General features: G+C 62.1%; 47 protein-coding genes and 1 riboswitch (1 of these 48 cut by a window edge). Of the genes, 29 read left to right on the top strand and 18 right to left on the bottom strand.

Annotated elements, in window-relative coordinates; translation table 11 throughout:
* Nucleotides 1-114: 114 nt before the first annotated feature.
* The 3 genes from H2O77_RS03890 (at nt 115) to cobO (ending at nt 4,612) form a co-directional block, all read left to right on the top strand.
* Nucleotides 115-1,356 (top strand): NupC/NupG family nucleoside CNT transporter, encoded by a 1,242-nt coding sequence (locus H2O77_RS03890; protein WP_043332439.1) that lies wholly within the window; start codon nt 115-117, stop codon nt 1,354-1,356.
* Nucleotides 1,357-1,612: 256 nt separating this feature from the next.
* A riboswitch (cobalamin riboswitch) is annotated at nt 1,613-1,884 on the top strand.
* 131 nt (nt 1,885-2,015) lie between these two features.
* Nucleotides 2,016-3,902, top strand: a complete 1,887-nt coding sequence (locus tag H2O77_RS03885; protein ID WP_215823949.1) for a TonB-dependent receptor — start codon at nt 2,016-2,018, stop codon at nt 3,900-3,902.
* Nucleotides 3,903-4,012: 110 nt separating this feature from the next.
* Complete coding sequence (gene cobO / locus H2O77_RS03880; protein WP_215823948.1) at nt 4,013-4,612, top strand: cob(I)yrinic acid a,c-diamide adenosyltransferase; 600 nt, start codon at nt 4,013-4,015, stop codon at nt 4,610-4,612.
* Nucleotides 4,613-4,675: 63 nt separating this feature from the next.
* On the opposite strand, the gene H2O77_RS03875 is transcribed toward cobO, so the two are convergent.
* Nucleotides 4,676-5,524 carry a helical backbone metal receptor gene (locus H2O77_RS03875; RefSeq protein ID WP_215823947.1) on the bottom strand — a complete coding sequence of 283 codons (849 nt, stop codon included), beginning with the start codon at nt 5,522-5,524 and terminating at the stop codon, nt 4,676-4,678.
* Between the two features lie 166 nt (nt 5,525-5,690).
* Between H2O77_RS03875 and H2O77_RS03870 the strand changes: the two genes are divergently transcribed.
* The gene (locus H2O77_RS03870; RefSeq protein WP_215823946.1) at nt 5,691-6,515 is read left to right on the top strand and encodes an SIMPL domain-containing protein; all 825 of its coding nucleotides are present in this window, start codon (nt 5,691-5,693) and stop codon (nt 6,513-6,515) included.
* Between the two features lie 120 nt (nt 6,516-6,635).
* On the opposite strand, the gene pyrF is transcribed toward H2O77_RS03870, so the two are convergent.
* Nucleotides 6,636-7,337, bottom strand: coding sequence for an orotidine-5'-phosphate decarboxylase (pyrF, locus tag H2O77_RS03865; protein WP_153635206.1), 702 nt, complete (start codon nt 7,335-7,337; stop codon nt 6,636-6,638).
* Nucleotides 7,338-7,631: 294 nt separating this feature from the next.
* Between pyrF and H2O77_RS18035 the strand changes: the two genes are divergently transcribed.
* Nucleotides 7,632-8,069 (top strand): helix-hairpin-helix domain-containing protein, encoded by a 438-nt coding sequence (locus H2O77_RS18035; protein WP_215823945.1) that lies wholly within the window; start codon nt 7,632-7,634, stop codon nt 8,067-8,069.
* Between the two features lie 656 nt (nt 8,070-8,725).
* Here the strand turns inward: H2O77_RS18035 and H2O77_RS03855 are convergent.
* On the bottom strand, nt 8,726-9,232 hold the full coding sequence (locus tag H2O77_RS03855; protein ID WP_043332448.1) for a peptidylprolyl isomerase: 507 nt from the start codon (nt 9,230-9,232) through the stop codon (nt 8,726-8,728).
* 68 nt (nt 9,233-9,300) lie between these two features.
* Nucleotides 9,301-9,828, bottom strand: a complete 528-nt coding sequence (gene rfaH, locus H2O77_RS03850; protein WP_043332450.1) for a transcription/translation regulatory transformer protein RfaH — start codon at nt 9,826-9,828, stop codon at nt 9,301-9,303.
* A 253-nt stretch (nt 9,829-10,081) separates the two neighbouring features.
* On the opposite strand from rfaH, the gene H2O77_RS03845 reads away from it, so the two are divergent.
* The 9 genes from H2O77_RS03845 (at nt 10,082) to H2O77_RS03805 (ending at nt 21,291) form a co-directional block, all read left to right on the top strand.
* The gene (locus H2O77_RS03845; RefSeq protein ID WP_082388128.1) at nt 10,082-11,287 is read left to right on the top strand and encodes an AmpG family muropeptide MFS transporter; all 1,206 of its coding nucleotides are present in this window, start codon (nt 10,082-10,084) and stop codon (nt 11,285-11,287) included.
* A gap of 206 nt (nt 11,288-11,493) precedes the next feature.
* Entirely contained in the window at nt 11,494-11,853 is a 360-nt protein-coding gene (locus tag H2O77_RS03840) for an STAS domain-containing protein (RefSeq protein ID WP_043332452.1), read from the top strand.
* A complete protein-coding gene (locus tag H2O77_RS03835; RefSeq protein WP_215823944.1) occupies nt 11,853-13,025 on the top strand; it encodes a polysaccharide biosynthesis/export family protein in 1,173 nt (390 codons plus the stop codon). The genes H2O77_RS03840 and H2O77_RS03835 overlap by 1 nt, the downstream gene beginning before the upstream one ends.
* Before the next feature lie 58 nt (nt 13,026-13,083).
* Nucleotides 13,084-14,538, top strand: coding sequence for a hypothetical protein (locus tag H2O77_RS03830; protein WP_215823943.1), 1,455 nt, complete (start codon nt 13,084-13,086; stop codon nt 14,536-14,538).
* 7 nt (nt 14,539-14,545) lie between these two features.
* Nucleotides 14,546-15,919: an O-antigen ligase family protein gene (locus H2O77_RS03825; protein ID WP_215823942.1), complete on the top strand. Its 1,374-nt coding sequence runs from the start codon at nt 14,546-14,548 to the stop codon at nt 15,917-15,919.
* 147 nt (nt 15,920-16,066) lie between these two features.
* Nucleotides 16,067-17,443: an oligosaccharide flippase family protein gene (locus H2O77_RS03820; RefSeq protein WP_215823941.1), complete on the top strand. Its 1,377-nt coding sequence runs from the start codon at nt 16,067-16,069 to the stop codon at nt 17,441-17,443.
* Entirely contained in the window at nt 17,440-18,522 is a 1,083-nt protein-coding gene (locus tag H2O77_RS03815) for a glycosyltransferase family 2 protein (RefSeq protein ID WP_215823940.1), read from the top strand. Before H2O77_RS03820 ends, H2O77_RS03815 begins: the two co-directional genes overlap by 4 nt.
* A complete protein-coding gene (locus tag H2O77_RS03810; RefSeq protein WP_215823939.1) occupies nt 18,522-19,976 on the top strand; it encodes a WecB/TagA/CpsF family glycosyltransferase in 1,455 nt (484 codons plus the stop codon). The genes H2O77_RS03815 and H2O77_RS03810 overlap by 1 nt, the downstream gene beginning before the upstream one ends.
* A gap of 70 nt (nt 19,977-20,046) precedes the next feature.
* Complete coding sequence (locus tag H2O77_RS03805) at nt 20,047-21,291, top strand: hypothetical protein (RefSeq protein WP_215823938.1); 1,245 nt, start codon at nt 20,047-20,049, stop codon at nt 21,289-21,291.
* Nucleotides 21,292-21,436: 145 nt separating this feature from the next.
* Here H2O77_RS03805 and H2O77_RS03800 read toward each other — a convergent pair whose 3' ends face one another.
* Together H2O77_RS03800 and H2O77_RS03795 are read right to left on the bottom strand one after the other, a co-directional pair.
* On the bottom strand, nt 21,437-23,263 hold the full coding sequence (locus H2O77_RS03800; protein WP_054555069.1) for an SEC-C domain-containing protein: 1,827 nt from the start codon (nt 23,261-23,263) through the stop codon (nt 21,437-21,439).
* A 155-nt stretch (nt 23,264-23,418) separates the two neighbouring features.
* On the bottom strand, nt 23,419-24,357 hold the full coding sequence (locus H2O77_RS03795; protein WP_240548704.1) for a homocysteine S-methyltransferase family protein: 939 nt from the start codon (nt 24,355-24,357) through the stop codon (nt 23,419-23,421).
* Nucleotides 24,358-24,624: 267 nt separating this feature from the next.
* Here H2O77_RS03795 and H2O77_RS03790 point away from each other — a divergent pair, with 267 nt between their 5' ends.
* The 3 genes from H2O77_RS03790 (at nt 24,625) to H2O77_RS03780 (ending at nt 29,901) form a co-directional block, all read left to right on the top strand.
* Nucleotides 24,625-26,532: a hypothetical protein gene (locus tag H2O77_RS03790; RefSeq protein WP_043332458.1), complete on the top strand. Its 1,908-nt coding sequence runs from the start codon at nt 24,625-24,627 to the stop codon at nt 26,530-26,532.
* A 69-nt stretch (nt 26,533-26,601) separates the two neighbouring features.
* Nucleotides 26,602-28,776, top strand: a complete 2,175-nt coding sequence (locus H2O77_RS03785; RefSeq protein ID WP_215823937.1) for a DNA topoisomerase III — start codon at nt 26,602-26,604, stop codon at nt 28,774-28,776.
* Between the two features lie 78 nt (nt 28,777-28,854).
* Nucleotides 28,855-29,901 carry a 2-dehydropantoate 2-reductase gene (locus H2O77_RS03780; protein ID WP_240548703.1) on the top strand — a complete coding sequence of 349 codons (1,047 nt, stop codon included), beginning with the start codon at nt 28,855-28,857 and terminating at the stop codon, nt 29,899-29,901.
* A gap of 243 nt (nt 29,902-30,144) precedes the next feature.
* Here the strand turns inward: H2O77_RS03780 and H2O77_RS03775 are convergent, their stop codons facing one another.
* From H2O77_RS03775 to zwf, 3 genes are read right to left on the bottom strand one after another with little or no spacing between them, the layout of a single operon-like run.
* On the bottom strand, nt 30,145-30,807 hold the full coding sequence (locus H2O77_RS03775; protein ID WP_043332465.1) for a bifunctional 4-hydroxy-2-oxoglutarate aldolase/2-dehydro-3-deoxy-phosphogluconate aldolase: 663 nt from the start codon (nt 30,805-30,807) through the stop codon (nt 30,145-30,147).
* Between the two features lie 56 nt (nt 30,808-30,863).
* Nucleotides 30,864-31,556, bottom strand: coding sequence for a 6-phosphogluconolactonase (gene pgl, locus H2O77_RS03770; protein ID WP_215823936.1), 693 nt, complete (start codon nt 31,554-31,556; stop codon nt 30,864-30,866).
* A 1-nt stretch (nt 31,557) separates the two neighbouring features.
* Nucleotides 31,558-33,048: a glucose-6-phosphate dehydrogenase gene (zwf, locus tag H2O77_RS03765; RefSeq protein WP_043332469.1), complete on the bottom strand. Its 1,491-nt coding sequence runs from the start codon at nt 33,046-33,048 to the stop codon at nt 31,558-31,560.
* 390 nt (nt 33,049-33,438) lie between these two features.
* On the opposite strand from zwf, the gene H2O77_RS03760 reads away from it, so the two are divergent.
* From H2O77_RS03760 to H2O77_RS03735, 6 genes are all read left to right on the top strand, one after another.
* The gene (locus tag H2O77_RS03760; protein ID WP_215823935.1) at nt 33,439-34,296 is read left to right on the top strand and encodes a MurR/RpiR family transcriptional regulator; all 858 of its coding nucleotides are present in this window, start codon (nt 33,439-33,441) and stop codon (nt 34,294-34,296) included.
* A gap of 220 nt (nt 34,297-34,516) precedes the next feature.
* Nucleotides 34,517-35,398 (top strand): putative selenate ABC transporter substrate-binding protein, encoded by an 882-nt coding sequence (locus tag H2O77_RS03755; protein WP_199852379.1) that lies wholly within the window; start codon nt 34,517-34,519, stop codon nt 35,396-35,398.
* A 4-nt stretch (nt 35,399-35,402) separates the two neighbouring features.
* Nucleotides 35,403-36,131: an ATP-binding cassette domain-containing protein gene (locus H2O77_RS03750; RefSeq protein ID WP_215823934.1), complete on the top strand. Its 729-nt coding sequence runs from the start codon at nt 35,403-35,405 to the stop codon at nt 36,129-36,131.
* Nucleotides 36,121-37,680, top strand: a complete 1,560-nt coding sequence (locus tag H2O77_RS03745; RefSeq protein WP_240548702.1) for an ABC transporter permease — start codon at nt 36,121-36,123, stop codon at nt 37,678-37,680. The genes H2O77_RS03750 and H2O77_RS03745 overlap by 11 nt, the downstream gene beginning before the upstream one ends.
* Before the next feature lie 73 nt (nt 37,681-37,753).
* A complete protein-coding gene (locus H2O77_RS03740) occupies nt 37,754-39,040 on the top strand; it encodes a cation diffusion facilitator family transporter (protein ID WP_215823933.1) in 1,287 nt (428 codons plus the stop codon).
* Between the two features lie 169 nt (nt 39,041-39,209).
* Nucleotides 39,210-39,512: a hypothetical protein gene (locus H2O77_RS03735; protein ID WP_043332474.1), complete on the top strand. Its 303-nt coding sequence runs from the start codon at nt 39,210-39,212 to the stop codon at nt 39,510-39,512.
* A 50-nt stretch (nt 39,513-39,562) separates the two neighbouring features.
* On the opposite strand, the gene H2O77_RS03730 is transcribed toward H2O77_RS03735, so the two are convergent.
* Nucleotides 39,563-40,957, bottom strand: coding sequence for a hypothetical protein (locus H2O77_RS03730; RefSeq protein WP_215823932.1), 1,395 nt, complete (start codon nt 40,955-40,957; stop codon nt 39,563-39,565).
* 441 nt (nt 40,958-41,398) lie between these two features.
* Complete coding sequence (locus H2O77_RS03725; protein ID WP_215823931.1) at nt 41,399-41,839, bottom strand: pilin; 441 nt, start codon at nt 41,837-41,839, stop codon at nt 41,399-41,401.
* Between the two features lie 573 nt (nt 41,840-42,412).
* Between H2O77_RS03725 and pilB the strand changes: the two genes are divergently transcribed.
* The 5 genes from pilB to yacG all read left to right on the top strand — a co-directional run bounded on the left by pilB (nt 42,413) and on the right by yacG (nt 47,400).
* Nucleotides 42,413-44,149 carry a type IV-A pilus assembly ATPase PilB gene (gene pilB / locus H2O77_RS03720; RefSeq protein ID WP_215823930.1) on the top strand — a complete coding sequence of 579 codons (1,737 nt, stop codon included), beginning with the start codon at nt 42,413-42,415 and terminating at the stop codon, nt 44,147-44,149.
* A 175-nt stretch (nt 44,150-44,324) separates the two neighbouring features.
* On the top strand, nt 44,325-45,563 hold the full coding sequence (locus H2O77_RS03715) for a type II secretion system F family protein (RefSeq protein ID WP_200019032.1): 1,239 nt from the start codon (nt 44,325-44,327) through the stop codon (nt 45,561-45,563).
* 91 nt (nt 45,564-45,654) lie between these two features.
* Nucleotides 45,655-46,515 carry an A24 family peptidase gene (locus H2O77_RS03710; protein ID WP_240548701.1) on the top strand — a complete coding sequence of 287 codons (861 nt, stop codon included), beginning with the start codon at nt 45,655-45,657 and terminating at the stop codon, nt 46,513-46,515.
* Entirely contained in the window at nt 46,512-47,162 is a 651-nt protein-coding gene (coaE, locus tag H2O77_RS03705) for a dephospho-CoA kinase (RefSeq protein WP_215823929.1), read from the top strand. Before H2O77_RS03710 ends, coaE begins: the two co-directional genes overlap by 4 nt.
* The gene (yacG, locus tag H2O77_RS03700; RefSeq protein WP_153635187.1) at nt 47,155-47,400 is read left to right on the top strand and encodes a DNA gyrase inhibitor YacG; all 246 of its coding nucleotides are present in this window, start codon (nt 47,155-47,157) and stop codon (nt 47,398-47,400) included. Before coaE ends, yacG begins: the two co-directional genes overlap by 8 nt.
* Before the next feature lie 131 nt (nt 47,401-47,531).
* Here the strand turns inward: yacG and H2O77_RS03695 are convergent, their stop codons facing one another.
* The 4 genes from H2O77_RS03695 to H2O77_RS03680 form a co-directional block, all read right to left on the bottom strand.
* On the bottom strand, nt 47,532-48,485 hold the full coding sequence (locus H2O77_RS03695; RefSeq protein ID WP_043332483.1) for a Nudix family hydrolase: 954 nt from the start codon (nt 48,483-48,485) through the stop codon (nt 47,532-47,534).
* A gap of 107 nt (nt 48,486-48,592) precedes the next feature.
* Complete coding sequence (argJ, locus tag H2O77_RS03690; protein ID WP_215823928.1) at nt 48,593-49,816, bottom strand: bifunctional glutamate N-acetyltransferase/amino-acid acetyltransferase ArgJ; 1,224 nt, start codon at nt 49,814-49,816, stop codon at nt 48,593-48,595.
* 89 nt (nt 49,817-49,905) lie between these two features.
* Nucleotides 49,906-52,668: a preprotein translocase subunit SecA gene (secA, locus tag H2O77_RS03685; RefSeq protein WP_215823927.1), complete on the bottom strand. Its 2,763-nt coding sequence runs from the start codon at nt 52,666-52,668 to the stop codon at nt 49,906-49,908.
* Between the two features lie 175 nt (nt 52,669-52,843).
* Nucleotides 52,844-53,224 carry a hypothetical protein gene (locus H2O77_RS03680; protein ID WP_054555083.1) on the bottom strand — a complete coding sequence of 127 codons (381 nt, stop codon included), beginning with the start codon at nt 53,222-53,224 and terminating at the stop codon, nt 52,844-52,846.
* A 62-nt stretch (nt 53,225-53,286) separates the two neighbouring features.
* Here H2O77_RS03680 and H2O77_RS03675 point away from each other — a divergent pair, with 62 nt between their 5' ends.
* Entirely contained in the window at nt 53,287-53,766 is a 480-nt protein-coding gene (locus H2O77_RS03675) for a DciA family protein (RefSeq protein ID WP_215823926.1), read from the top strand.
* Between the two features lie 216 nt (nt 53,767-53,982).
* Here the strand turns inward: H2O77_RS03675 and lpxC are convergent, their stop codons facing one another.
* The 3 genes from lpxC to ftsA all read right to left on the bottom strand — a co-directional run.
* Nucleotides 53,983-54,894: a UDP-3-O-acyl-N-acetylglucosamine deacetylase gene (gene lpxC, locus H2O77_RS03670; protein ID WP_054555085.1), complete on the bottom strand. Its 912-nt coding sequence runs from the start codon at nt 54,892-54,894 to the stop codon at nt 53,983-53,985.
* Between the two features lie 451 nt (nt 54,895-55,345).
* Nucleotides 55,346-56,512, bottom strand: coding sequence for a cell division protein FtsZ (gene ftsZ / locus H2O77_RS03665; RefSeq protein ID WP_043332494.1), 1,167 nt, complete (start codon nt 56,510-56,512; stop codon nt 55,346-55,348).
* Between the two features lie 40 nt (nt 56,513-56,552).
* Nucleotides 56,553-57,671, bottom strand: the 3' portion of a protein-coding gene (ftsA, locus tag H2O77_RS03660) for a cell division protein FtsA (protein ID WP_043332496.1). It continues 162 nt past the right edge of the window; 1,119 of the gene's 1,281 nt are visible here — the last part of the coding sequence; its start codon lies beyond the right edge, outside the window — the gene reads right to left on this strand; it ends in the stop codon at nt 56,553-56,555.

Genomic DNA, 57,671 nt, shown 5'->3' with positions numbered 1-57,671 from the left:
CCGACAGAGGGCAAAAATACTGGTAGAGTACGCGCCAGTTTTGGCCATACCGTCCTGTGGCCAGCGCTATTGCCTTGTCCTCAACGTAACACCTACGCATTCAGGAGCTGCTTGATGCAGATCGTCATGGGCCTGGTGGGCGTCTTCGCCCTGCTGGGGATTGCCTTCCTTCTCTCTGAAAACCGACGCGCCATCAGCCTGCGCACCGTACTGGGTGCCTTTGCCATCCAGGCGATGCTGGGGATCTTCGTGCTCTACGTGCCTGCCGGCAAGAGCATGCTGCTTGGGCTCAGCGAAGGTGTACAGGCCGTAATGTCCAGTGCCAACGTCGGCATGGACTTCCTGTTCGGCGGCCTGGTCAGCGACAAGATGTTCGAAGTCTTCGGCGGCGGCGGCTTCGTGTTCGCGCTGCGCGTACTGCCGATCATCGTGTTCTTCTCCTCACTGATCGCGGTGCTCTATCACCTGCGCGTGATGAACGTCGTGATCAGCGTGCTCGGCGGCGGCCTGTCGAAGGTGCTCGGCACCAGCCGTCCGGAGTCCCTGTCCGCGGCCGCCAACATCTTCGTCGGCCAGACCGAAGCCCCGCTGGTCGTGCGTCCGTTCATCGCCGGCATGACCCGCTCGGAGCTGTTCGCCGTGATGACCGGTGGCCTGGCCTCGGTGGCCGGTTCCGTACTGGTGGGCTATGCCTCGCTGGGCATCGACCTCAAGTACCTGCTGGCAGCCTCCTTCATGGCGGCGCCGGGTGGCCTGCTGATGGCCAAGATGCTGATCCCGGAGACCGAGACCAAGACCCAGAGCGTCGAAGAAGCGCTGGGCAAGGACATCGATCGCCCGACCAACGTCATCGACGCCGCCGCCTCCGGCGCAGCCTCTGGCGTGCAGCTGGCGATCAATGTCGGCGGCATGCTGCTGGCCTTCATCGCGTTGATCGCGCTGGGCAACATCATTGTCGGCTGGGTCAGTGGCCTGTTCGGCTATGAAGACATCACGCTGCAGCTGCTGCTGGGCTATGCCTTCGCACCGGTGGCCTGGGTCATCGGCGTGCCGTGGCACGAAGCCATCCAGGCGGGTAGCTTCATCGGTCAGAAGCTGGTGCTCAACGAGTTCGTCGCCTTCGCCGATCTCGCCAGCCACCAGATCAAGCTGTCCGAGCACTCTGAAGCCATCATCATCTTCGCACTGTGCGGCTTCGCCAACCTGTCCTCCGTCGCCATCCTGATGGGCGGCCTGGGGCTGATGGCTCCGAACCGTCGCGGTGATATCGCGCAGATGGGCATGAAGGCGATTCTCGCCGGCACCCTCTCCAACCTGATGTCAGCGAGTCTTGCCGGTCTGTTCCTGTCTCTCTAGAGACGCTCGCTTGTGAGCCAGTCTCCAGAGAACTGGCTTCTGTAGCATGAGCTTCCATGGAGCAGACACCGCCAACTGGCCAGACCGTCATCTCGACAACGCCCGCCCCGTGCGGGCGTTGTCGTATCTGGCACAACCTGAGACGTAGCCTCTGACTTACCCTCTGCTCGCCCTCTGACTTCTCCCCCTGAATGACCGCACCTGAGCAGCCCTGGGTGGCAGCCAGCGCAACGCCGGTTTGCCGATTGACTCCCTCACCCCCGCCCCAGACAATGGTTCACGTTGAAGCCAGGGTGTTCGGGAAACGGGTGAAAATCCCGTACTGCCCCCGCAACGGTGATCGCAACGCTCATGCAGGTCGACCACGATCGACAAGATCGACACGGCCAGCCACTGCCTCCGGGAGGACCTGTCATTCGGGCCTCCCCCAAGGGAAGGAGGTGGGAAGGCGCATGAGGGGGTGAGACTCCTGCCATTGGAGTCCACCAGGCGTCAGTCCGGAGACCGGCCCTCGCTTCCACACTGGTTGATGCGGAGGGCCTCACCAGTGGCAAATCTCCCGCGACGGGCCTGCTTGATCAGCGCGCGTGCGGGGGACGTGTGCTCGCGCACCCTGTCACGCTGTCCTCCTCATTGCGTCTGACGCTTGAGGATCATTCATGAAACACAACAACACTCGTGGTCGCGCATCTGCGCAGGCCAGCTTCACCCTCGTCGGTAGCCTGCTGCTGCTGACCCCGCCCGCCGTCGCTGCTGATGCGCTGACCACCGATTCATCCGAGGATCTGGACACCGTCCAGGTCACCGCCAATCGCATTCCGCAGCTGCAGAATGATGTGCTGGCCAGCACCGACGTCATCACGCGTGACGAGATCGATCGCCTGCAGGCCAATTCGCTGGTCGATCTGCTGCAATCACGCAATGGTATCGAGGTCGCCCGCAGCGGCCCGATGGGCAGCCAGACCAGCCTCTTCATGCGCGGTACCGAGTCCGACCACACCTTGATTCTGGTCAATGGTCAGCGCGTCGCCAACAGTGCCGATGGCCTGGCGCATTTCGAATTCCTGCCACTCGCCGCCGTCGAGCGTGTCGAGATCGTGCGTGGCCCGCGTGCCAGCGTCTACGGCGCCGATGCCATCGGCGGTGTGATCAACCTGATCACGCGTGGCGGCAGCGAAGTCGGCCAGCATGCAGAAGTCACCCTGCGTGCCGGCAGCGATGGCACCTTCCGCCAGAACGCCCAGTTCAGCTCGGTGGAAGACGACACGCGCCTCTCGGCCAATCTCCATCATGATGAGAGCGATGGCTTCTCGGCCCGCGATACCGGCAGTGAAGATGATGGCTACGAGGCCACGGGCGCCGAACTACGCCTTGGCCAAGACTTCGGTCAGCAGGCCACGCTCAGCCTCGGCGTCGCCAACACCGAGACCGATTACGACTATGACGACTGCTACGACAGCAGCTTCAGTGCCTCGGAAGACTGCCACGGCGAAGGCAGCCAGATGGTATTGGATGCCAGCCTGCTGACGCACCTGAACCCGAACTGGGACATGACGGTCAGCGTGGCGCGCACGCGGGATGAGTACGAGAACACCGAAGCCGGCAGTGATGCCGGGCGTGTCGCCAGCACCCGCAACGAGGTCGGCCTGCGCCACGACTTCTACACCGACCTCGGCACGCTCAGTCTGGGGGTGGACCATCGCGAGGAAAGCCTGGATGCCGATGGCCCCTACTTCACCGCCGAGGGCTACAGCGTCGATAGCCGCTACGCCACCGGCGTCTACGGCAGCTGGCACCTTCAGCAACAGCGTCACCACGTCACGACCAGCCTGCGTTACGACGACGACAATCGTTATGGCCACCAGATGACGGGCGGCTCCAGCTACGCCTATGATCTGACGGCCGCGCAACAGCTCGGTGCCAGCTATTCCAGCGCATTCAAGGCACCGAACCTGATCGACCTCTACAGCCCCTACGGCTCCGGCAATCCGGACCTCGATGCCGAGACCTCCACCACGACCGAACTGTTCTGGCGCCTGCAGCAACATCACTGGCATCTGGGCCTGAATGCCTTCCAGACCGATATCGACAATCTGATCAGCTACGAAGGAGTCGACTTCTCACCGATCAATATCGATCGCTCACGTATCCGCGGCGTCGAGCTGAGCAGTGGCTGGCAAGGCGAGGCTCTGAGCGTGAACCTTGCCATGACCTGGCAGGACCCGGAGGACCGCGATACCGGTGAGCAATTGAAGCGCCGCGCCCAGCGCTTTGCGCGTCTGGATGCCGATTATGCACTCGACGACTGGAGCTTCGGTGCCACGCTGCGTGGCAGCGCCAGCCGCAGCGATACTGACGCAGACACCTACACCGACACGCGCACTGCCGGCTATGGCGTGGTCGATCTGCGCACCAGCTGGCAGGTGATGCCGAACGTCAAGCTGAGCGCCAAGCTGGATAACATCTTCGATCGCGAATATCAGCTGGTCAATGGCTACAACACCCAGGGCCGTTATGTAGAAGGCGGCGTCACCTTCTTCTTCTGATCGGCTTTCCCGGGATGCCTCTTTTGAAGAGCCTCGGGCGACAAGCAGCCACACATACCACAGCACCGTCCCCCGGGTCGGTGCTGTGCCTTTGACTACGGAGCATACGCATGACGGACCGCAATACCCGCCACAAGGCCGCGATGGAAAAGCTCAAGTCGCATGTCGATGACAAGGTGGCACAGGCCACTGAGGAGCGCGGCCAGCTGCTGGTGTTCACCGGCAATGGCAAGGGCAAGACGACCGCCGCCTGGGGCACCATCACCCGCGCGCTGGGCTATGGCTACAAGGTCGGTGTCATCCAGTTCATCAAGGGGCTGTGGGAATGCGGCGAGCGCGAACGGCTCGCCGAGGATGCCAATCTCGAAGTGCATGCCATGACCACCGGCTTCACCTGGGATACTCAGAATCGTGAGGCCGATACCGCCGCCTGCCAGGCCGTGTGGCAGCAAGCGCAGCGCCTGATGCGCGATGACAGCGTCTACCTGGTGGTGCTCGACGAGCTGACCTACATGGTCAAGTTCGGCTATCTGCCGCTGGAGGAAGTGATGACGGCACTCGAGAATCGTCCTGCGGAGCAGACCGTCATCATCACCGGGCGCAATGCCAATCGTGAAGTCGTCGCCTGTGCCGATACCGTCACCGAGATGACCGAGATTCGCCACGGCTTCAATCATGGCCTCAAGGCGCGGCGCGGCATCGATTTCTGAGCGTGCTGCACGAAGCCGCCCTGACTCCGCCGCCCTCAGTCCGACGCGCTTACTCTGACGCCCTCAGTCCGACGCCTGCACCGTCGCGATGGCAGCGCAGACCTCTGCCATCGCCTCGACACTGCGCGGGCCGGGACGGCTGATCAGGTCAGGAGTCAGACCCGCCAGTGCCACCTCGGAAAGTGGCCCTCCATCCGCGCGCCAGGCGGCAATCCACTCCTCGCGCGCCGGCCCCTTCGCGACCGGATGCAGAATCAGGCGCGGCCTGGCCAGCCACAAGGCTTCCCGATTGATCTGCGGCACCACGGCGGGCGTGCCCGTCAGCAGCGGCTCACCGCCGCAGCGCCGAATCAGCTCATTGACCAGGTGATTGCCACCCAATGTCGTCATCGGGCTCTCCCCCAGCTGGAAGAAGACCGGCAAGGGGTCGCTGTCTCGCGCGCGCTCCAGCTGCTCGATGCGCGCTGCGAGCGTCGCCACATGCTTATCCGCGATATCGCGGGTGCCCAGCAAGGTGCCAAGCCGGGCGATATTGGACAGCACGTCGTCGAGTGTCGCGGGCTCGCTGACGAAGACGGGCATCCCCATCGCCGTCAGACGCGCATGCATCTCATCGGAAAGCCCGCTGCCCCATGCCACGATCAGGTCAGGCCGGGCACTCAGCAATGCCTCCAGGTTGGGGCCGTGATAGCTGGCCAGGCGCGGCAGCTCGCTGACCGCAGGGGGGAAATCACTGCCCTGACTCACGCCGATCAAGGCCGGCAAGCCTCCCGCCGCCGCCACCAGCTCGGCCGCGTGCGGGGCCAGCGTGACCACCCGCTGCGCCGGCTGTGGCAGTGCCACGACGTCGCCTGCATCATCGATCACCTCACGCTCTGCGGCCAGGGCAGGCAGCGCCATCAGTGATGACATGACGAGCACCGACACTACCAGTGCAGCGCCACGTATAGAGCGCAGTCTCTCGTGTACCTTCACGCATCGCCCTCATTGCTGATACTTTCAAGCCTATCGCGCCCGCATTCATGCCCCTCACCAAGCGCCAGGCAACAATGTTGCCACTTTATATAAGGGAATTCCCATGCTGATGAACCACGCCACCAGAGGCCCCGCCCCCCTCGCCCAGCGCCTGCGTCGTACCGCCATGCTATGCGGCCTGGCGCTCTGCACCGCCGGCGCCACGCACATGGCCCGCGCCGACCAGACGCCCGCACCGGCACTGGTGCATGTCAGCGCCAGCGCCAGCCTGGAGGCGGCGCCCGACAAGGCAACCATCCAGGCGCGCCTGTGGGAGAAGACGCCCGCGCGCAAGGTGGATGACAAGGCTCCGGACAGCAAGGCCGAGGGCCAGGCAGCCCGCAAGGCGCGCGAGTCACTGGAATCACGCATGACGACCCTGATTCAGGCACTGGAGACAGCGGGTATCGACAGCCGTCAGATCAGCGCCGGCAGCCTCAACCTGCGTCCTGAGCAGTACTACGAGCGCAACAATGGTCAGCAGCAGCCCCAGCAATGGCGCCGTACACACCTCGAACGCCCGATCAGCCTCTCTCTCGATGACCTGGACAAGGTACCGGAAGTCATCGACCTGCTGCTGGGCGCTGGCGTCAATCAACTGGCCGGTGTGCAGTATCAGATCAGTGAACGGGACGCCCTGGAAGACAAGGTATTGAAGGAAGCCTTGACCAAGGCACGCCACAAGGCACAACTGATGGCCGAGACCCTCGGCGCGACCCTGGGCAGCGTGCAGTCGATCAATGAGTCCTCACATAGCCCGCGCCCGCAGATGATGGCAATGCGTGCCGACATGGCAGAGGCCAAGAGCAGCGGCAGCGAATACCGCCCCGGCGAGCTGAGCCTCGAGAGCAGCGTTCAGGTCAGCTGGCATATCGAGTCTGCCGATTGAGGCAGTCGCGCAAAACGTGAGCGAGTGAGCAGCAGTAGTGATCACTGCCATGAAAAAGACGCCAGCCGCAGAGTCTGCGGCTGGCGTCTTTTTTTGCCCATGAGGCAGACAATCAGCCGATCAGGCGCCCAGCTCCTGCTCGATCAGCGCCAGCGCCGCCAGCGGATCCTCCGCCTGGGTGACAGGACGCCCGATCACCAGATGGGTGCTACCGGCTGCCATGGCTTCACCGGGCGTCATGGTGCGCCGCTGATCACCGGCCTGCGCGAAGCTCGGGCGAATACCCGGCGTCACCTTCAGGAACTCAGGGCCACACAGCGCCTTGAGGCTCGGGGTCTCACGTGCTGAGCACACCACACCGTGCATGCCGCTCTGCTGGGCGAGGGCCGCCAGCCGCTCGACCTGCGCAAGCGGCGTGACATCCAATCCGATACCGGCCAGATCGGCCTGTTCCATGCTGGTCAGCACCGTCACGGCGATCAGCTGGGTATCGAGGCCGCGAGTCGAGAGCGCCTCGGCGGCGGCCTGCATCATGCGCGCACCACCTGAGGCGTGGACATTGGTCATCCACACGCCGTGCTCCGCTGCCGCCAGCACGGCCTGGGCGGTGGTGTTGGGGATGTCATGGAATTTGAGATCGAGAAAGACCTCGAAGCCGCGTTGATGCAATGCCTTGAGAATCTCGGGACCCACACGCGTGAACAGCTCCTTGCCTACCTTGACGCGACAGCGCGCAGGATCCAGCTGGTCTGCCATGGCAAGCGCAGCACTCATGTCCGGGTAGTCGAGGGCGATGATCAGGGGGGAAGTCGTGGCAGGCATCCGGGCTCCAGGCGATGTGGCAGGCGCAATGACAGGAGGTCATGGGCTCGGGGCAACATTATAGCGCTCGGCTCTGTCGTTGTATGCCCAGGGAAAGACGAATCGAAACAGCAGGCTAACGCTCGTAGTGCTTTCTTGCGTTGAGCGCAGAAAGCCGCGCAAGGATGAGAAATCGTTTAAATCTAAATGACTACAAATCTAATGCCTGAGCCAGAGTATTTCTCGCGCAGGGCCTCGGGTGGTCGCCCCGCGCACTTCCAATCGACCACCCTGATGTGAGCATAGGAAGCGACCATGAAAACCCTGCTAGGAACACTTCTCGTGACCAGCCTGCTGGTACTGTCACCGACCAGCCAGGCCGCAGACATGAACATCAACACCGCCACTGCCGCACAACTGACCGAGCTCAAGGGCATCGGTGGCAAGAAGGCCCAGGCCATCATCGAATGGCGCAAGGCGAACGGCCCCTTCACCGACGTGGCACAGTTGACCGAAATCAAGGGAATCGGCCCCAATACGCTCAAGCGCATGAACACGACATTGACGCTGGGCGAGCCGGGCAAGAAGACCTCGGCCATCAACACGAAGAGCCCGTCGGTCAAGCAAGACGGGGCTATCCAGAAGAGCCAGACTGTCAAGAAAAGCCAGAGCATCGACAAGACCACCACCGGGAAGGCCGTCGACTCCCACAAGGAAGTCGAGAGCCTCAAGACTGCCAGCAACAATAGTTGAGCCGTCTCGCCGGGCAGGCAACCTCGTGTCAGTTGCGGGGCTGCCTGTCCAGCGACTCTCTTCCTCCCAGAGAACTGGCAAGAACTGGCAAGAACTGGCAAAAGCTTTCAAGCAGCCCGCAGACAAGCCAGCGTCATGCAAACGCAGTTAGCCATTCCCCCACTGAACCCCACAACCAAAAAAGCCGACCCGAAGGTCGGCTAGCGGGGTTTCCCCCTCCCCTGACGGCGAATCGGCACCTGCAAAAAAAGCCCGATTCTGACAGCGGCCATCCTGGCCTGCCCCTTCCCCAAGGGGCTCCCTGAATGCCAGCCTCTGTCGGCAGCTGACACCTCTGCTTCTGACATCGATAGCTCTGATATCAATAGCTCCGACATCGATAGCTCTTCCGCCTGTGTCGGCCTGCTGCGGCCTCGACAGGGACACTCTACCCCGCCACGCCCCGCGCGAATCTGATCTGCATCAAGTCCTGAAGGCTTCACGGCTCGATCCGTGCGGCTGGCGCGCAGACGACTGATCCATATCAATTTTCTCCATCGCTACAGGCCCCAACAACAGACAGCCCCGCTGCCGAGGATTCCGGCAGCGGGGCTGTCTGTGTTGAAGAGGGGCTGCAACGAGGCGCTTGAGCGTCGCACCCATCCGCAATGCCTACCTCAGCGACGCACCTTCTTGTCTTCGATCTCGGTATGGCTGACATCGAGACCGAGCGGATGACCGGCCGAGAGTTCGGCACGCGTGGCATCGCGCACTTCCAGCACCTCGACTTCCCAGCTCAGTGCCTGACCTGCCAGCGGATGATTGGCGTCGACCTTGACCTGCTGTTCACCGACCTCCAGCACCGTGACCGACCGCTGGCCTTCCGGGGTGCGGGCCTGAAAGCGCATGCCGGCGTTGATCTCGCCCGGACCGAAGGCATCACGCCCGAAGTACTGCACCAGGCCTTCATCCCGCTCACCGAAGCCTTCGGCTGGCGTCAGATTGACGACCTTGCGGTCGCCGACATCGCAGCCCTCAAGCGCACTCTCGAGCGCTGCCAGAATATTGTCGTGGCCATGCAGGTAATCCATCGGCTCACGCTCAAGGGAGCTATCCAGCACAGTGCCATCAGCGGTGCGCAGGGTGTAATGCAGGCTGACGACCTGCTGGGAAGTAATCGCCATGGGAACCACTCCAGAAGAAAGGTGCAATGCGGTCTCGCGGATCAAGACGGGTGAGACAGGTCGGCAGCTCAGCTTTCGCTACGCCGCAGCTGACGACTGGACAGCTCGACACGCTGTTGCTGATTGATCAGATTGAGCAACACGATGACGCGCTCATCGCCCTTCGCGCTCTCGAAGACGCCACTGAGCGAACTCAAGGGGCCATCGATGATCTCGACCTGCTCGCCGGTTCGGAAATAGACATTCTCCGGCGGTTGCTCCTGGCGTTGCTCGCCGCTGGCGATCAGGGCTTCCACCAGGGGCGTCGGCACCGCCGTCGGCGTGTTGCCGAAGCTGACCAGCTTGAGCACGCCACGGGTCGAGCGAATCGGCCGCCAGTTGTCATCCATCTGATCAAGGCGTATGAACAGGTAATAGGGGAAGAGCGGCTCTTCGACCCAACGCAGCTTGCCGCCGCGCTTCTTTTCCACCTCCAACAGGGGGTGGAAGACGTGAAATCCCTGATTGGTGAGGTTCTCCGCCGCACGGAAGGATTCCCCGCCCTTGCACTGGATCAGATACCAATGCGCCTTGGCAGCTTCTCGGGCTTCACTCATGATGACCTCTCATTGCCTGCCTGCCCCACTCATGCGTGTCTCGACCTGCATCATGCCTGTCGGCTGACCGGCAGGACAATGCATGGCTCTTGCCCTCAGGCAGTGCGACAATCCGGCCATGAATGACGCAAGCGGCAGATAGCCGCTCACCGTGCGTGTGACACGCGCGGCCACACCCTCTGCATGGACAGGCAAGGCTTTGACTTCAAAGGATTTACGCTTACTCGTTGGCCGTCATGGTATCACGTTCCTGATGGGCTTCGCCTCCGGGCTGCCACTGCTGCTGACCGGTAGCGTGCTGCAGGCCTGGATGACGGATGCCGGTGTCTCACTGGACGCCGTGGGCCTGCTCGCGCTCGTCGGCCTGCCCTATACCCTCAAGTTTCTGTGGGCGCCATTGCTGGACCGCATCATGCCGCCGGTGCTCGGTCGGCGCCGTGGTTGGCTGATGATCGCCCAGCTGGCCCTGACCGCCCTCATCGCGTTGCTTGCCTTGCAGGACCCGCACATGTCGCCGCTGACCATGGGCGCCATCGCGCTGGCGGTCAGCTTCTTCAGCGCCACCCAGGACATCGTGATCGACGCCTATCGGCGCGAGCATCTGCCGGACAACGAGCTGGGGCTGGGCTCCAGCTTCTATGTCTATGGCTACCGCATCGGCATGCTGATGGCCTCGGCCGGTGGGCTGGTGCTGGCCGACATGATCGGCTTCCGCGTGACCTACCTGATCATGGCCGCGACCCTGGGCGCCTGCATGCTGGTGACCCTGCTGGCACCGGAACCCGAGGCACAGGCCGCGCCGCGCGCCCATCATCTGCATGAGATCCTGTGGGACCCTATCCGCCACTTCATGAAGCGCGATGGTGCCATCTGGCTGCTGCTGTTCATCCTGCTCTACAAGCTGGGTGATTCCGTGGCGGGCAATCTGACCACGCCCTTCTACAAGGACATCGGTTTCAGCAATTCGCAGATCGGCGCGACCGTCAAGCTGTTCGGCCTGTGGCCATTGCTGGCCGGCACCTTCTTCGGCGGCCTGATGATCATGCGCATCGGCATCTATCGGGCGCTCTGGTGGTTCGGCATCCTGCAGATGGTATCGACTGCCGGCTTCGTCTGGCTGCATCACGTCGGTGATTCGCTGGCGTGGCTCGCGGCTGTGGTCGCCTTCGAGAACCTGGCGGCCGGCATGGGAAGCGCCGCCTTCATCGCCTTCATGGGCGCGCTGACCGACAAGCGCTTCACCGCCGGCCAGTACGCGATGCTCTCATCGATCATGGGCCTGCCGCGCGTGGTGATCGCCGCGCCCTCCGGCTATCTGGCCGATGCGGCCGGCTGGGACAGCTTCTTCTGGATCTGCACGCTGGCCGCCATACCGGGCCTTTTGCTGTTGCTACGCTTCCGCCACTGGGGCGCGATGCTGGCCACGCCACACAAGTCACCCGCCATGTCGGGCGAGTGACAACGCCGCGCAGGCAACCTGGAGAGCCCGAAAACAGCAGGTAGCACCACGAAACCCAGCAAGAAAGAATGAGGCAAGTCAGTCGGCGTCGTTGACACTGTAACAGCAGGTAAACGATGCTTATGCGGCATAGTGCATAAAGATAACAAGCTGCACCGCAGGCCCAGCTGGCGCCAGGCGGTGACATCAAGCACAGGGAGCCCGTCATGCCCATCACCACCCGGATTCACGAAGGCATCATGATCACGCCGCCTGCCCAGCTGACAGGCGAGCTCGCGCGCTATTTCCGCCAGGAGATGCTGGCGATGATTCCTGAGCACACCGGCACGCTGGCGGTGGACCTCAGCCATGTCGAGGCCATTGATGCCGATGGGCTCTCGGTGCTGGTCAGTCTGCATGATGCGCTGTCCCCGGCGGCGCTGGTGGTGGTTGAACCCTCGCCGGTCATGCAGACAGAGCTGGAGCGCGTGCGCCTGTTCGAGCTCTTCGATATCTACTATCAGCGCGACCCGCTGCTGGAGTCGAGCGGCGACACGCGGACAGGGCCTTCTCGTGAGGTAGCCTGATGAAACGCGACCTGACTCGGCCCAGCTCCCTTTTCCGCTCTCTTCGACGTCTGCTGGGCGTCGCGATCACGGCCGGCCTGATGGGCGGCTGTACGCCGATCATGCTGGACGACACTCCCGCCGAAGATCACTGGCAACAGGCGACCCACTGGCCGCTGGAGCTGCCTGCCCCTCATGCCGATGATCGCTTCATGCAACTGCCCGCGGGCGATGACCAGCGGCTGGCGGCGGGCGATCGTCTGAGCGTCAGGGTCGCCGGCAGCGAACTCTTCGATGGCAGCTACGAGGTGGATCATGACGGACGCCTGCGCCTGCCGTGGCTCTCGCCGGTCGTGGCCTCCAACAAGACCATCGACGCCCTGGCGGATGAGATCACCCGGCGTCTGGTGCAGGAAGAGCTGATTCGCCCGGGGCTGGCGCATGTCAGCATCCGGCTCGAGGAGTGGGCGCCGCTGGCCGTTGCGGTGTCCGGCGCGGTGTTCTTCCCGGGCGAGGCGGTCATCAATACCCGCCTGCCGGAAGAGCGCATGGTACGCCGCGATTTCGCCGGCGGTGATGCCAGTCAACAACGCCGTCTGTCGGCAGCCTTGACCACGGCCGGCGGCATCCGCCCCGACGCGGACCTGAGCCATATCGAGCTGATTCGCGACGGCCAGACACAGATTCTCGACATGCGCGGCCTGATCGACGGCGAATATGCCGCCAATCCCTGGCTGCGTGTGGGTGACCGGATCCACGTGCCCTCCAGCGGCGCCTTCCAGGCCGCTCTGATGCGCCCCTCGCCGCTCACCGCGCCGGGCATCGTCATCTATGCCTCCAACCTGACCACCCCTGCCAACAACAACAACGTCAGCAATTACACGGTGTTGCGCTCGCAGGTGCCCTACGGCGTGCGCATGCTGCAGGGCGTGATCAATGCCAACTGCGTCGGCGGCATCCAGGCGACCTCCGGCTCGCGCCGCGCGGTGCTGATCAGTACCAACCCGATGACGCATCAGCCGGTCGTGGTCGATCGCGGTATCGATGCCCTGCTGGCCAATCCGGCGGATGTGGGGGTCAATCCCTACCTGATGCCCGAAGATGTGGTCGGCTGCTATGACTCCGGTGTCACCAACATCCGTGATATCGCCCGCACGCTGACTGACCTGCTGACGCCGGCCACTCTGCTGTAACCCATCGCCTGTCCGTTGATGGAATGCGACTGATCACTACCACGCGACAAGGATGTGCATGACAGAGTCCCGCTCACCCGACACACCACAAGACGCAGCCAAGCCCTCACTGGGGCGCCGACTCCTGGGCGTCCTGCTGGGCTGGGCGGCGCGTGGCTCCAGCATGCGCCCGCGCACCCGCCGCGCGGCCTACCTGTTGCTGGCGACCGCCATCCTGAGTGTCATCTGGGGATTGACCATCGCCTTTATCGCCGTGGCACCTGTCACCTACACCACCAGCTGGACGATGATCCTGCCGGGCACCGGCTCCGGTCTGTCGGTGAACTTCGAGAGCATCGGCCAGGCCAGCACCAGCGCCAACTCTTCCTACTCCAGCTCCTCGCTGGACCCCAAGGTCAACTACCGCGCCATCGCCGAGAGTCCCGCCGTGCTCGAGCGTGCCGCCAGCACGGTCGACATGCATCCCGACGATTACGGCAAGCCCAAGATCAAGCTGACCGACCAGACCGCCCTGATCGCCTTCCAGACCAGCGCGCCGAGCGCCAAGTCCGCGCTTGCACGCGCCAATGCGCACATCGATGCCTTCAATGAGGTGATCGAACAGCTACGCAATGATGAGCAGGCGCGCCGCGAAGCCGTCATCCGCCGCTCGCTCGAGACCTACGACCGCACGCTCAAGGAAACCCAGCGCAAGCTGCTCGAGTTCCAGTCCACCTCAGGGCTGGTTTCCATGGAGCAGTTCAAGGAACTGACGCTGAGTGTCGAGGCGCTCAAGGACACACTCGAGACGCGGGATGGCGAGCTGTCGGCCCTCAACGCCCGGCTCGCTACCCTGTCCAGTCGCCTGGGGCTGGATGCCGGCCAGGCCGGTGGCGTGATCGCCCTGCAGCGCGACGCCCGCTATCAGGCGCTGCTGACGCAGGCGGCGGAGCAGGCGGCCAGTCTCGATGAAGCGCGCGGCAAATGGGGCGAGCGCAATCCGGAAGTCATCAATCTGGCCGCGGGGCTTGATTCCCTCGAGCGCTCGCTGGCCTCACGCATGCGCCAGTTGCTGCCCCGTCAGTCCTCGCGCAACCAGAATGCCCTGCGTGCCGCGTCCGGCCATGCCAATCAGGACACCCTGGTCGGCGAGCTGATCACCCTGGATACCCAGCGGCGTGGCGTGATCAGCGAGCTTGCCACCGGGCGGGCCAATCTGGCGGCCCGCCAGCAGCGGCTGGACAACAGCGTCGCCAAGGCCGCCCAGCTGCAGGACTTGCTGCGCGAGCAACAGGTCGCCACGGCGGTCTACACCACGGCACTGGCCAAGATTGATATCGGTCAGATCGACCCCTTCGCCAGCTACCCGATGCTGCAGATTCTCGATCCGCCGCCATTGCCCGAGAAGGCGGATTCGCTGGGCATCAAGCTGGCCATCGTCGGCGCGCTCGCCGCAAGCGTCTTCAGCATCATCGGCCTGATTCTCCTGTGGATCAGAAAACCCTACCTGCTGCGTCTGCAGCAAAGCGTGTGAGCCGCCGATGTTTTCCCTGAAGGCGGGGCCAGAGGCGGATGTCCGCCCCGAGACCCCGGAAGAACGCATCATCTGGTTCTCGATCACCGCGACCTACCTGTTCTATCTGGTCGGCGGCCTCTATGTGCTGGCACCGGTGCTGGCATGGTCACTGGTGATGCGTGCCGCCTGGCTGCACCTCAAGGGCCGCCAGCGTTTTCCGCGCCTGCCCTGGCCACTGTGGGTGTGGATCATCGGCATGATCGTGATGGAGTTCTCGCTGCTGGCCGGCCACCTGATCGAGAACCTCGGCACCGGCAAGCTGATCAAGTCCTCCATCGGCTGGGCCAAGGGCTGGGCGCTGCTGGCGGTCTTCCCGATCATCGGCTGTCTGGCGATCCGCCCGGCGGTGATCATTCGCGCGGCCATGCATGTCTGCCTGCACACCATGCTGTTGCTGCCGGTATTCGTCGGCGCCTGGCTGGCGGGACTGCCCCAGGTGCCCTTCGTCTCGCCACTGCAGGCCATCGGTGGGCCGGGACCGGAATTCTTCGCCGTCTCGCTTTATGAGATCGACCCCGGCAGCGGCATGCCGCGCTGGCGCCTGTTCACGCCCTGGGCGCCGGCGGTGGGCTTTGTCGCCAGCATCTATTTCGCCTGTGCCCTGCTCGAGAAACATCCCTTGTGGAAGGCAATCGGCATCGGCGGCAGCGTACTGATGATCCTGATGTCCGGCTCGCGCATGGCGCTGGTGTCGCTGGTGTTGATCAGCGCCGGGATGTTCCTGCTCAAGCGTCTGCACAAGCCGTGGCTGTGGTTCAGCTTTTCCGGCGTCAGCCTGATCGGTGGCTTTCTCGGCGCGCCGATCCTGGAGGCCATCGACAACTTCATCGCCGCCTTCAAGGGCTCGCGGGCGGACTCGACCCGCGTGCGGGCCGCGCTGGGGCGCATCGCGGTGGACCGCTGGCGCAACGAGGCGCCGTGGTTCGGCCACGGCATCGTCGAACGCGGTCCGCACCTGGTGGAGTACATGCCGATCGGCTCGCATCACAGCTGGTATGGGCTGCTGTTCGTCAAGGGCATCTTCGGCCTGTTCGCGCTGTTGGTGCCGATGCTGGTCAGCCTGCTGCATCTGCTGCGCTTCGTGGTCGGCCGCCCTGTCGTGCAGCTGGGCTTGATCATGGTCGGCCTGCTGTTCGTCTACTCCTTCGGTGAGAATCTGGAGATTCTGGCCTACCTGATCTGGCCGGGACTGATCCTGATCGGCAAGGCGCACCAGCTGGCGGGCCTGCCCGCCAGCGAAGGGCATATCCACAACATGGGGCCGGTGGATGTGGAGAAGCCGCTTTCAAGAGCAGCACCCGCCTCCGCCGATGCCGGCAGCAGCGATACGGCAACCTAGCCCGATCACGGGATAGTGGAACAAGGCTGCGCCAGATCACGCCAATTCATCAGTACATTGCGCTAGAGTGGCTACACCAGCCGTTCAAAAGCATGACTGAACAAGACCAGATGCTTGGAAAGGCACGACAAGCCAGGGAGCCAGGCGATGGGTGTGATCACGCGACTCAAGACACGTCTGACAGGTGGCGGAGACGGTGGCAATGGCCGCCTGATCCGCAATCTGGCCTGGATGGGCATGTCGCAAGGGGTGCACCGCATCGCGCGATTGGGCGCGACCCTGGTGGCGGCGCGCATGATCGCGCCGGAGTCCTTCGGTATCGCCGCCATCGTGCTCACCGCGCACGAGATCATGCACGCCATCTCCAATGCCGCCGTGGTACCCGCTCTGGTGCAGGCCGGTCGCGAGGGATATGAGCGTCTGTGTCGCGATGCCTACTGGTTCAATTGGGTGGTGTGTCTTGGCCTGATGGTGCTGCAGATGGCACTGGCCCCACTGCTGGCCTACCTCTATGACGCTCCCGATCTGACCCTGCCACTGATGGCGCTGGCGCTGATCTTCCCGATGTTGCCCCCCGCCGCCATCAACGCGGCGCGAATTCTGCGCAGCAACCGCCTGCACATCACGGCGCGCATCGAGATGGGCCAGAGCATCGGCGAGGCCGTCGGCGTGATGCTGCTGGCCGCCATGGGTGCCGGGTTCTGGGCCTTGATCCTGCCCAAGCTGATCGTGACGCCCATCTGGACCCTGACCTACCGCTGGTGCGAGTCATGGCGCATCGATGAGCGCCCCTCCACGCTGTGGTCGCGTCCGCTGATGAGCTTCGCGCGCCCGATGATGGGCGTCGAGGTGGTCTCGGTGCTGCGCCAGCAGATGGATTACCTGCTGGTCGGCGCCCTGTTCGCCATGGACGTGCTCGGCGTCTACTTCTTTGCCTTCAATGCCGGACTCGGCATCAGCCTTGGCCTCTTGCGCGCCTACTCCACCGCCATCTTCCCGCAGCTGTGCGGCGACATGACGTCTCGCGAACGACTGGCACGCATGCACCACGGCATGCGTCTGTTCGCGCTGGTCGCCGTGCCCGCCATCATCGCCCAGAGCCTGCTGGCACCCTGGTATGTGCCGATCCTGTTCGGGGAGGCCTGGGTCGAGCGTGGCGCCCTGCCGATCCTGATCCTGATCTGCCTCTCCGCCCTGCCGCGCATCCTGCTCGACAGTTGCGGCCAGCTGCTGCGCGCCCAGGGCATGCCCGGGGCAGACCTCAAGCTGCAGATCTTCATGACGCTGATGCTCGGCGCCGGCATGTTCGCCGGCGTGCCCTTCGGCATCAATGGCGTCGCGGCCGGCATTCTGGTCGGTATCAGCCTGGCCGCCCTGCCCGGCTACCTGTGGACACGCCGGCTGATCCTCGCTCAGGACGGCTGGGTGACAGATGCGCCGCCACCAGACACACCAGACACACCTCACGCAGCATCCACCGCATCGCTTTCCCCAGACAGGGACGTCCAGGAGGCCAGACCATGACCCCGACCTTTTCGGTCATCATGCCGATCTACAACGTCGAACGTTTCGTCGCGGCCGCCATCGACAGCGTGCTGGCGCAGGAGGATGGCGACTTCGAACTGCTGGTCGTCGATGACTGCTCCCCCGATGGCAGCCGGGCGATCTGCGAGGCCTACGACGACCCGCGCCTCACGCTGATCACGCATCCGGTCAATCGTGGCCTGGCCGGGGCCCGCAACACGGGCGTGCGTGCCGCTCAGGGCCGCTATCTGGCCTTCCTGGACTCCGATGACATCTGGGAGCCCGCCAAGCTGGCGCGCCACCGCGAGCACCTCGAGGCACGCCCCGAGGTAGGCCTGTCCTTCTCGCGCTCGGCCTTCATCGATGCCGACGGCGAACCGCTGGACTACTACCAGATGCCGAGCCTGACCGACATCACGCCGGGGCTGCTGTTCTGTCGCAACCCGGTGGGCAATGGCTCGGCGCCGGTCATCCGCCGCGAGATTCTCGAGGCCATCGCCTTCGACTGTGAGGTCAAGGGGGGCGGCGTGCTGCCTTGTTACTTCGATGAGAGCCTGCGCCAGAGCGAAGATATCGAATGCTGGACACGCATCGCCCTCAAGACCGGCACCACGGTGGAAGGCATTCCCGAGCCGCTGACCCGCTACCGGCTCAATGAAGGCGGGCTTTCGGCACAACTGGAGCGCCAATACCAGAGCTGGCTTGCGATCGTCGAGCTGACGCGCGCCTACGCGCCTGACTTCATCGAACAATGGTATCCCCGCGCCCAGGCCTACCAACTGCGCTATCTGTCGCGTCAGGCGATTCGCCTGCGTGACGGGGATGCTGCCTGGGCGTATTGCCGCCGCGCCGTCAAGGCATGGCCAGGGCTCTGGAAGGCGGAATTCGGGCGCACCGCTGCCACGGCAGGGGCCGCCCTGATGTTGCGCGTGATGCCCAAGAGTCTCTATCTGCGCTGTGAAGGGCTCGCCCAGGGAGTCATCGGCAAGGCGCAGAAGAAGAAGATCGACAATGCGCCGCGCCCGCAGCCGGCCAGACCGAATCAACAGCAGGACGCTCATGAAGTGGAGTCGCCATGATGAGCCAGCCATTGGATCAAGCCCTCTTCACCACTGAGCGCATCAAGACGCTGCCTCACGTCAAGGTACTGGGGGTGCCCTTCGTCAACACCAGCCTCGACACCTGCCTGAGCCTGCTCAAGAGCTGGATCAGCGACCCGCAGCCGCGCACCGTCAATTTCGTCAATGCGCACTGCCTGAACGTGGCCCAGGTCGATCGCTATTACATGCAGGTGCTGCATGACAGCGACCTGCTGCTGCCTGATGGCAGCGGCGTGAAGATGGCCTGCCGCATGCTCGGCCAGGAGCTCGAAGCCAACCTCAATGGCACCGACCTGCTGCCCCACCTGTGCGACATGCTGGTGGCGGAGAACAAGCGCCTGTTCCTGCTCGGCGCCGCGCCGGGCGTGGCCGACAGGATGGCTGACAAGCTCCGCGAGCAATGGCCGACACTCGAGATCAGTGGCGTGCATCACGGCTTCATCGGCCCGGAAATCATCGACGACGTGCTGGCGCAGATCAATCAGGGCACTGACCTGTTGCTGGTGGCGATGGGCGTGCCGGCCCAGGAGAAGTGGATCTCGACCTACCGTGAGCGACTCGAGGTGCCGGTGGTCATGGGCGTCGGCGGTCTGTTCGACTTCTATTCCCAGCGCATCCCGCGTGCGCCGGGCGTCGTGCGCAGACTGGGCATGGAATGGGCCTGGCGGCTGCTGATGGAGCCACGCCGCATGTTCAAGCGCTACGTGCTTGGCAACCCGAGCTTTCTGATGAGCGTGCGCAAGTATGGGGGAGAGGCGGTTCCCGGCCGCGGCCTGTGGATGAAGTCACGCTCCAACTGGCGCCACTTTCGATGGCGAGTGAGCAACTGGCTGACCCCGCGCGCGCGCCGCGCCATGGATATCGTCGGTGCCAGCGGCGTACTGCTGGTGCTGTCGCCGCTGCTGCTGGGCACGATGCTGGCCATCCGCCTGGAATCGCCAGGCCCGGTGCTGTTCGGCCAGGAGCGTATCGGGCGTCACGGCAAGCCGTTCAAGCTCTGGAAGTTCCGCTCGATGTACATCGACGCCGAAGAGCGTCTGCGCGAACTGCAGGCCGCCAACGAGAGCGAGGGTGGGGTGCTGTTCAAGATGAAGCAGGACCCGCGCATCACGCGCGTGGGCCGTATCATCCGCAAGCTGTCCATCGATGAATTGCCGCAGCTGTGGAACGTGCTGCGCGGCGAGATGGCGCTGGTCGGGCCGCGCCCCGCCCTCGCCCGCGAGGTGGCGCTCTACGAAGCGCGTGCGCGCATGCGTCTGGATGCCACCCCGGGGCTGACCGGGCTGTGGCAGGTGTCGGGCCGCTCGGACCTGTCCTTCGAGCAACAGATCCATCTGGATCTCTTCTACCTGCATCGTCAGGGCATCAAGGAAGACATCAAGCTGCTGTTGCGCACGATTCCTGCCGTTCTGACCAGCCGTGGAGCCTACTGATGCGCGAGACTCCCTCTCTCATTCGTGCAGCGCTGCGCCAATATCACGACTCATGCCAAGGAGGTGTGCAATGCATGTGATCCTGTTGGCGGACCGCCTCGGCCAGGAAGTCGCGCCGATTGACCGCCGTTACTCGCCGGCGCTGCTGCCGATCGCCGGACGCAGCGTGCTGGAGCGCAATCTCGACCTGCTGGTCGGGCGAGGCGTGACGCATATCAGCCTGATCATCGCCCGTGACCCCGAGTGGTTCCGGGCGCGTATCGCCGATGGCTCACGCTGGGGCATCGATCTCGACATTCTGCCGATGCCCGGCGAGCGAGACCCGCGCGAGCAGATCAAGCGCCTCGGCGCCATGGCTGCCCTGCCCGCCCCGGTGCTGCGCGCCGATGTGCTGCTGATGCCGGAGTGGTTCAAGGATGACAGCCTCGCGATCAGCGAGCAGGCCATGGCGTCAGGCGCGCCGGTCTGCCATCCGGCCAGCGTGGCAGCCCCGTCGCTCGCTCGTCTGCACTGGCCGGAGCTGCGCGACAATCCCGGGCTTGGGCCGGCCCTACTGGCCTCGCTGTCGCACTATCACGCCCTGGTGATGCAGGCACTCGATGCCGATGACTCAGGCCTGACGCCACATGGCGAGCGCGGAGTATTGCCCGGCGAGCAGGACCTGCACCACGTCTACTACGCCGCCGGCGCGACACGCCTGGATGAATCGCGCCTCACCGGCGGCTTCGCCGGCATCACCACCCATGTGGAGCCCGGCGTGCTGCTCAAGGGACACTGCTGCCTCGAACAGGGCAGCTACGTGGAAGAAGGCGCCATGCTCGAGGACTGCGTCATCCTGCCCTTCACCCGCGTGCACGGTGGCCAGCAGGTCAACGCCGGCATCCTGTTCGAAGGCGAGGCGCTCGACAGGACGGCCCCGCACTGGCTCAAGGACCGCCGTCAGGCAGGCGCCGCCTCACAACGCGGCGTCGCCTATCGCAACCCGGCACGCCCCGAGTGGCAAGAACGGATTCTGGCGGCCCTGATCACCCTGGCCTCACGCCCCTTCGGCTCACGCTACAAGGAGCTTCGCCATCGTCTGCGCCAGGTGCAGGACAGCCGCATGCGGCTTTTCGGGGCACTGCCCGAGCGCTCGCCACCGCCACTGGACAGGGTCGGCATCAGCAGTGCAGGCGCCATCCAGCCCCCGGATTGGCGCGCCACACCGGATGCCTTCGCCGCGACGCTGGAGGCCATCCAGGTCGGCCAGACGCCGGGGCTACGCGGTGCCATTCGAGAAGCCTGGCGACTGCGCCAGCAAGGCAAGCAGCAGTGATCGCCCCCGTTCGCGCTTCCCACTGAGCCCGCCTCGCGATGCAAGACGAGACAAAAAACCCCGCAGCGCCATGGCACTGCGGGGTTTTTACAAACTGGCTCTTGCGATCACTCGTCAGGCAACATGAGCGGCCTTTGACACCGGCTCAGCGATGCTTGGCCAGCCAGGCCAGCGCGCCTTCGCTGCGCTTCCACTGGTCGCGCATCAGGGTGCGGTACTGCCAGGCCTCACCACGCGTGCCGGGTTCCGGCGCTTCCACCGCCAGACTCACCGGCCGCGGATGCTCCGCCAGCAGCAAGCTGATCAGATGCGAATTGGCTTCCCGCACGATCTCGAGTGCCTGCTCGGCGTCCTTGTCGCGCCCCAGTCGATAGAGCGCCAGCACCTGGCCCATCAGGATGCCCAACAGCGGCATTTCCTCATCGACGGCACGTCGCTCGATATCATGCTCGGCGAGAGTCACGGCCTCGTCGTTGCGGCCTTCGCGCAGCAGCTGATCCAGCACCAGCTCACGCAGGCCGAGGCTGTCTTCCTCGTCGAGCTTGAGCAGGCGCTCCGCCAGCTGGCGCGAACGCTCGCGCTCACCGCGCTCCATGCCGATCACCAGCCCCAGTCCACAGCGCAGCAACTGGGCGTTGTCGCCATCTTCCCAGCGCAGCAGGCCGCCGGCCTGTTCGATCTGATCGAGCCAACGATCGAAGCGCTGTGCCAGCGGCACGAAGAAGGTGTCCGACATCCACGGCAGGCTACCGAAGCGACTGGCCAGCGCCAGAATCAGCCCCTGACACACCGCCGGAACGTCCAGCCATTCGGGGCTGGCGCACAGCTGCTGCAGCCACTCGTTGGGGTCCTGGACATCCCAGGGATCGATATCCAGCGCCAGTGCCGCCTCTTCCTCGATACGCGCCGGGAAGACCGCCTCCCAGAGCCCGAGTGTCACGGCCTGCTCCGCATTCTGACGGAACAGCAGACTGCCATCGTCCTGCGTTTCCAGCGCCAGACGCGGCGGATGCTCGATCACCTCGAACAGCGCCTGCAGGGCGGCCAGTGAATCCGACAGCGACTCATCGGAATTGACCATCTGCTCGGCGAGCGTGGCACGCGGGTTTTCGGCCAGATCCGCCAGGAATTCAAGCTGACCGGGCTCGATGTCCTTCTGCTTGGACAGGCGACGCCACCAGAAGCGCGCACGATCCTGCGCCTCTTCCGGCTGGCCCTCGTGCAGCAACAGCATGGCTTCGATATACGCCAGCGTCGGCGAATCGGGCAGCGTCTGCTGGGCACGAATGAAGGCGGCGCGCGCCGAGCCCAGATCATCGCTGTCCAGATGCAGCAGACACTGATGCTCCAGGGCGACGCCGCGCAGGAAGGCAGGGCCACGCTCCAGCACCTCATCGAGCAACAGCGCCTTCTTGCGGGTGAAGCCGCGCTCCTGATAGAGATCCAGCAGCAGCTCGAAGCCAGGCTCGGCCTGCTCGGGCAGACGCGACCAGTCGCTGGTATCGAACAGCGCCTCCATGATCTGCTGAGCCCGACCGCGATTGCCGCTCTCGGCGCTGATCAGCCCCGCCTCGAGCAGCGCCTGCGCCGGCGCGAGACCAGAGGCCAGTGCCGCCTTGAGCTGTTCACCCTTGAACTCGCGCAGCGACAGCATCCACATCAGGTGGTCTGGTATCGCCGGCAACTGCACCTTGTCGCAGCACTGCTTGTACTTGCGACCCGAGTCACACCAGCAAGGCTCGTTGCGTCCGGGCGGTGCCAACGACTCGCGCGCGAAATCGAGTCGCACCAGCGGAGTCTGGCTCCACAGCACCGGCGCCAGCGCTACCGCCAGCGCTTCGTCGCCACCGCTATAGTTCACGCCCTCCGAATGCGCCCACTGCATGAAGGCAGGAAAGGATTCATCGGCGCGGATGGCATCAAGTGCCCCACTGGCGTAACTCAAGAGCCGTTCGACCCACTCGGCAAGCATGGCATCTCCCTAAAAAAGCGTTTCACAGCCCTGTAGGCACCGCGCCCCGGTCTTCGCCTTGGCGTTCACCTCGGCGTTTCCTCAGGCGCGATGCCCGTCAGAACCTGCGAATCAAGGGGCGAAGTCTATCACGAGGAAGCCTCGCCCCTCATCGTTCACTCACTCAAGCGGCTGACGCAGCGATAACCTGCTGACCTGAGCTGTTCGGCCAGGCAGGCGATATGCGCCGGGCCCACCTCACAGCAACCGCCGACGATACGAATGCCGACATTGACCCACCCCAGCGCATGCGCCGCGTACTGCTCCGGCCCCAGGTCTTCGCGCGCCTTGAGGTCCTTGACGGTGCCGCCGGGGTTGAGCTCCGCGATGGAGGTGAAGCCGTTGGCATAGGCACCGGTCGGCAGCGGGCTGGCCAGCAGATTTTCCAGACTACCCTGAATGGCTTCCGGCGCGCTGCAATTGATCAGGATCGCGTCCACGCCCATCGCTTGCAGCATGCTGATCGCGTCGGCCAGCGGCTCACCGCTGCGCAGGGTCGCGGTCAGATCATCCTTCACCGTCAGCGAGACCCACACCGGCAAGCCGCTCTCGAGTGCGGCGGTGGCAGCGGCGCGAGCCTCGACGCAGGAAGACAGCGCCTCACACAGCAGGACATCGACCAGCGGTGCCTGCAATTCCACCAGCCGGCGATAGCTGGCCAGGGATTCGTCAGCACTCGGCGCGACATCGGGGCGATAGGTGGCGACCAGCGGCGGCAGGCAGCCTGCCACGCGCACATCCGCCTCGCCACTCAGGGCGATGGCATCCCGCGCGGCCTTGCCGGCTGCGGCATGAATGGCCGCGATCGACTCGCCGACGCCCGCCAGGCCCAGCCGCTGCGGCGTGGCCGTGTAGGTATTGAGCGTGATGACGCGCGCGCCGGCACGAATGAAATCGAGGTGCAGGTCACGCACCAGCTCAGGCTGGTCCAGCATCACCTGAGACGACCACAGCGGCGTCGGCTCACGACCGCTACGACGCACCAGTTCCTGGCCCATGCCACCGTCCAGCAACACGACTTCAGCCCCGTCACCTGCACCCTTTCCTGCTTCCAAGTCTCGTTCCACACAACCTCCAGAGCTTTTTGATGTCCTAGCGTGAGCCTGACGACCTGGCGAGACCCGCTGGCCAGTCAGTGGCGGGCGAAATTCTACCACGCTCGACCCGCTTGCGGCCCTTGCTCACTGGAGCCTAAAGGCTGCCCAATGCTACTGTTGACGACACCCTTTGCCCCGCGCTGCGCTCGAGGCTCGTGCTCACGAACCTCTCGGCAGCCCATGTCGTGCCAGAAGCCCCACCCCGTTCAATCAAGGAAGCCTGCCTTGCTGTTGCCGAGTCCCTTTCGTCCCCGAGCCAACACTGCCAACGACGCGCCCCAGGTGCGTCTGGAGCGTGAGGGCCGCGACGAGATTCGCCGCATTACCCAGGCCGTGGAGCGTGTGCCCTGGTCGGTGAGCCTGATGCAGATCCTGTGGACCGCAGGCCCGGTGACGCTGATCGGCGCCTGGGGCGGCTATCTGCTCGGTTACGGCAAGGAACCGACCTTCGAGAACTACATCTTCTTCATCTCCTACACCGTCATCACCGGTGTCGCGGGCATCGTGGCCAATATCGCCCACAACCTGACCAGCTCACGGCGCTATGACCGCACCGAAGCCAAGATCGAACGCGTCATCGACACCGTGCCGGAGCTGATCCTCGCCACGCGCAATCTGATCGTCGAGAGCCTGGAAGGCGATGCCCGCCGGCGCGAAGCGGCGGCCATGCTGCTGCGCAAGCAGGACCTGGCGCCGGAGGGGGTTGAGCTGGCGGCGCTGGAGCTGCTCGATGACCGTGATGCCGCGCGCATCATTAGCCAGATCGACGTCTACCGTCGCGTGGGCCTGCATGCGCGTATCCGCGACATGAACAGCCTCAACCGCGAATGGCTCGAGCCCCAGTTCAATGAGCTGGCCGAGCTGGCCCCCGAGGCCATCGGCCTGCTGCGTGAGCGCTTCGAAGGCCGCGCGCCCGACCTGCACAGCGGTGTGCCGCGTGACGAGAACTTCATCGAGCGTGTGCTGGCGGCCATCGAGCAGGACAACGACCTGCTGATGACCCTGCAGGACGTGGAGGAGATGTTGATTCTGGCCTTCGAGCTGATCAGCGGGCGCAAGATTCCGCTGCTGACCTTCGAATACCGTGGCCGCTGGAAGCTGGCGCGCGCGCTGGACAACCTCGAGCATGCCCGCTCGCGTTATCGCATACGTCAGGCCACCGGCCTGTCACGCCTCAAGGCGCTGACGGTCTATCTGGCCGAGCAGTCCGGCACCCTGGTGGAGGATGCCGCCTCCGGCCTGCGCGCCGAGGTACTGCTGGAGCGCTCCACCCAGGCGATGGACGCCCTTGCCGAGCAGGTGACGCATCTGGCGATCGCGGTCAATGAGGGCGATCGTGAACACCGCGCCGCACTGCGCTCGCGGGCCGACATCCTCACCAACGCCATCCGCCTCTACAAGACGGTGACCAATGCCTACGAGCAGGTCGGGCGCAGCCACGCCGTCTTCCTCAAGATGTCCAAGCGCTGGGAAAACATCGCCTCGCAGATGTCCGATGACGCCACCCGCCTGCGAGTCGGTCCGGGCCGTCGTGGTCTGCGCATCCAGGAAAAGACCATCGCGCTGGACGATGAAGCCAAGGCGGAGGTCTGCAAGCATCTGGCCGATCACTTGAACGAGAGCCGCATCAAGCGCGTCGACAGCGAGATCGCCTACCAGGCGCGCGAGACGGTGCTGCGCGTCGGTGTCGACAAGGCCAAGGCGATGGCGGTCGAGATCGCCCTCGCGCTGGAGCCCCACATACACCTGTCACGCCCGGCCGTGCAGCGCGCCATCAATGGCTCCAACGCCGCCTATTTCGGCCAGCTGGAGCCCAATCAATCCGCGGCGGCCAAGGCGGCCCTGGGCAGCGCCATGGTGCGCGAGATCGACGATGACCTGTCACGCACCGCCGAATCACTGGCCATCGCGCTGGTGCGCCACTACCGCGTCGAGCTGGAGCCGCTGGCCATCGAGTTCCTGCGCGATACCTTCGGCGCCCGTGAAGCGACGCTCAACATGCTCAGCAACTATCAGCCCGCGGACCACCACCCGGTCAGCTATCTCTCCAATCGCCCCCCGCTGATCCAGACCGCCAACCGCGACTGGTATCGCGCCCTCGTCCAGGCGCGTCGCGCGCTCGACGACGATTGATCCCCGCCTCGGGCCAACGGCATACTGTATGGATCATCATATCGACAGCCTTTGACCGCAGGATGCCCGATGCGCCTGATCATCGCCGAAAAGCCCAGCCTCGCCCGCGCCATTGCCGAGGCGCTGCCCGGACGCTCAAGCAAGCGCGACGGCTATATCGATGCCGGTGACACCCGTGTCACCTGGTGCATCGGCCACCTGCTGGAGCAGGCCCCGCCGGATGACTACGACGAGCGCTTCAAGCGCTGGTCGCTGGATCACCTGCCGATCATCCCCGAGCAATGGAAGCTCAAGCCACGCAGCCAGGCGCGCGGTCAGCTCAAGACCATCCGCGAGCAGCTCAAGCTGGCCGATGAGGTCGTGCATGCCGGCGACCCTGACCGTGAAGGCCAGCTGCTGGTGCAGGAAGTGCTGGAGCACATGCGCTGGCGCGGGCCGGTCAAACGCCTGCTGATCAGCGACATGAACCGCCCTGCCGTCAGCCGTGCCCTCAACAAGCTGGACGACAATCAGCGCTGGCAGCCGCTCTATGAAGCCGCACTGGCGCGCCAGCGCGCCGACTGGCTGTATGGCATGAACCTGACTCGCGCCTGGACATTGACCGGACGCCAGGCCGGCCACGACGGCGTGTTGTCAGTGGGACGCGTGCAGACGCCGCTGCTGGGGCTGGTCGTGCGCCGTGACGAGGAAATCGAGGCCTTCGAGCCTCGTGCCTTCTTCCCGCTGTGGATAGAGGCTGGCGTGGCGGCGGGCAGCTTCAAGGCCTGGTGGCATGCGCCCAGCTCACCCTGGCTGCAACGTCTGGCGGACAAGGGCACCCCGCTGCCACTCGATGACAAGGGGCGCCTGCTGGATAGCCGCCCCGCCGAGCGCCTGGCCCGCCATCTCGCGACCTTGACCACCCTCGGCGATGGCCATGTCGAAAGTGTCGACGCCAGCGACAAGTCACAGCCCGCGCCGCTGCCCTATTCGCTCTCGGCGCTGCAGGTCGATGCCGCGCGCCGTTTTCGCCTGCCGGCCCAGAAGGTCCTCGACACCTGTCAGGCGCTTTACGAGCGCCATCAGCTGATCACCTATCCACGCTCCGACTGCCGCTACCTGCCGCGCGAACATCACGCCGGCATGGCCAATCTGATGATCAGCGCCTGCGTGGGTGACCGCGAGCTTGAACGCTTCAGTGGCGGCGCCGATTTCAGCCTGCGCTCACGCGCCTTCAATGACAGCAAGGTCAGCGCGCACCACGCCTTGGCGCCGACCGGGCGCGAGCCGGACTATGCGCGCCTGTCGCGCGATGAAGCCAATCTCTACCGCATGATCACCCGCAACGTGCTGGCCCAGTTCTACCCGGCCTATCGCTATCGCGAGGTCAAGGTCGAGCTGCGCTTCGCCAAGGAGCCCTTCCGCGCCAGTGGCCGCAGCGTCATCGACGAGGGCTGGAAGGTGCTGTTCCAGCGCACAGCGGAGGCCAGCGAGACAGCTGACAAAGATGTGGCTGACAAGAAGGCCTCAGACAAGAACGCAGCCACCGATGACAAGACCCCACCGCCGCTGCCCGCCCTGACGGAAGGCGAACCGGCCTGTGTGCTTGACTGTGGTATCGAGGAGAAAGAGACCCGCCCGCCGGAACCCTTCAACGACGCCAGCCTGATCCAGGCGATGATGAACATCGCACGTTACGTCGAGGATGAAGCGGTGCGACGCACGCTGCGCGATGTGGATGGCCTGGGCACCGAGGCGACACGCGCCGGCATGCTCGAGACACTGATCAATCGCGGCTATCTGGTGCGCGAAGGCCAGGCGATGCGCTCGACGCGTATCGGTCGCGCGCTGATTCATGCGCTGCCGCCTGCCGTATCGCGTCCGGAGCGCACCGCACAGTGGGAGCAACGCCTGAGCATGATCCACGAGCAAGGCGACCCGGCGGCGCCCTTCTTGAGCGAATTGATCGTGGATCTGCGTGCGCTGCTCGCCGATAGCTCCGCCAGCCGTCTGAGCACGGCACTGGCCAGCGTCGGCGGTGCGACACTCGCGCCGCGCAAGGGCGGCGGCAAGGGCGGCTCGCGTCGCAAGGCAACGTCCTACAAGAAGCGCGCTTCTGGCAGCTCTTCGGGAAAGACTGCTTCAGGCAAGACAGCTTCTGACAGCACTGCTGGCAGCAATAAGGACGGCGCTTCTCGTAAAAGTGCTTCCACCAGGAGCCCCCGCAAGCGAGCGACTACGTCACGGCGCAAGACCGATAGCTGACAGCAGGTCAGGTGAAGTACAACCGGCCTCCTCTTGCGCTCACGCACTGCTCTGCTCTCCCATGACAAGATGACGAATATGCACACAATGACTGATCCGGAAGATAACTGGCTGTGGATCATCGGCCCGGGGGCCATCGGGCGCCTGCTGGCGGCTTCGCTGATGGCAGCGCGCCAGCGAGAGCTTCGTGAGCAGGGGGCAACCGAGCTACCGCGTGTCCTGCTGCTGGGGCGTCAGGCAATGGCGGGGCAAGCGGTCGTGCTCGACATGACTACGCCAGAATCACTCACTGTTAGCACAAAGATAAATCATTCAACAATTGACGCACTACAAGGACCACTATCTAGAAAGCCTTCCGCCATCTGGCTGACGACCAAGGCCCACGGTGTACCCGCCGTCTGGCAGCAACTGGCACCACATATCACGCCCGGGACTTCCGTGACCTGCTGGCAGAATGGCCTGAGCGCTCAGCCGTGGCTGGCCGAACGCCACGCCAACCTGCTATGCGCCAGCACCACCGAAGGCGCCTGGCTGCCAGCCGAGACTGGCGCAAGCGCGACGCCTGACGCTGACTCGACAGCGGATGACCTCCAGCACCTTGGCGTGCAACACGCCGGGCGCGGCCACACCTGGCTGGGCGCATGGCAGAGTGGCGGTGACGGCGACCCCGACCGTCAGTCCCACCAGGCCGCTCTCCTGCAATGTGACTGGCTCAAGGCAGCAGGGTTTGCGTGCGAACCGACACCGGACATCCAGACCCGCCTGTGGCACAAGCTGGCGATCAATGCGGCGATCAATCCCCTGGTGGCACGCTATCACATTCGCAACGGCCAGCTGCGTGACCGGCCATTTGCCCCGATGGTGCACCAGGCGGTCGAGGAGATCAGCGCGGTACTGGATAGCGAAGGCATCTCTGCCCCGGGGGAAGGCTGGCAGGCGCTGGTCGAGCAGGTCATCCGCGCGACCGCCAACAATCGCGCCTCGATGCTGCAGGATGTGCTCGCCGGTCGCCCTACCGAGGTCGAGGCGATCCTTGGCCCGCTGCGCCTTGCCGCCGTCCGACATGGGCTGGTCCTGCCCTTGCTGGATGATCTCTACCGCCAGCTGAGCACGCCGCAGCGCTGAGACAAGACTTCTGCCCAGCTCAAAAGGCTCCATCAGACAATCAGCCTGACTTTCCCATCTGACCCGCCAGCCCGCCAGATAACGCGCACAAAAAAGACCCGCCTCGCGAGAGACGGGTCACAAGCAACAGCCAAGCTGTCGAGAGAGAGCAGTACTGGCAGCCTGTCAGCCTCAAGCACGACGTGCATGACGTTGGCAGGCAACCGCTGGATCAGTGACCAGCACTCATCCAGATATCAGGCTTCAGCGGTGGAAACGCTCTGAGGCTTCACGCGCCAGCTCGCGGATACCATCCCAGTCACCCGCATCAATCAGTTTCTGCGGCGCGACCCAGCTACCACCGACACACATCACGTTCTTGAGCGCGAGGTAGTCAGCGGCGTTGCTCAGGGAAATGCCGCCAGTCGGGCAGAAGCGAGCTTCGCTGATCGGGCCACCGAAGGACTTGATCGCATTGACGCCGCCCGCGGCTTCCGCCGGGAAGAACTTGAAGCGACGGTAACCGTACTGCCAGCCCGTCATCAGCTCCGAGACGGTCGCGACACCCGGCAGCATCGGTACGCTGCTGGTCACGCCGTACTGGTACAGCGCTTCGGTGGTGCCCGGCGTGACGATGAAGTCGACGCCCAGCTCTTCCACCTGGCGATACTGTTCCGGCGTCAGCACGGTGCCGGCACCGATGCTGGCGTTGGGCAGCGCTTCACGCATCAGGCGGATGGCTTCCAGCGCGCAATCGGTGCGCAGCGTGACTTCCAGTACGGTCAGGCCACCTTCGTAAAGGGCCTTGCCCAGCGGTACGGCGTCCTCGATGCGCTCGACGGCGATCACCGGCAGCACGGAGGCTTTCTGGCAGATGCTGTCGATCTCGGTGGTACGAGTCGACGGAAGCTGTTTTTCAAAGCTCATGGCGTTCTCCTTGTGCCGCGGCCAGCCTCCCTTGTGGCTGGCCGCGGCCGATGTGATCAGGGGGCCCAGTAAAGCGCCAGCGGCGCGGACAGGAAGGCACGAATCGGCAGTTCACTGACCGCCTCGACGTCGCTCAGCGCGCGCGACAGCACGGCCTGCTTGTCGGTCCCCGTGAGATGAAGCACGGTACGACGCGTCTGGCGCAGACGCTCGAGAGACAGCGTGATACGCGCCTGCGGCACGCTGGGTGCACGCATCGGGACACAGCAATCCGCACTGGTCAGCGCTTCCTGCAGACGGTCACCATCCGGGAACAGCGAGGCCGTGTGGCCATCGCCGCCCATGCCGAGAATCAGCGCGGAAGCCGGCCAGGGGAGCGCCGCGATGCGAGTGCTCACTTCTGCGTAACCGTCCTCCGGCTCTGCCTCGGCGTTGGTCAGCGGATGGAAGGTGGCGGCACTGGCCGCACCGCTCAGCAGGTGCTCACGCACGAAGCGTGCATTGCTGTCATCGGCGTCTTCGCTCACCCAACGCTCATCGGCGAGGGTGATATCGACCCGCGACCAATCCAGCGGCTTGTCGCGCAGCGCGGCAAACAGCGGCTTGGGCGTGGAGCCGCCGGAAACCACCAGCAGCGCACGCGCTGACGGATCAACGTCGAGATCAGCACGCAAGGCGGCGGCCAGATACTCGGCGAGAGAGTGTGCGGTCTGTACGCGCGGGTCCTGCTCAGTCACGGTGGCGCTCATCTCAATATTCCTCATACCAGCTGCGACCGTCGCGCGTGATCATCGCGATCGAGGAGACGGGCCCCCAGGAGCCGGCCGGGTAACGGCGCGGCGTGGCGGCGCGGGATTCCCAGCCATCGATGAGGGTATCGACCCAGCGCCAGGCGTGTTCGATCTCGTCACGACGCACGAACAGATACTGCTGGCCCTTGATGACCTCCAGCAGCAGACGTTCGTAAGCTTCCGGAATACGGCGCTTGGGGAAGGCGCTGTTGAAGTCGAGATCCAACGGACCCGGGCGCAGACGCATGCCCTTGTCGAGACCGGAGTCCTTGGTCAGCACCTGCAGGGAGATACCCTCGGACGGCTGAAGACGGATGATCAGCTTGTTGGCCGCCAGCGAGCGCTGGTCCGGATCGAAGATGTAGTGCGGCTGCTGACGGAAGTGGATCACGATCTGTGACAGCTTCTCCGGCATGCGCTTGCCGGTCCGCAGGTAGAACGGAACACCGGCCCAGCGCCAGTTGGAGACTTCGGTCTTGAAGGCCACGAAGGTCTCGGTCTGGGATTCGGTGTTGGCCCCTTCTTCCTCGAGATAGCCCGGCACGTGCTGGCCATCGACGGCACCCGCGATGTACTGACCACGCACCAGATCCGTATTGAGACGCTCGCCGGTGATCGGGCGCAACGCCTTGAGCACCTTGACCTTCTCGTCACGAATGGCGTCTGCATCCAGGTTGGACGGCGGGTCCATCGCGATCAGACACAGCAGCTGCAGCAGGTGGTTCTGCACCATGTCACGCAGCTGACCGGCCTGATCAAAGTAGCCCCAGCGCCCTTCGATGCCGACCTTCTCCGCCACGGTGATCTCGACGTGGGAAATCTGGTTCTGATTCCACTGGTTGCCGAACATCGGGTTGGCGAAGCGCAGCGCAATCAGATTCTGGACGGTTTCCTTGCCCAGATAGTGATCGATACGGTAGATCTGGGATTCGTGGAAGACGGCGCCGATCGCGTCGTTGACGACGCGCGAGCTCTCCAGATCAGAGCCGATCGGCTTCTCGACCACGACACGTGAGTGCTCGTCGAGGCAGCCCGCCGCCTGCAGATTGCTGCTGATGTCGCCGTAGATACGCGACGGTACGGAAAGATAGATCATCAGCGGGCGCGGCGACGGCTTGCCCTTGGCATCCACACGCCAGTCGGCGATCGCGGAATAGCCTTCCACGGTGCTGAAGTCCAGCGCCGCATAGCTGATGCGAGAGAGGAAGCGCTCGATGCATTCCTTCTCGAGGTGTTCCGGCTTGACGCGCTCCTTGAGCGCCGCCTGCACGGTGTCCTTGAAGGATTCGAGGCTGACATCCTGACGCGCCAGACCGATCAGGCGGGTTGCCTTCTCGAGCAGACCGTCACGGTCGAGGTGATAGAGGGCTGGATATAGCTTGCGCTTGGCGAGGTCGCCCAAGGCGCCGAACAGGGCAATATCCACGCCCGGAATGATGTCGGAACTCATGCCGCCGATTTCTCCCGTCGAAACTGCCCTGTATGCCGAAATGACCGACAAGGTGGGCGACTTCGAACCCGCTTCCTGGAAGGCTGCGCAGGCTGGCGCGGCGAGGAGAGGCTCGAATGACACACGGCACCGGGAAGGCGTTGGCGATACATGGCTGGTTATATTAACAACAAATGTAGCGATAACGCCGCTGTCACTCAAGACAATTCGCCCCACAAATAGGTAAACTTACCTAAAAGTGGTAGTCAGCGGCGCTTTCGCTTTCACCTCGTCCTTCACACCCCTGGATCAGCAAGTGACCCAAAGAGATGCTTGGCCTACCAGACGAGTGAGGCTAGGATGCCCAGATTACGTAGTTATTTCACTACACAATGGCAGGGTAACAGGCGAATGGCAGTACACGACCTCATCAATCGCATCCGTGAACGTCTCGACGAGCTCAATCGCTCCGAGCGCAAGGTCGCCGACGTCATTCTGGCGGACCCGGCTGCGGCCACCGGCATGAGCATCGCGGCGCTCGCTCAGGCCTCACTGGTCAGTGAGCCGACCGTCAACCGCTTCTGTCGCAACTTCGATGCCAAGGGCTTCCCCGACTTCAAGATCAAGCTGGCCCAGAGTCTGGCCGGCGGTACGCCCTATGTGTCGCGCAGTGTCGATCAGAACGACGATGCCGCCGCCTATGGCGACAAGATTCTCGGCGCCACCGTGGCCGCGCTCGACGATGCCCGTCGCGCACTGGACCCCAGGCGCATCGAGCGCGCCGTCGATTACCTGAGCCAAGCCAAGCAGATCTGCTTCTTTGGCCTTGGCGCCTCAGGCCCGGTCGCGGCGGATGCCCAGCACAAGTTCTTCCGCTTCAACCTGCCGGTCATGGCCTATGAAGATGTGCTCATGCAGCGCATGGTGGCCGCCGCCTGCCATACCGGCGACGTCATCGTGATCATCTCCTACACCGGACGCACCCGCGAGCTGGTCGATATCGCCAAGCTCGCACGCAGCAATGGCGCCGCGGTACTGGGCATCACCGCACCGAACTCTCCGCTGGCACGCGAGTGCACCGAAGTACTGGAAGTCATGGCCCCGGAAGACACCGATATCTATATGCCGATGACCTCACGCATGATCCACCTGGCCCTGATCGACGTGCTGGCCACCGGCGTGACGCTGCGCCGCGGAGAAGACTTCCAGCAGCATCTCAAGAAGATCAAGGACAGCTTGAAGGACACCCGTTTCCCACCGGAGACTTGAGCACTAGCCACCAAGTCATCAGCCCCAGCCACGGCAAATGAGCTCTTCCTGCGCAGCCATTCAACGCGCTACTGACGCTTCAGCGTCACTTGAGCGATCCTTCAGGCATGGCGTGGGGCTTGCACCCGCGTGATCAAGACACAACAATACGCGCCATACCCCCTGACATGCGGTGCTCACCGCATGATGTCTTATGTCGTGAATGCTGAGGATGCTTCCCATGCGCTGGCTGGCCACTGCTGCTCTGACCCTGATTTCCGCCCTTCCCGTGACCATGAGTCTGGCTCAGGCCGACACCTTCAAGTTCACGGCGATTCCGGATGAAGACGAGTCACGCCTGGTCGAGCGTTTCGACAAGGTCGCCGACTATCTGGAAGAGAAACTGGGCGTCGATGTCGAGTATGTGCCGGTCAAATCCTACAGCGCCGCCGTCAGCGCCTTTCGCAACGATCAGATCCAGATGGCCTGGTTCGGCGGCCTGACAGGCGTTCAGGCGCGCCAGATGGTGCCGGGCTCCGTCGCCATCGCCCAGGGCGTGGAAGACGCTGCCTTCCGCAGCTACTTCATCGCGCGTCGCGACCTCAAGCTGGCCGGCGATGCCGCCGAGCCGCTGGACGCCCTGCCCGACTCCCTCGAAGGCCACTCCTTCACCTTCGGCGCCAAGACCTCCACTTCAGGCCGCCTGATGCCGGAATACTATCTGCGCGAGCAGTTCCAGCAGGCGCCGGACGCCCTGTTCAGCCGCGTCGGTTTCTCCGGCGACCACTCACGCACCATCGCACTGGTCGCCGCCGGCACCTATGACGTGGGCGCGGTCAACTTCGCGGTGTGGGAAGCGGCCGTCAAGGACGGCAAGGTCGACCCGAGCAAGGTGCAGGTGCTGTGGCAGACGCCGGCCTACCCGGATTATCAGTGGACGATTCGTGGCGATGCCGACAGCCACTTCGGCGCGGACTTCACTGCCCATGTCACCACGGCCCTGCTGGACATGAAGGACCCGGACCTGCTCGAGAGCTTCCCGCGCTCCGGCTTCATTCCGGCCAGCAACGATGACTACGCGCCGATCAAGACCGTCGGTGAACAGCTCGGTCTGCTGCGCTGAGCTCATGACCCAGGAAACACCCTCTCCACTGCTGCACCTTTCGCAAGACCACCTCGGCCATGGCGCCGAGGTGGTCTTGCGTGATCTGGATATTCGCCTCCTGCCGGGCGAGCGCATCGCCCTGCTCGGTGCCAGTGGCGCAGGCAAGTCCACGCTGCTGGAAGCCCTGCGCGTCGCGCTGCAACAGCGCGACGTAGCGGCCGCCTGGTGCCCTCAGCGCCAGGGGCTGGTGCCGCAATTGTCGGTCTACCACAACATCTTCATGGGCCGGTTGGACCAGCACTCACGGCTGACCAACCTGCTCAATCTGCTGCGCCCGAAACCGGCTCATTGGCAGGCGGTTGCCACATTGTGCGAACCGCTGGGTATCGCCGGCCTGATGGAGCGCTCCGTCGAGGCGCTTTCCGGCGGTCAGCGCCAGCGTGTCGCCATCGCACGTGCGCTCTATCAGGGCCATGATCTGTTCCTCGGTGACGAGCCCGTCGCAAGCGTGGACCCGCATCAGGCCAGTCAGTTGATCCAGCTGATACATGCCCGTCACGCCACCAGTGTGGTAGCGCTTCATCAGCGTGAGTTGGCACTCACTCACTTCACGCGCGTGATCGGGCTTGGAAAACAGGCTGACGGCCAGGGGCGCGTGCTGCTGGATGTCGCGACCGACGGACTGACGCCCGGCGACCTGGACTTCCTGTACCCCGCTGCAGCGACCCGCGAGTCATCCGATGTCAGCTGATCCCTCCACCATGACGGCAGAGCTGCGCCATCCTCCTCGCTGGTGGCAGGCACGCAGTGACGGCGCGCGCCTGTTGCGCCTCGGTGGTGGCCTTGTCATCGCCATGCTGGTGCTGGTGCCCTTCGCCGATCTCTCCGTCACCTCGCGCGAGCCCTGGCAGGAACTGGGCCGCATGCTGGCGGGCCTGGCATCACCGGCTCCCGGCGCGCTGGAATCCCCGCTGCACGCTCTGATCCTGACCATCGCTTTTGCGCTGTGGGGCACCCTGCTAGGTGCGCTGATAGGGCTGCCGCTGGCATTGGTCTATTCTCGCTCGCGCCTGCTGCGGGGCATCTGTGCCGGGCTGCGCGCGGTGCATGAGCTGTTCTGGGCCCTGCTGTTGCTGCAGGTGTTCGGGCTATCGGCCGCCACGGCGCTGGCGGCGATCACGATCCCCTATGCGGCGACCTTCGCCAAGGTCTATGCCGAGATTCTCGAACAGCTGCCGCAGGCGCCACTCAAGGCACTGCCCTGTGCCAGCTCGCGCGCGATGCGCTTTGTATATGCAGAACTGCCGATGGCGTGGCGGCGCATGGCCAGCTATACCCGCTATCGCTTCGAATGCGGACTGCGCGCCAGTGTCCTGCTCGGTTTCGTCGGTTTGCCCACGCTGGGCTTCTATCTGGAAAGCGCCTTTCGCGAGGGCCGTTACGCCGAGGCGGGCGCTCTGCTGTGGATCTTCTATCTGCTGATCGCCACGCTCCCATGGTGGGGGCACCGTCGAGCATTGCCGGTACTGGCCATCGCCAGCCTCTGGTGGCTGGGGCCATGGCCCGATGTCAGCCCGACCCTGCTGTGGCGCTTCATCAGCCATGACATCTGGCCGGCGCCGCTGGTCAATGCATCATTCGAGTCACTGACCTCGGGCGAGCTCGCGACAGGCCTGCTGCAGTGGGCCAGCCACCTGCCCGATCTGCTGCCCGCCATCGGCAATACCTTGTTGCTCGGCCTGCTGGGCACCGCCGGTAGTCTGCTGATCGCCATGCTGCTGTGGCCGCTGGCCAGCCGTCATGTGGGCAACCGCCTCTCACAGCACTCGACCAACGGCCTGCTGATCTTCCTGCGCACCACGCCGGAGCTGATTCTGGCCTTCATCCTGCTGTTGCTGCTGGGGCCTTCCCTGCTGCCCGCCTGGCTGGCGCTGGCGCTGCACAACGGCGCGATCATCGCCTTCCTGTGTGCTCGCCATGCCAACCAGATTCAGCTGCCGCCCAGTCGCCCGCAGGGCAAGTTCGAATGCTGGCTCTATGAGCTCAACCCGCGTGTCGCTCCCGGCATGTTCGCATTGCTGCTCTACCGCGCCGAGACCATCATTCGCGAGACGGCCATTCTCGGCATGCTGGGGGTGGTGACGCTGGGCTTCCATATCGACTCGAGCTTCGAATACCTGATGTTTGATCAGGCATTTGCCTTGCTGGTGCTCACCGCCATACTCAATATCGGCGTTGACAGCCTCGCGCGGCGCCTGCGCCCCAGCGGCGAGATCTCTGAAGACAGCTGCGTGCGCTGACTCCTGCCCGGCCTGCGCAGAAGTAGGCGCTGACTTCATGACGCCCCCGACTCCCCTTTTAGCGAGCCTTCCCATGCCTCAATCGTCACCCGCAGATGCCGCCAGCACGGCAAGCGCCAAGCGTGAAGCACAGCGCATCACCTTGATCGGCGCGGCGCTGGATGGCGTGCTGGGTGTCGCGAAGCTCGTCATCGGCAAGCTGGTCGGCTCGCAGGCACTGATCGCCGATGGCATCCATTCCCTGTCAGACCTGGTGACGGATGCCTTCGTGTTGGTGGCGACTCACTACGGCCGCCAGGCGCCGGATCGCTCACATCCGTGGGGGCATGAGCGCATCGAGACGCTCGGCACCCTGGTGCTGGGCAGTCTTCTGCTGGCCGTGGCGGGCGCCATTGGCTGGGAAGGCATTTTGCGCAGCTGGGAGCTGATGTTCGGCTCACTGACCATCCCGCTACCCGGCGCGCTGGGCATCGGCATCGCGATCATCTCGCTGCTCGGCAAGGAAGGTATCTTTCGCGCCACGCTGAAGGTCGCGCGCAAGCAGAAATCCAAGCTGCTGGAGGCCAATGCCTGGCACTCGCGCAGCGATGCGCTCTCCACCGTGGCGGTGCTGATAGGTCTGATCGGTACCCAGTTGGGGGCCAGCTGGCTGGATGGCATCGCGGCGGTCGTCGTTGGTGTGATGGTGGGCAAGATCGGCGCCTCCTTGGCCTGGGAGGCCTCACGTGAACTGATCGACACCGCCCTGCCACGCGAACAGCAACACGCCATGCGTGAGTGCTTGCTGTCACTGCGGGAGGTGCGTGGCGCACATGACTTGCGCAGCCGCACGCTCGCCGGCCGTATCGTGCTGGAAGTCCACCTGCTGGTCGCGCCACGCATCAGCGTCTCGGAAGGCCATGCCATCGGTCATCACGCCGTGGCTCGCCTCAAGGCCGAATTCCCCCAGCTCAGTGATGTGCTCTATCACATCGACCCCGAAGATGACTCGCATCTCGGCCAGGCTAGCCTGGCGCAGCCCTCGCTGAAGCAGCCGCTGCCCCTGCGTAGTGACATCATCGCCGCACTCGATGAATGCTGGCAGCAGTCTCCCCTCTGGCAGACGCGCAGCGGCCTCACACTGCATTATGTCAACCATGCCACCACCCCTGCTGGCACCGACTCGTCGGCCCCGCATGTGGATATCCTGCTGGAGTTGCCGGGTTGTGATATGGAAGCCGCCTCGGAAACGGCTCAGCAATGTAACCACGACGCTGACTCACGCAACGCTTCAATCACCGAGATGGAACGCCTCGCAGCGGGTCTTGAGTGGTTTGGCAAGCTGGAGATCGGTGTGATGTCACATATCCACCAGCGCTGACGTGTGGGTTACACTGCAGGCAAAGGCAGACATGGTTTCATGAGTTTCAAGGCAGGCCTGGATTGGTCCCTCACCGTTCAAAAGCGCTCAAAGGCGTTCCAGGCATCGTCATCTAGACCAGAATTCACGCTCGAACAAAGACAGACATCCACCAGACAAGGAGCACGCCATGAGCAACGCATCCGGCGAAATGCACAAGACACGCATCATCAGTGAGCTGAAAGGCTTCATCCGCAAGCTGCTGCAAGACCCGAAGATTCTCGAGCAGTCACTGGTCGTGGCGCGAGCGCGCCTCAAGGAAGGGGCAGAACAAGGAAAGAATGAGCAAGCGGTGCTGGCCATCATCGCCAACGAAATTTCTGACACTACCAGCATCCATATCCCGGAAGATCCGGCGGAGCACTCCGATGCGGACAAGCTTTTCCTAGAGCTGCTGAAGGATGTGGTGGAAGAGGAAGAAGCTCTTTATTGATAACATCAGGCTACCGGAAGGTAGCCTGACTTAGCTAACGAGTGAAAAGCTCAGTGAATATCTCTATAACTTTGCTTTTCACTTTTGACACTCATTATCCCATGTACGGTTTTGTACCCTTTTGTGCGTATCAATTCTTCTTCGAATTCAGCTCTAAGGATTACTTTCCCTTCCTTTACAGTATAGGCAGCTATTCCTTGTTCCATAATCTTAGATAGATCTGGAGTCTTTTTTAACATTTCTTTTACTGTGAAACCAGACTCAATAGTCAAGCTACGCGCTAAGGAAGTTCCACACAACCGCAATAGGTTGCAGCCATCACTAACTATAGTCTTATCGAAATGCCAGTCGATCAACGTAGGGAGTATATCCAGACTGGTTATAAAACTATCGCCGGAATACACCAACTCATCATTAATTATATTTGAGAAGGAAATGAATATGTTGTACTGCTCCAATATTTCAGCTGAAGTACCATGTCCACCAACGTTGCTACAGCAAAACAAGTCATTTTCATGTGAGCTATGCTGTGTGAATGACTCACCATGATCAGACCATATAACCCCTTCAAAACTATTGCTATCAATTCTTGAAAGAACATCAGTAAAGATATCTAATGCACGGCCAGCATCCTCCACCATCACTTCATACTTTCGATTATCACTGGCTTGAGAAAGGTGACTCCAACGATGAGTCCAGGGCATGTGAGGAAGGGTGAAATGAAATACCAACAAGTTATCTCCAGCCATAACTTTACTCTTTGCTTTTATAGCATAATATTTTGCAGCCAGGTATGGATCGTAAGTAACAGCATTAGCTCTATTATGAATATGGAACGGAAGAATCTCTTTGAAAACAAAATCGTATTCAGACAATAGATTATAATATGGCATATCTAACAAAGGGGACGCTGCAACAAAATCCAATGCTTGTGTAGATGAGCCAAGATTATTCTCAAGTGAACATTTTTCTCCAATATGATTAAATCTTTTTTCATCTGACCCATAAATTATATTCCACTCATGATCTTCAAAAATGTTAAACATCGTACATTTAGGTTCAACGCTCGATAAATTGAATCTTACTCTGTTATTCTCAGGAGCCAGCCCTGTCGTCAATACATTCCAAGAAGCATATGTTCTTCCTACAGGTGACCAAGCATTATTGAAAGAAGACAAATGCTTAGAAGCTAAAAAGGTAGAATTATTAGCCAGTAGAGAATGTGCATCTGCTCTAACTGAGTCAACACCTAGAACATAGGTTATATTATTCACACCTTTCTTCGTATAACCATCGTTCCACTTATAAAGAGAAAAGTTAACAACCAGAAGTACTGATGGCATAAGCAGAAGCGATATCAATGCAAAATGCCGTCTACAGGAATCACTAAAAAACACTATAAAAAGTGATAGAAACAAACTTAAAATCGTACCTATATACTTCATCCAAAATTCATTGACGCTTAAATCTAAAATTTTGAATTGCGAATTCGGAAATTTGACTCCATTCACTACATCAAGCACCAAGAACAGAATGAAAGCGACTAGAATATTAATAAATATGGGTCTTACTCGCTGCCTTGAAATACTAAGAATCCATCGCGAGGCTAGAAGAGTAATGAATAAAACCCATAGACAGAAGACCGAATAGACCAATAGGTATACTCCGGTAATATAGAAGTCATACCTAGAGAAGTCATGCACAGAAAAATCTAAATTAAAGAATTTTTGGGGCATATTTTCACTAGGTATACGCTGCCCTAGCTGCATTAACGGATAAAATAGTAAAATGGCAAAAAAAGCTGTAACCCTATACATTTAGATCCCTCATATCAATAAAAAGGGACTGCACGTCAGTGCAGCCCCTTTTAATATCATAGATTGATATTATGAACCAGAACGACAGTCTGCAGGCACCCATGCATCATCCATGGTTGCATTTTTACCACAACTCCAAGTAATACTGCCACCAGTTGCAGAAGCCGTGGGTGTAAGCGTCAGTTCAGCATTATCATCTACGGTACCATTATAATTGACCGTGATAACACCGTTTGCGCCAACAGTAACAGAGTCAACCGCATTTCCGTTAATAGTGCTGGCCTCCTGAAGTCCGGCAGCTGCATTAGTTGCAGGAAATGAACTTGAGGTCGAGTAAACTTCAGTAACTGCTGTTTTTGCTGCTGCTGCCAACTGTAAACCTTCAGAGACATTAGCACGCTTAGTATAATCCTGGTAACGCGGGATTGCTATAGCAGCCAAAATACCAATGATGGCAATAACGATCATCAGCTCGATAAGTGTAAAACCAGCTTGTTGCTTGCGTGTCATGGTGTGACTCCCTTGCATTTGCGTAGTGAGATCAGGTCGTACGTCCTGAAACCCCGGTTACCTTCCCTGACCAGCAGGATGTTACAGAAGAATGTCAGTGTGGGCGCTTGATTCTAATGTTCCCAATAACATCTTCACCAGCATAACATCTTGATATCACGGGGTGTCGACCGGACGGGACGAGTGATACCACAGCCACAGTTCAGGTGCCATTGCCATGTCGCAAGACGCTTTCTTGGCGGCGCTGACGGCTGCTTGGTTGTTACAATAGATTACACTCAGTGACATTGCAAGCAACGAACACAAAAAGTTTGTGATCGAGATTCAGGATCTCTTCAACGTTACTCCCGCCCCACCAGCGTTTGGCTAGCTCCCCTCCACAAGCCCTATCCTCCTTTCATGTCATGAATGCGCCATTCCTAGTGCTGGGCAATCCAGCTACACTCTTCTGCAAGACGATGTTTGTTATACGATGGCTTACCGCACCAGAGTTTGCGCACAGCGCATCAGCGCATGCTTCACGTTTGAAGCAGTCAGAGTAGGTCCATCGGCAACTGCAACAGGAAGAGTGTCATGCCCCAGTCAGAACACACGCTAAAAGGATTTGCCGCCCGACTGGTCGACTCTGGCCTGCTCGAACCACAGGCAGCACAGCTGGCTGAACAGGAAGCCAATGAGGCCGGGGAAAGCCTGTTGCTGCACATCATTGCGCATGGTCTGGTGACAGCACGTGACGCGACATTGGCGGCCGCCTGGGAATATGGCCTGCCGTATGTGGATCTCGATGCCCTTCGTATCGACTCGCTGCCTTCCATTGATGAACTGCCCGAGAAGGTCCTGCGCAAGTTGGGTGTACTGCCACTCTATCGCCGTGAGCATCGGCTGACCGTCGGCGTGCCCTCCCCATCAACACTTACGCATCTAGATGAGCTGCAATTTGCCACCGGCTTGTCGATCGAGAGTGTCCTGGTCGCCGCCGACCAGCTGACGCCGGCATTGGAGCAGTACCTGGAAGCCGGCGAAGAAAGCGCCATGGACATGCTGAGCGAAGATGGCGAAGCACTCGATGGGCTAGATTTTGAAGGCGAAGAAGATAACAACAACGATCTGGCTATTACTGCCAACAGTGATGATGCGCCAGTGGTGCGCTTCGTTCACAAAGTACTGCTGGATGCCATCAAGCGTGGTGCATCGGATATCCACTTCGAGCCCTACGAATCCACCTATCGCATTCGTTTTCGTATCGATGGCATGTTGGTCGAGAATACCCGTCCACCCTTCAATATGCGTAACCGGATCTCGGCACGCCTGAAGGTCATGTCGCGCATGGATATTTCCGAGCGCCGTTTACCGCAGGACGGCGCGATCAAACTGCGCCTCTCCAAGTCACGCTCCATCGACTTTCGCGTCAATACACTTCCCACTGTGTACGGCGAGAAACTGGTGCTGCGTATCCTGGACCCCAGCTCGGCCAAGATGGGCATCGAGGCGCTAGGCTTCGAACCCGAACAGCGTGCCATGTTCGAGAAGACGCTGGATCAGCCCCAGGGCATGATTCTGGTCACTGGCCCGACCGGTAGCGGCAAGACCGTAACGCTCTACACTGGACTGAATATCCTCAATACTCCGGAGCGCAATATCTCGACGGCGGAAGACCCGGTCGAGCTCAAGGTAGAAGGCGTCAACCAGGTCAACGTGCTGCCCAAGATCGGCCTGGACTTCGCCTCGGCCCTGCGCGCCTTCCTGCGCCAGGATCCCGATGTAGTGATGGTGGGGGAAATTCGTGACAAGGAAACCGCCGAGATCGCCGTCAAGGCGGCGCAGACTGGTCACCTGGTACTTTCTACCTTGCACACAAATTCTGCCCCCGAGACACTGACTCGCCTGAGCAACATGGGAATTGCCCCCTTCAATATCGCGAGTTCCGTCTCGTTGATCATTGCTCAGCGCCTTGCTCGCCGCCTGTGTACCCACTGCCGACAGCCCACGGAGATTCCGCCCGAGGCGATGGCCTCGATGGGCTTCAGTGAAGACAATGGCTTCAGCGCAGCAGAACTAGAGGCGGCGACCATATTCCGCCCCGTCGGTTGCAGTCAGTGTACGCTGGGTTACAAGGGGCGAGTCGGCATCTATGAAGTCATGCCGATCTCGGATGAGATGAGCCGCTTGATCATGCGTGAGGGCACCGCCATCGAGCTGGCAGACCAGGCGCGCAAGGAAGGGCTTTCAGACCTGAGGCGTAGCGGCTTACGCAAGGTGATGTCGGGCATGACCTCGCTGGAAGAAGTCAATCGCATCACCAAGGACTGAGCCACTGCAACTGACCGAGCATGTAATGGTTGTCCATACTGGCGACAGCGATCAATACGCCAGATAGCTGACTTTTGCTCAGTCATCAGGCACATTGAAGACAAGATGACCCAGGCATTGATCATGGCTCGACCTTCAATGCCTGCTCCCCATTTATCAGGGAACGATAACTGACATGGCAACTCCCAGAACTGCCAAGAAAGACAAGAAAAAAGCGGGCATTGAAACTTGGCAATGGTCGGGCAAGAATTCGCGCGGTGAAAACGTCAAGGGCGAGCTGATGTCGGCCAACGTCGATCAGGTCAAGAACACGCTGGTCAGCCAGGGGATCGTGCTCAAGCGTCTGCGCAAGAAGTCCTCCCTGTTTGGCGGCAGCAAGAAGGTCAGTGGCAAGGATGTCACCATGTTCGCCCGTCAGATGGCGACCATGATCCGTGCTGGCGTACCGGTACTTCAGGCATTTGGCATCGTGGCTGAAAGCATGAAGAGTCCAGGCATGCGTCATCTGGTCGAAGACATGATGAATCAGGTGGGAGCAGGCGCCAGCTTTTCGGAAGCCTTGCGCAAACACCCCCAGCATTTTGATAACCTGTTTGCCAATCTGGTTGAAGCTGGCGAACAAGCTGGCGCCTTGGACAAGATGCTCGACCGTGTCGCAACTTATAAAGAAAAGATTGATTCACTCAAGGCGCGCGTCAAGAAAGCCCTTTATTACCCTATCGCCGTGATCGGCGTCGGGATCGGGGTAACAGCTATTCTGTTGATCAAGGTAGTCCCACAATTTGAAACTCTTTTTCAAGGCTTCGGCGCAGAACTCCCAGCATTTACTCAATTGACTATTAATCTGTCTGAGTACGCTCAAAACTACTGGTATGTAGCCCTTGGCATAGTAGTGCTTACTGGAATGCTTATTGCTCAAGGCATGAAACGATCTGAAAAATTTGCTTATGGCTGTCACCGCTTCATGCTCAAGGTACCCGTGCTCGGCGATATTCTGGATAAATCGTCTGTCGCTCGTTATTCACGCACATTGGCTACGACCTTCCAAGCAGGTGTGCCGTTAGTGGAATCACTTGATACTGCCGCCGGCGCCTCAGGCAACAAGGTCTACGAGCGCGCCATTGCCCAGATCAAGGAAGATGTCTCTACTGGCCAGCAGCTGAACTTTGCCATGCGCAATACCCAGTTATTCCCGACACTGGCAGTACAGATGGTGGCGATTGGCGAGGAATCCGGCTCACTGGATGCCATGCTCAACAAGGTTGCGGATTTCTACGAAGAAGATGTCGACAACAAGGTAGATGCCCTGACCTCACTGCTGGAGCCCTTGATCATCGTGGTACTAGGCACCCTGGTGGGCGGGCTTGTAGTCTCGATGTATCTTCCCATCTTCGAGCTGGGCAACGCGATCTAGAACGCCGCCTGTATCTCGAAAGAAGCTTTCATGCCAAGCGGCCGCGCCACCAAAAGGACGCGGCCGTGTCATTTACTGACAAGGACGACTCGTGGAATCACTCGCCCAACTCTCCCCCACACTGCAAGCCTGCCTGGCCGGTATATTCGGTTTGCTGGTCGGCAGCTTTCTAAATGTCGTCATCACCCGCCTGCCAGTGATGATGATGCGCCAATGGCGCGCCGAGGCCCGCGAGGCATTGGAGCTGGAAGCCGAAGACACACCGCGCTTCAATCTACTGGTGCCAGCATCACGCTGCCCGGGCTGTGACACGCCGATCAAGTGGCACGATAACCTCCCTATTCTCGGCTGGCTGAAGCGGCGTGGTCGCTGCGCCAGCTGCAATACGCGCATCAGCGCGCAGTACCCGCTGGTGGAACTGGCCGGTGGCGCGCTTGGCGCTTCCATCGCGTTGATCTACGGCCTGGAGGCACAGAGCCTGTGGATCTTCGGCGCCTGCCTGACTCTGCTGGTGCTATCGGTCATCGACTTCCGCACCCAGCTGCTGCCAGATGCCATCACATTGCCACTGCTGTGGGCAGGCCTCGCCTATCAGTTGCTGTTTCAGCCTCTGATGCTACCCAGTGCCGTCATCGGCGCGATGGCGGGCTATCTGGTGCTGTGGAGCTTCTACTGGCTATTCAAGCTGGTCACCGGCAAGGAAGGCATGGGCTACGGTGACTTCAAGCTGCTCGCCGCTCTCGGCGCCTGGCTCGGCTGGCAGTGGTTGCCGCTGTTGCTGATTCTGTCCGCCGGTCTCGGGGCCATTCTGGGCATCCTGCTGCAACTGCTGGTACCGCGTCTGCGCGGCGCACCGATGCCCTTCGGGCCTTACCTGGCGGTTGCCGGCTGGATCGCTTTGCTGTTTGGCACGCCCTTGATGAGCCTCTACCTGAGCGTGATCGGCGCATGACGACGACTTCTTTACCCCAAGGCCCCATCATCGGTGTCACCGGCGGCATCGGCAGCGGCAAATCGAGCGTCGCGCGGCTGTTCGGCGAGCTGGGCATCCAGTGGGTGGATGCCGATGATGTCTCGCGCGAGATCGTGCGCCCCGGCGAAACAGCACTGGCTGAGATCATCGCCCACTTCGGCGAGTCGATCGTCACGGCGCAAGGCGAGCTTGATCGCGCCGCGCTGCGCGAGCGGGTCTTCGCTGCCCCCGAGGAGCGCCAGTGGCTGGAGCGCTGCACCCACCCGCGTATCCGGGAGCGGATCGTACAGCACCTGGCAGCCATGACCAGTCCCTATCGCCTGCTGGTCTCTCCGCTGTTGTTCGAGTCCGGCCAGGACAGCCTCGTCTCACGCACCCTGGTGGTGGATGTCAGCCAGGATATCCAGCTGGCGCGCACGCTGAGCCGCGATGGTGTCAGCGAAGCGCAGGTACGCGCCATCCTCGCCGCCCAACTGCCGCGCGAGACACGACTGGCCAAGGCCGACGATGTCATCGACAATGACGGAAGCCAGGCGCATCTTCGTGAACAGGTAGCGGCCATGGATGCCTACTATCGATCACTGAGCGCCCCCCATACACCGTTTCAGGACACCCCTCATGTCTGATGCCACCGCTCCCCACAATGGCAAGACACCATTGACCGTCGCTTGCCCGCAATGCCGTACCGACGTGGTATGGAGTGCCGCCAGCGAGTTTCGCCCCTTCTGCAGCAAGCGCTGCCAACTGCTGGATCTTGGCGCCTGGGCTGACGAATCCCACAGTATCGCCGGTGAGCCCGCCATGGATGAGACCAGCATCGACGAGATGGTGGCGCGCATGGAGCGCGACATGCATCAGCAGTAGCGCTCGAGAGAGCCCTGCTGGTTCAGACCGATACAAAGCTCGACACTCAAGATGCTGGGCATAAAAAAGACCCTCGAGGCTAGCCTCGAGGGTCTTTTTTCGTTCAGGCAACTGCCATCAACGCGCGATCATCACTTCCAGAAATCACGGATCGATGCGATACCCTGGGCACCGACGGCGCGTGCGTGATCGCTGTCATAGCGGGACATGCCGCCCAGCGCATAGACCGGCATGCACGCCTGCTCGACCAGCCCCTGGAAGTCATGCCAGCCCAGCGGCGGACGCTCCGGGTGCGACGGCGTCACACGCAGCGGCGACAGTGACACGAAGTCACACGCCACACGACCGGCCTGATCCAGCTGCTGCTGATCGTGGGTGGAGGCAGACAGCCACTTGTTGGCGGCAATCGGACGCTCGCCCTTTTCCGCCAGCTCCGCCAGACGCACGCTGGTCAGGTGGATACCATCCGCATCGACCTTGCCGAGCATGGACGGTTCAGCGTTGAGCAGCAGACGAGCACCACGCGCATGACAGATCGCCAGCGCCTTCTCGGCACGCGCGATATAGGCCGCCTCATCCAGCTCCTTGGCGCGCAGCTGGACCAGACGCACGCCATCCTCATCCAGCGCACGCGTCAGACGCGTCTCGAAGACGTCCTCATCGGCCTCTTCCGGCGTGATCAGATACTCACGCGGCAGCGAGACCGCCCGCAGAATCGGCAGATTCGCCGCCGGGAAGGCGTACTTGTAGAGATCCTCGATCTCGACCCAGCGCACTGCCTGCCCTTCACGACCAAAGGGCTCGCCAGTGAACTGACGCGTTTCCCACACATCCAGCAGGATGTGCTTGTCCGGGTATTCGTGATGAATACGGATCAGCGGCTGAGCACGAATGATCTCGATGCCCAGCTCTTCGCACAGCTCACGCTTGAGCGCTTCCAGACCGGTTTCGTAAGGCGCCAGCTTGCCACCCGGAAACTCCCACAAGCCGCCCTGATCCACCGTCGAGGGACGACGTGCAATCAGGACCTGGCCCTGTTCGTTTAAGATGGCGGCAGCCGCCACGTGAACCCTTCGCTTCGGCATGATGCCTGTACCTTTGACTCGCGTTGTACATCCGACTCCGCCTCGAGAGGCGAAGCCTGCGGGAGATATTGCATTACCGTTTCAGCGTAAGCCTCCGCCCTGGGGCGTCAGCTACGATAATCAGCGTTGATCGAGACGTAATCGTGGGACAGATCCGATGTCCAGATGCGAGCTTCCTGCTGTCCACGTCCCAGGCGGATGCCGATCACCAGCTCTTCCTCGGCCATGGCGGCACTGCCGGCGGCTTCGGTGTAGCTGTCGGCACGGCCACCCTGTTCGACGATGGTGACGCCATTGAGCGTGATCGCGACACCCGTGACGTCCAGCTCTTCCAGCGGCGCACGTCCGACGGCCGCCAGAATGCGACCCCAGTTGGCGTCGCTGGCATAGAGCGCTGTCTTGACCAGCGGCGAGTGCGCGACGGTAAAGCCGACGGCACGCGCCTCTTCCTGTGAACGCGCCTCGCTGACCTCGATGGTGACGAACTTGGTCGCCCCCTCGCCATCACGAATGATGGCCTGAGCCAGCTCGAGCATGACCTCCGCCAGGGCGGCCTCAAACGCGATCAGGTCTTCACCCTCGACACGCCCGGCCTGCCCTGTGACAGCCAGCATGCAGGCGTCATTGGTGGAAGTATCGGAATCGACGGTGATGCTGTTGAAGCTCTTGACCACCACCCGGCGCAGCATGGCGTCGAGCGCCGGCTGGTCTATGGCGAGATCAGCATCGGTGGCCACGAAGCCCAGCATGGTCGCCATGTTCGGGCAGATCATGCCGGAACCCTTGGAGACACCCGCCAGCGTCACACTCTCGCCATTGCTCAGCGTCAGTGTCCGCCAGCTGCCCTTGGGCCGCGTATCGGTGGTCATGATGCCATGCGCCGCGGCAGACCAGTCGCCCTCGCCCAGGTTGGCAAAGGCTGTCGGCAACGCCGCCGTCAGGCGATCCATCGGCAGCGGTTCACCGATCACGCCGGTCGAGAACGGCAGCACTGCCCGGGCATCACAGCCGGCGATCCCCGCCAAGGCCTGGCAGGTCGCGCGAGCATCGGTCATGCCCTGCTCGCCGGTTCCCGCATTGGCATTACCGGTGTTGATCACCAGATAACGCGGCCCTTCGACGCCTGCCGTGAGGTGCTCACGTGCGACATGGACAGGTGCCGCGCAGAAGGCGTTGCGGGTAAAAGTGCCTGCAAGACGCGACCCTGCCTCGAGGGCCATGATCACCAGATCACGACGACCCGGCTTCTTGATACCGGCTTCAGCAACCCCGATCTGAAAGCCGGCAATCGCCGGCATGTCAGCGGGAAAAGTGGAAGGCCCTACCGCCATCGCTCACGTCTCCAATCATGGTGTTCTGTGACAACTGCCCCCTGCGAGCCGAATCGACGAGGCGCCCAGGGAGGCTGTTTGGCGCAGTGTCAGCTCAGCTTGCCGTGGCACTGCTTGTATTTCTTGCCGGAACCGCACGGGCACGGGTCGTTGCGACCGACCTTGGGCACATCGCGGCGCATCGGCTCGCCATCGCCCTGGGCCTGAGGCTGCGCACCGTACTGTGCCTCGACGACCTCTTCGGCCGCCTGGACACCCTCTTCACTGACCGCATCTTCATCGACACGGCGCGTTTCGGCGCTGGCCTGCTCACGCTCGAGGTTGGCACGACGCTCTTCTTCCAGCGTGTCGACCTCTTCCTGGCGACGCACCTGCACGTGGCTGAGAATGCGCACCACGTCGGACTTGATGTTGACCAGCAGCGTCTGGAACTGCTCGAACGCTTCGCGCTTGTATTCCTGCTTCGGGTTCTTCTGGGCATAGCCGCGCAGGTGGATACCGCGACGCAGGTTGTCCATCGCCTGCAGGTGCTCCTTCCAGCGCGTGTCCAGCACCTGAAGCATGACCTGCTTCTCGAAGCGGCGCATCAGCTCAGGGCCAACGGCCTCGACCTTGTCGGCATAAAGCGCTTCATGGGCGGCCTGCAGACGTTCACGCAGCGTTTCCTCATGGAAGTGCTCGTCCTCTTCCGCCCACTGCACCAGCGGCAGGTCGAGGTTGAAGTCGGTCTTGAGGTCGTTCTCGAGGCTCGGCAGGTCCCACTGTTCCGGCAGGCTCTGCGGCGGCACACGCAGGGAGATGGCGTCATCGAGCACCTCGCGACGGATGCCGGCGATGTTCTCGGCGATCTCGTCGGCTTCGAGGATGTCGTTGCGCTGCTCGTAGATCACGCTGCGCTGGTCGTTGGCGACATCATCGTACTCAAGCAGCTGCTTGCGCACGTCGAAGTTGCGACCCTCGACCTTCTTCTGCGCGCGCTCGACGGCATTGGAGACCATCTTGTGCTCGATGGCTTCGCCCTTCTCGAGCCCCAGCGCGCCCATCAGACGCTGCACGCGGTCAGAACCGAACAAACGCATCAGGCTATCTTCCAGCGACAGGAAGAAGCGCGTGGAGCCCGGGTCACCCTGGCGACCGGCACGACCGCGCAGCTGGTTGTCGATACGGCGTGATTCGTGACGCTCGGAGCCGATCACGTGCAGACCGCCTGCCGCCAGCACGGCTTCGTGACGCTCCTGCCAGCCATGCTTGATCTCGTTGATCTGCTCTTCGGTCGGCGCTTCCAGCTCGGCAAGCTCGGCTTCCCAGTTGCCGCCCAGCATGATGTCGGTACCACGACCGGCCATGTTGGTCGCGATGGTCACGGCGCCCGGACGACCCGCCTGGGCGATGATGGCGGCCTCGCTGACGTGCTGCTTGGCGTTCAGGACGTGATGCTTGACGCCCGCCTTGTGCATCATCTGCGACAGCAGCTCGGAGGTCTCGACCGAGGCGGTACCCACCAGCACCGGACGCCCTTCCGCAACCTTCTCGCGGGCATCCTCGATGATGGCGTTGAACTTCTCTTCCGCGGTCAGATAGACCAGATCATTCATGTCCTTGCGCGCGATGGGCTTGTTGGTCGGGATGACCATCACGTCGAGGTTGTAGATCTGACGGAATTCGAAGGCCTCGGTGTCGGCCGTACCAGTCATGCCGGACAGCTTGTCGTAGAGACGGAAGTAATTCTGGAAGGTCGTGGATGCCAGCGTCTGGCTTTCCTTCTGGATGGCAACACCTTCCTTGGCCTCGACCGCCTGGTGCAGGCCTTCAGACCAGCGACGACCGACCATGGTACGCCCGGTGTGCTCATCGACGATGACCACTTCGCCATTGTTGACGATGTAATCCACGTCACGCACGAACAGGTTCTGGGCACGCAGCGCAGAGTGCACGTGGTGCAGCAGGCTCAGGTTCTGGGCCGCATACAGGGAATCCTCCTCCCCGAGCAGCTCCTGGGCACGCAGCAGCGCCTCGACCTTCTGGTGGCCGAACTCGGTCAGTTCGACCTGCTTCTGCTTCTCATCGAGGGTGAAATCGCCGCTTTCCGGGTCTTCCTCATCGCTGCACTGCTCGAGCTCGCGCGCCATGCGATCGATGATCTTGTAGAGGTCGGTATTCTCTTCCACCGGACCGGAGATGATCAGCGGCGTGCGCGCCTCATCGATCAGGATGGAGTCGACCTCATCGATGATGGCGAAGTGCAGCTTGCGCTGGACCTTGTCTTCCAGCGAGAAGGCCATGTTGTCGCGCAGGTAATCGAAACCGTATTCGTTGTTGGTGCCGTAGGTGATATCGGCCTGATAGGCGGCGCGCTTGTCTTCATTGGGCTGGCCGGAGTAGATGACACCGACACTCAGACCAAGGAATTCATATAGCGGACGCATCCAGTTGGCGTCACGGGTGGCCAGATAGTCGTTGACCGTCACCACGTGGACGCCTTCGCCGGTCAGTGCGTTCAGGTAGACCGCAAGCGTCCCCACCAGCGTCTTGCCCTCACCGGTCTTCATCTCGGCGATGCGGCCTTCGTGCAGCGCCATGCCGCCGACCATCTGGGTATCGAAGTGACGCATGCCCATGATGCGCTTGCTGGCCTCACGCACGGTCGCGAAGGCTTCCGGCAACAGCTTGTCGAGGTGTTCCCCTTGCGCGAGACGCTCGCGGAATTCCGCGGTCTTGGCTGTCAGCGCCTCATCGGAGAGCGGCTCAAGCTCGCTCTCGAGTGCATTGATCGCGTTGACCCGCTTGCGCAGGCGCTTCACTTCGCGATCATTCTTGGAACCCACTACCTTGGTCAGGAATTTACCCAGCATATTCTGTCCTTGTACGTGACCCGGGGTCGGGTCACGCCTTCACATATCATGACACTCAAGCGCTGCCGCCAAACGCGATGACAGGGCAGCTCGATGTGGCCCGGGGCCCATCAGGCATTACGCTCGAAAGAGAAAACGAACCTCATCATCCGCGACGCGAACGATGAACAGGGTGTCAGGACAGAAGGGGCGGCGCACGCGGCGCGATGGCATTGACGAGGCCACGCAGCAGAACGCGCGTGCAGGAAACGAAGGAACGCTGGCGCGGGAGGTTGGGGCTGGCCTGGGGCGCACGACGCACCCGCTTGCGCAAACAGCGTAGCCCCTGACGGCGACTCTCGGCACGAATCACCGCGGGTGCCAGCAACTGGATGCTGGCCAGCGTCAGATTGACGCGCTCGACCTGCGCCGCGCTCAGTCCAGCGGGGAACAGACAGCTGAGCAGCAGGCCTGCCAGCAGCCAGCGCGGCGCCGTGCGTACCGACCAGCGACGCGAAGCGCCGCTACCGGAATCCGGTAACGCACGAGGGCGTGCTGTGGCATCGACAGGGCTCATGCTGTTGCCGGACTCCCGCTCATGATAGATTGCCGGAAATCACTGAACCGGCATGCAAGCCCATGAGTATAAAGGCTAAGCGTTTCCGCGCCCAGCCCGCGGCGCGCCTGTTGAACGGCAAGGGGCAACTTGGCAGCGTCATGCGCCAGGCGCGCATGCTCGAGCAGGCCCAGCTGCACCTGCGTGCCGCACTGCCCAAGGACATGCAGGAACAGGTCTTCGTCGGCGGCTATCACGATGACACCTTGACGCTGATCACCAGCCGCGCCTCCTGGCTGACCTGGCTGCGCTATGAGCAGCGCCGCCTGATCAGTGTGCTGCGCGAGGTTCCAGAACTCGCCACCCTCGCCCGCCTGGCCTTCAAGGTCCGCCCGATCCGTCCGGCCTTCGTGCCCGCGCGCCAACCACGCCACCTGCCAGAGGCTGCCGCAGAACACCTGCTGGATTGCGCCTCCCATACCCGAGACGAGCGGCTGCGCCTCGCCCTGGAGCGACTGGCGGCCCACGCATCGGATTCGAGCGACGACGCCGAGACGCCCTGAGCCAACTCAAGCATTTCTTGTCTGGCATGCAAACAGCCGCGCCGCCCAGAAGGGCGGCGCGGCTGTTGTCGTTTCCATCTCCGGCTGGCTAAGGCCGGAGCAGGGCTGTCAGGCTGGACGGGCTAGGTCACAGTGTTCTGCTCGTACTGTCTCTCTGAGTGCTTTTCGTCTGAAATACCTCGTCTTGCAGCTTTCGCAGATATCATTGGCCTCGACTCAGACGGCAAGCGCCGGAGAGGCATAGGAAATCGGCATCGCATCGGAGTTCTCGAAGGTGACGATCTCGTAGCTGTCGGCATTTTCCAGCAGCGCGCGGCACAGCATGTTGTTGAGGCCATGACCGGACTTGTAGCCACGGAACTCACCGATGATGCTGTGGCCCAGCTGGTAGAGGTCACCGATGGCGTCCAGCACCTTGTGCTTGACGAACTCATCGTCGTAACGCAGGCCTTCATCGTTGAGGATGCGATAGTCATCGACGACGATGGCGTTGTCGAGGCTTCCGCCCAGCGCGAGGTTCTGGGAGCGCAGGAACTCGAGATCACGCATGAAACCGAAGGTACGCGCACGAGACACTTCCTTGACGAAGGAGGTGGTAGAGAAGTCGACCGTGGTGGTCTGCTTCTGCTGCTCGAACACCGGGTGATCGAAGTCGATGGCGAAGGACACCTTGAAGCCGTTGTGCGGCAGGAAGGTCGCGACCTTGTCACCATCACGCACTTCGATCTCGCGCTTGATGCGGATGAACTTCTTGAGCGACGACTGCTCCTGGATACCAGCGGACTGGATCAGGAAGACGAACGGACCGGCGCTGCCGTCCATGATCGGCACTTCCGGCGCGGACAACTCGACGAAGCAGTTGTCGATGCCCAGGCCTGCGAAGGCGGACATCAGGTGCTCGACGGTCGTCACCTTGGCTTCACCGTTGGAGACGGCGGTGCACATGGTGGTGTCACGGACGCTCATCGCATCGGCACGGATATGAGCCTGCGGCTCGAGATCGGTACGGATGAAGACGATGCCGGTGTTGACCGGAGCGGGACGCAGCGTCAGGTAAACCTTGTCACCTGAGTGCAGACCAACGCCTGTGGCGCGGATCGTATTCTGGAGTGTTTTTTGTCGAATCATAGGGAGATAGCCAGTCAGCCTGAATTTGGAAACAGTGTTCATGATAACAGCAATGCAGGAATTCAACAAATTGTCACCTGCCACTGTTAGGGAAATTCAACATTGCCTTTCGAGCACCATTGAGGCTGACCCGCGCGCCTGCTGGTCTCGTGCTGAGTATGAACACGCAATCACCAAACAGTTCTCACTCGCACTGCCATAAAACGATAATCAATGTGCAAGACAGCTTGAAGTCCTCCCTTCCTTACGCGCCCACGGCACTGGCGGATGCACCCGTGACGCCCAGGCAGCGCCCCGCGCCGGCGGCGAAAGCCCCTTTTGTCTGCCCCGAAAACGACTTCACCCACCCGGGAAGCCCCGGATGGGTGAAGTCAGACTCACGATGAGCCGTGTCATCTCAGCCTCATGCCGACTGGCACATGAGCGTCAATGACGTGTCAGTCAGTGCGCATCAGTCAGCCTGGCGACGCAGGAAGGCCGGGATATCGAGATAGTCATCCATATCACGCGACTTGCGCGGCTCCGACTTCTTGGCTGCCGCTTCCTGCTCTTCCTTGGCCTGACGGGTAACCGTCGGGGTCTGCAGGCTGCGGTAGTCCGCCGGCTTCTCGACGGTACGCTTGGCCGGTGCCGTTTCACGCGCCGCCGGCTTCTCGACGCGACCGTCGAGACCCGCTGCCACGACAGTGACACGCAGCTCGTCGGTCATGTCCATGTCGATGGACGTCCCGACCACGATGGTGGCGTCCGGAGAAGCGAACTCCTGCACGGTGGCACCCACATCGTTGAATTCACCGATGGAGAGGTCCGGGCCTGCCGTGATGTTGACCAGGATACCGCGCGCGCCGTGCAGATCGATGTCTTCGAGCAGCGGGCTGCGAATGGCCTTCTCGGCGGCTTCACGAGCACGGTTCTCGCCGATGGCGTCACCGGTCCCCATCATCGCCATGCCCATCTCGGACATGACAGTGCGCACGTCGGCGAAATCGACGTTGATGATGCCCGGGCTGGTGATCAGCTCCGCGATCCCCTGCACGGCACCCAGCAACACGTCGTTGGCGGCGCTGAAGGCGCTCAGCAGGCTGGCGCTCTTGCCCAGCACTGACAGCAGCTTCTCGTTGGGGATAGTGATCAGGGAGTCGACGTGCTCGGAGAGCTCCTTCATGCCCTGCTCTGCCGCCTTCTGACGACGCGGCCCTTCGAACGGGAACGGACGCGTGACGACGGCCACGGTCAGGATACCCAGTTCCTTGGCGACCTGCGCCACGACAGGAGCACCGCCGGTACCGGTACCACCCCCCATGCCAGCAGTGATGAAGACCATGTCGGCGCCTTGCAGCAGCTCGACGATACGCTCGCGGTCTTCCATCGCCGCCTGGCGGCCCACTTCCGGGTTGGCGCCAGCGCCAAGCCCCTTGGTGATTTCACTGCCCAGCTGCAGGACAGTCTTGGCGGCCACGCGCTTGAGCGCCTGAGCATCGGTGTTGGCGCAGATGAACTCGACGCCTTCGATGTTGCTCTCGACCATGTGATTGACGGCGTTACCACCGCCGCCGCCAACACCGATCACCTTGATGACCGCGCTGCTGGAGGGTGCGTTATCTACCAGTTCGAACATATGCCCTGTCTCCTGGATCACAGTCTTTCTGTAATCCCTGTCAGAAATTTCCCTTGAACCAGCCCTTGATCCGCTCCAGCGTGGAGGTGTCGTGCTCTTGGCCGTGAACGCGTCGCGCGGCAGATTCCTCTCTGCGCACCGCGACGGTCGTCGACGATGGCGTGTGCCGCTCCTGTTTCATCCCATAATGTAGCAAACCCACACCCGTGGAATAAATCGGATTGCGGACCACATCCGCCAGTCCACGCACATTTTGCGGGCAAGCGATGCGAACCGGCATGTGGAAGATCTCCTCCGCCAGCTCAACGACACCTTCCATGCGTGACGTTCCACCCGTCAGAACCACGCCCGCAGCCACGAGATCTTCATAGCCACTGCGACGCAATTCATCGCGGACCAGGGTGAACAGTTCCTCATACCTGGGCTCGACCACTTCGGCCAACGCTTGACGGGACAGATCACGTGCCGGTCGGTCACCGACACTCGGCACCTTGATCGTCTCGTCGCTGGAGGCCAGCTGGGTCAGAGCACAGGCATACTTGACCTTGATTTCTTCTGCATATTGCGTCGGTGTGCGCAGCGCCATGGCGATGTCATTCGTGACCTGATCACCCGCGATGGGGATCACAGCCGTATGTCGAATGGCACCTTCGGTAAAGACGGCGATGTCCGTGGTACCACCGCCGATATCCACCATGCACACACCCAATTCACGCTCATCCTCGGTCAGAACCGCATGACTCGAGGCGAGCTGCTCGAGAATGATGTCGTCGACTTCGAGCCCGCAGCGACGCACGCACTTCTCGATATTCTGCACGGCATTCAGTGCGGCAGTGACCAGGTGAACGCGCGCCTCAAGACGCACCCCGGACATGCCCAACGGCTCGCGAATACCTTCCTGCCGGTCAATGGCATATTCCTGCGGCAGCACGTGAAGAATGCGCTGACCTTCAGAAATCGCTCGAGCGCGCGCCGAGTCGATCACGCGTTCGATATCAGACGGCGTCACTTCGCGATCCTTGATCGCCACGACACCATCGGAATTCATCGAACTGATATGACTGCCGGCGATGCCCACATATACCGAGTGGATATCGCAGCCGGCCATCAACTCAGCCTCCTCCACTGCGCGCTGAATCGACTGTACGGTCGATTCGAT

This window comes from Cobetia sp. 4B, from assembly GCF_018831605.1.
GTDB classification, from domain to species: domain Bacteria; phylum Pseudomonadota; class Gammaproteobacteria; order Pseudomonadales; family Halomonadaceae; genus Cobetia; species Cobetia amphilecti.
Note: the sequence above shows the minus strand (reverse complement) of the source record. Positions and strands in the feature narration are given on the sequence as shown.

Excerpts from the sequence above, each read along its gene's own strand:
- pgl (WP_215823936.1), bottom strand. The coding sequence starts at position 31,556 with ATGAGCGCCACCGTGACTGAGCAGGACCCGCGCGTACAGACCGCACAC.
- H2O77_RS03800 (WP_054555069.1), bottom strand. The coding sequence starts at position 23,263 with ATGCTTGCCGAGTGGGTCGAACGGCTCTTGAGTTACGCCAGTGGGGCA.
- ftsZ (WP_043332494.1), bottom strand. The coding sequence starts at position 56,512 with ATGTTCGAACTGGTAGATAACGCACCCTCCAGCAGCGCGGTCATCAAG.
- H2O77_RS03775 (WP_043332465.1), bottom strand. The coding sequence starts at position 30,807 with ATGAGCTTTGAAAAACAGCTTCCGTCGACTCGTACCACCGAGATCGAC.
- H2O77_RS03780 (WP_240548703.1), top strand. The coding sequence starts at position 28,855 with ATGCACACAATGACTGATCCGGAAGATAACTGGCTGTGGATCATCGGC.
- H2O77_RS03695 (WP_043332483.1), bottom strand. The coding sequence starts at position 48,485 with ATGCCGAAGCGAAGGGTTCACGTGGCGGCTGCCGCCATCTTAAACGAA.
- H2O77_RS03815 (WP_215823940.1), top strand. The coding sequence starts at position 17,440 with ATGACCCCGACCTTTTCGGTCATCATGCCGATCTACAACGTCGAACGT.
- H2O77_RS03845 (WP_082388128.1), top strand. The coding sequence starts at position 10,082 with ATGGGCTTCGCCTCCGGGCTGCCACTGCTGCTGACCGGTAGCGTGCTG.
- H2O77_RS03750 (WP_215823934.1), top strand. The coding sequence starts at position 35,403 with ATGACCCAGGAAACACCCTCTCCACTGCTGCACCTTTCGCAAGACCAC.
- H2O77_RS03840 (WP_043332452.1), top strand. The coding sequence starts at position 11,494 with ATGCCCATCACCACCCGGATTCACGAAGGCATCATGATCACGCCGCCT.
- zwf (WP_043332469.1), bottom strand. The coding sequence starts at position 33,048 with ATGAGTTCCGACATCATTCCGGGCGTGGATATTGCCCTGTTCGGCGCC.
- H2O77_RS03835 (WP_215823944.1), top strand. The coding sequence starts at position 11,853 with ATGAAACGCGACCTGACTCGGCCCAGCTCCCTTTTCCGCTCTCTTCGA.
- H2O77_RS03885 (WP_215823949.1), top strand. The coding sequence starts at position 2,016 with ATGAAACACAACAACACTCGTGGTCGCGCATCTGCGCAGGCCAGCTTC.
- cobO (WP_215823948.1), top strand. The coding sequence starts at position 4,013 with ATGACGGACCGCAATACCCGCCACAAGGCCGCGATGGAAAAGCTCAAG.
- H2O77_RS03810 (WP_215823939.1), top strand. The coding sequence starts at position 18,522 with ATGAGCCAGCCATTGGATCAAGCCCTCTTCACCACTGAGCGCATCAAG.
- rfaH (WP_043332450.1), bottom strand. The coding sequence starts at position 9,828 with ATGAGTGAAGCCCGAGAAGCTGCCAAGGCGCATTGGTATCTGATCCAG.
- H2O77_RS03785 (WP_215823937.1), top strand. The coding sequence starts at position 26,602 with ATGCGCCTGATCATCGCCGAAAAGCCCAGCCTCGCCCGCGCCATTGCC.
- H2O77_RS03760 (WP_215823935.1), top strand. The coding sequence starts at position 33,439 with ATGGCAGTACACGACCTCATCAATCGCATCCGTGAACGTCTCGACGAG.
- H2O77_RS03745 (WP_240548702.1), top strand. The coding sequence starts at position 36,121 with ATGTCAGCTGATCCCTCCACCATGACGGCAGAGCTGCGCCATCCTCCT.
- lpxC (WP_054555085.1), bottom strand. The coding sequence starts at position 54,894 with ATGATTCGACAAAAAACACTCCAGAATACGATCCGCGCCACAGGCGTT.
- H2O77_RS03755 (WP_199852379.1), top strand. The coding sequence starts at position 34,517 with ATGCGCTGGCTGGCCACTGCTGCTCTGACCCTGATTTCCGCCCTTCCC.
- H2O77_RS03890 (WP_043332439.1), top strand. The coding sequence starts at position 115 with ATGCAGATCGTCATGGGCCTGGTGGGCGTCTTCGCCCTGCTGGGGATT.
- H2O77_RS03735 (WP_043332474.1), top strand. The coding sequence starts at position 39,210 with ATGAGCAACGCATCCGGCGAAATGCACAAGACACGCATCATCAGTGAG.
- secA (WP_215823927.1), bottom strand. The coding sequence starts at position 52,668 with ATGCTGGGTAAATTCCTGACCAAGGTAGTGGGTTCCAAGAATGATCGC.
- H2O77_RS03675 (WP_215823926.1), top strand. The coding sequence starts at position 53,287 with ATGAGTATAAAGGCTAAGCGTTTCCGCGCCCAGCCCGCGGCGCGCCTG.
- H2O77_RS03680 (WP_054555083.1), bottom strand. The coding sequence starts at position 53,224 with ATGAGCCCTGTCGATGCCACAGCACGCCCTCGTGCGTTACCGGATTCC.
- H2O77_RS03730 (WP_215823932.1), bottom strand. The coding sequence starts at position 40,957 with ATGAAGTATATAGGTACGATTTTAAGTTTGTTTCTATCACTTTTTATA.
- H2O77_RS03875 (WP_215823947.1), bottom strand. The coding sequence starts at position 5,524 with ATGTCATCACTGATGGCGCTGCCTGCCCTGGCCGCAGAGCGTGAGGTG.
- H2O77_RS03825 (WP_215823942.1), top strand. The coding sequence starts at position 14,546 with ATGTTTTCCCTGAAGGCGGGGCCAGAGGCGGATGTCCGCCCCGAGACC.
- H2O77_RS03870 (WP_215823946.1), top strand. The coding sequence starts at position 5,691 with ATGCTGATGAACCACGCCACCAGAGGCCCCGCCCCCCTCGCCCAGCGC.
- H2O77_RS03715 (WP_200019032.1), top strand. The coding sequence starts at position 44,325 with ATGGCAACTCCCAGAACTGCCAAGAAAGACAAGAAAAAAGCGGGCATT.
- H2O77_RS03805 (WP_215823938.1), top strand. The coding sequence starts at position 20,047 with ATGCATGTGATCCTGTTGGCGGACCGCCTCGGCCAGGAAGTCGCGCCG.
- H2O77_RS03830 (WP_215823943.1), top strand. The coding sequence starts at position 13,084 with ATGACAGAGTCCCGCTCACCCGACACACCACAAGACGCAGCCAAGCCC.
- H2O77_RS03740 (WP_215823933.1), top strand. The coding sequence starts at position 37,754 with ATGCCTCAATCGTCACCCGCAGATGCCGCCAGCACGGCAAGCGCCAAG.
- H2O77_RS18035 (WP_215823945.1), top strand. The coding sequence starts at position 7,632 with ATGAAAACCCTGCTAGGAACACTTCTCGTGACCAGCCTGCTGGTACTG.
- pilB (WP_215823930.1), top strand. The coding sequence starts at position 42,413 with ATGCCCCAGTCAGAACACACGCTAAAAGGATTTGCCGCCCGACTGGTC.
- coaE (WP_215823929.1), top strand. The coding sequence starts at position 46,512 with ATGACGACGACTTCTTTACCCCAAGGCCCCATCATCGGTGTCACCGGC.
- H2O77_RS03725 (WP_215823931.1), bottom strand. The coding sequence starts at position 41,839 with ATGACACGCAAGCAACAAGCTGGTTTTACACTTATCGAGCTGATGATC.
- pyrF (WP_153635206.1), bottom strand. The coding sequence starts at position 7,337 with ATGCCTGCCACGACTTCCCCCCTGATCATCGCCCTCGACTACCCGGAC.
- H2O77_RS03855 (WP_043332448.1), bottom strand. The coding sequence starts at position 9,232 with ATGGCGATTACTTCCCAGCAGGTCGTCAGCCTGCATTACACCCTGCGC.
- H2O77_RS03820 (WP_215823941.1), top strand. The coding sequence starts at position 16,067 with ATGGGTGTGATCACGCGACTCAAGACACGTCTGACAGGTGGCGGAGAC.
- yacG (WP_153635187.1), top strand. The coding sequence starts at position 47,155 with ATGTCTGATGCCACCGCTCCCCACAATGGCAAGACACCATTGACCGTC.
- argJ (WP_215823928.1), bottom strand. The coding sequence starts at position 49,816 with ATGGCGGTAGGGCCTTCCACTTTTCCCGCTGACATGCCGGCGATTGCC.